This is a genomic window from Blautia sp. 210820-DFI.6.14 (genome assembly GCF_020558815.1).
Taxonomy (GTDB): domain Bacteria; phylum Bacillota; class Clostridia; order Lachnospirales; family Lachnospiraceae; genus Blautia_A; species Blautia_A obeum.
In genome coordinates this window covers 1-53089 of record NZ_JAJCKS010000022.1, presented here as the reverse complement: position 1 = coordinate 53089, position 53089 = coordinate 1, and the positions used below count along the sequence as shown (strand labels likewise).

Annotated in this window: 57 protein-coding genes and 1 tRNA gene; 47 read left to right on the top strand and 11 right to left on the bottom strand. The window is 36.5% G+C overall.

What is annotated here, in order from left to right:
- The first annotated feature begins 91 nt into the window (after nucleotides 1–91).
- Nucleotides 92–163: transfer RNA gene (locus LI112_RS13875), tRNA-Cys, on the top strand.
- Between the two features lie 345 nt (nucleotides 164–508).
- Here LI112_RS13875 and LI112_RS13870 read toward each other — a convergent pair.
- Nucleotides 509–1723, bottom strand: coding sequence for a site-specific integrase (locus tag LI112_RS13870; RefSeq protein WP_059085258.1), 1215 nt, complete (start codon nucleotides 1721–1723; stop codon nucleotides 509–511).
- 98 nt (nucleotides 1724–1821) lie between these two features.
- Complete coding sequence (locus tag LI112_RS13865; protein ID WP_225084413.1) at nucleotides 1822–2031, bottom strand: helix-turn-helix domain-containing protein; 210 nt, start codon at nucleotides 2029–2031, stop codon at nucleotides 1822–1824.
- A gap of 725 nt (nucleotides 2032–2756) precedes the next feature.
- On the opposite strand from LI112_RS13865, the gene LI112_RS13860 reads away from it, so the two are divergent.
- The 10 genes from LI112_RS13860 (at nucleotide 2757) to LI112_RS13815 (ending at nucleotide 12610) form a co-directional block, all read left to right on the top strand.
- Entirely contained in the window at nucleotides 2757–3899 is a 1143-nt protein-coding gene (locus LI112_RS13860; protein ID WP_117942267.1) for a transposase, read from the top strand.
- Nucleotides 3900–3911: 12 nt separating this feature from the next.
- Nucleotides 3912–4949, top strand: coding sequence for a YqaJ viral recombinase family protein (locus LI112_RS13855; protein ID WP_117942268.1), 1038 nt, complete (start codon nucleotides 3912–3914; stop codon nucleotides 4947–4949).
- On the top strand, nucleotides 4949–5350 hold the full coding sequence (locus tag LI112_RS13850; RefSeq protein ID WP_117576790.1) for a DUF4406 domain-containing protein: 402 nt from the start codon (nucleotides 4949–4951) through the stop codon (nucleotides 5348–5350). Before LI112_RS13855 ends, LI112_RS13850 begins: the two co-directional genes overlap by 1 nt.
- Nucleotides 5328–7571, top strand: coding sequence for an ATP-dependent RecD-like DNA helicase (locus tag LI112_RS13845; RefSeq protein WP_227190901.1), 2244 nt, complete (start codon nucleotides 5328–5330; stop codon nucleotides 7569–7571). The genes LI112_RS13850 and LI112_RS13845 overlap by 23 nt, the downstream gene beginning before the upstream one ends.
- 89 nt (nucleotides 7572–7660) lie before the next feature.
- On the top strand, nucleotides 7661–8593 hold the full coding sequence (locus tag LI112_RS13840; protein ID WP_171026667.1) for a hypothetical protein: 933 nt from the start codon (nucleotides 7661–7663) through the stop codon (nucleotides 8591–8593).
- Between the two features lie 66 nt (nucleotides 8594–8659).
- Complete coding sequence (locus tag LI112_RS13835) at nucleotides 8660–9850, top strand: CHC2 zinc finger domain-containing protein (protein WP_181988423.1); 1191 nt, start codon at nucleotides 8660–8662, stop codon at nucleotides 9848–9850.
- Nucleotides 9851–9896: 46 nt separating this feature from the next.
- The gene (srtB, locus tag LI112_RS13830; protein WP_227190900.1) at nucleotides 9897–10685 is read left to right on the top strand and encodes a class B sortase; all 789 of its coding nucleotides are present in this window, start codon (nucleotides 9897–9899) and stop codon (nucleotides 10683–10685) included.
- A gap of 3 nt (nucleotides 10686–10688) precedes the next feature.
- Entirely contained in the window at nucleotides 10689–11108 is a 420-nt protein-coding gene (locus tag LI112_RS13825) for a hypothetical protein (protein WP_025579114.1), read from the top strand.
- A 191-nt stretch (nucleotides 11109–11299) separates the two neighbouring features.
- The gene (locus LI112_RS13820; protein ID WP_055153598.1) at nucleotides 11300–12220 is read left to right on the top strand and encodes a ParM/StbA family protein; all 921 of its coding nucleotides are present in this window, start codon (nucleotides 11300–11302) and stop codon (nucleotides 12218–12220) included.
- A 15-nt stretch (nucleotides 12221–12235) separates the two neighbouring features.
- Nucleotides 12236–12610 (top strand): stage III sporulation protein AF, encoded by a 375-nt coding sequence (locus LI112_RS13815; RefSeq protein ID WP_171026669.1) that lies wholly within the window; start codon nucleotides 12236–12238, stop codon nucleotides 12608–12610.
- A 134-nt stretch (nucleotides 12611–12744) separates the two neighbouring features.
- Here LI112_RS13815 and LI112_RS13810 read toward each other — a convergent pair whose 3' ends face one another.
- The gene (locus tag LI112_RS13810; RefSeq protein WP_005342243.1) at nucleotides 12745–13089 is read right to left on the bottom strand and encodes a helix-turn-helix domain-containing protein; all 345 of its coding nucleotides are present in this window, start codon (nucleotides 13087–13089) and stop codon (nucleotides 12745–12747) included.
- A gap of 407 nt (nucleotides 13090–13496) precedes the next feature.
- Between LI112_RS13810 and LI112_RS13805 the strand changes: the two genes are divergently transcribed.
- From LI112_RS13805 to LI112_RS13710, 22 genes are all read left to right on the top strand, one after another.
- Nucleotides 13497–13943, top strand: coding sequence for a sigma-70 family RNA polymerase sigma factor (locus LI112_RS13805; protein ID WP_005342245.1), 447 nt, complete (start codon nucleotides 13497–13499; stop codon nucleotides 13941–13943).
- Nucleotides 13940–14128, top strand: coding sequence for a helix-turn-helix domain-containing protein (locus LI112_RS13800; RefSeq protein ID WP_025579110.1), 189 nt, complete (start codon nucleotides 13940–13942; stop codon nucleotides 14126–14128). Before LI112_RS13805 ends, LI112_RS13800 begins: the two co-directional genes overlap by 4 nt.
- 183 nt (nucleotides 14129–14311) lie before the next feature.
- Nucleotides 14312–14494 carry a hypothetical protein gene (locus tag LI112_RS13795; protein WP_117942275.1) on the top strand — a complete coding sequence of 61 codons (183 nt, stop codon included), beginning with the start codon at nucleotides 14312–14314 and terminating at the stop codon, nucleotides 14492–14494.
- A 1-nt stretch (nucleotide 14495) separates the two neighbouring features.
- On the top strand, nucleotides 14496–15230 hold the full coding sequence (locus LI112_RS13790; RefSeq protein ID WP_117942276.1) for a LytTR family DNA-binding domain-containing protein: 735 nt from the start codon (nucleotides 14496–14498) through the stop codon (nucleotides 15228–15230).
- A gap of 99 nt (nucleotides 15231–15329) precedes the next feature.
- Nucleotides 15330–15485: a pseudouridine synthase gene (locus tag LI112_RS13785; RefSeq protein ID WP_117942277.1), complete on the top strand. Its 156-nt coding sequence runs from the start codon at nucleotides 15330–15332 to the stop codon at nucleotides 15483–15485.
- Between the two features lie 65 nt (nucleotides 15486–15550).
- Nucleotides 15551–16606, top strand: a complete 1056-nt coding sequence (locus LI112_RS13780; protein WP_117942278.1) for a radical SAM protein — start codon at nucleotides 15551–15553, stop codon at nucleotides 16604–16606.
- 112 nt (nucleotides 16607–16718) lie between these two features.
- A complete protein-coding gene (locus LI112_RS13775; protein WP_117942279.1) occupies nucleotides 16719–17081 on the top strand; it encodes a helix-turn-helix domain-containing protein in 363 nt (120 codons plus the stop codon).
- On the top strand, nucleotides 17059–17769 hold the full coding sequence (locus LI112_RS13770) for a LytTR family DNA-binding domain-containing protein (protein ID WP_117942280.1): 711 nt from the start codon (nucleotides 17059–17061) through the stop codon (nucleotides 17767–17769). The genes LI112_RS13775 and LI112_RS13770 overlap by 23 nt, the downstream gene beginning before the upstream one ends.
- 1 nt (nucleotide 17770) lies before the next feature.
- Nucleotides 17771–19108 carry a sensor histidine kinase gene (locus LI112_RS13765; RefSeq protein ID WP_227190899.1) on the top strand — a complete coding sequence of 446 codons (1338 nt, stop codon included), beginning with the start codon at nucleotides 17771–17773 and terminating at the stop codon, nucleotides 19106–19108.
- A 139-nt stretch (nucleotides 19109–19247) separates the two neighbouring features.
- Entirely contained in the window at nucleotides 19248–20090 is an 843-nt protein-coding gene (locus LI112_RS13760) for a zinc dependent phospholipase C family protein (protein WP_227190898.1), read from the top strand.
- Between the two features lie 151 nt (nucleotides 20091–20241).
- The gene (locus LI112_RS13755; protein WP_117942282.1) at nucleotides 20242–21405 is read left to right on the top strand and encodes a radical SAM protein; all 1164 of its coding nucleotides are present in this window, start codon (nucleotides 20242–20244) and stop codon (nucleotides 21403–21405) included.
- A complete protein-coding gene (locus tag LI112_RS13750) occupies nucleotides 21395–23062 on the top strand; it encodes an ABC transporter ATP-binding protein (protein ID WP_117942283.1) in 1668 nt (555 codons plus the stop codon). Before LI112_RS13755 ends, LI112_RS13750 begins: the two co-directional genes overlap by 11 nt.
- Before the next feature lie 11 nt (nucleotides 23063–23073).
- Nucleotides 23074–24075, top strand: a complete 1002-nt coding sequence (locus tag LI112_RS13745; protein ID WP_117942284.1) for a S8 family serine peptidase — start codon at nucleotides 23074–23076, stop codon at nucleotides 24073–24075.
- An 11-nt stretch (nucleotides 24076–24086) separates the two neighbouring features.
- On the top strand, nucleotides 24087–25193 hold the full coding sequence (locus LI112_RS13740; protein ID WP_117942285.1) for a radical SAM protein: 1107 nt from the start codon (nucleotides 24087–24089) through the stop codon (nucleotides 25191–25193).
- Nucleotides 25183–26451, top strand: a complete 1269-nt coding sequence (locus tag LI112_RS13735; protein WP_227164643.1) for a radical SAM protein — start codon at nucleotides 25183–25185, stop codon at nucleotides 26449–26451. Before LI112_RS13740 ends, LI112_RS13735 begins: the two co-directional genes overlap by 11 nt.
- 106 nt (nucleotides 26452–26557) lie before the next feature.
- On the top strand, nucleotides 26558–26683 hold the full coding sequence (locus LI112_RS18205) for a hypothetical protein (protein WP_255647045.1): 126 nt from the start codon (nucleotides 26558–26560) through the stop codon (nucleotides 26681–26683).
- Between the two features lie 114 nt (nucleotides 26684–26797).
- Entirely contained in the window at nucleotides 26798–27463 is a 666-nt protein-coding gene (locus LI112_RS13730) for an ABC transporter ATP-binding protein (RefSeq protein ID WP_117942287.1), read from the top strand.
- 14 nt (nucleotides 27464–27477) lie between these two features.
- On the top strand, nucleotides 27478–29862 hold the full coding sequence (locus LI112_RS13725; protein ID WP_117942288.1) for an ABC transporter permease: 2385 nt from the start codon (nucleotides 27478–27480) through the stop codon (nucleotides 29860–29862).
- Nucleotides 29863–30229: 367 nt separating this feature from the next.
- Nucleotides 30230–30370, top strand: a complete 141-nt coding sequence (locus LI112_RS13720) for a hypothetical protein (protein WP_171026670.1) — start codon at nucleotides 30230–30232, stop codon at nucleotides 30368–30370.
- 57 nt (nucleotides 30371–30427) lie between these two features.
- A complete protein-coding gene (locus tag LI112_RS18200; protein ID WP_255647044.1) occupies nucleotides 30428–30559 on the top strand; it encodes a hypothetical protein in 132 nt (43 codons plus the stop codon).
- A 244-nt stretch (nucleotides 30560–30803) separates the two neighbouring features.
- Nucleotides 30804–30944, top strand: a complete 141-nt coding sequence (locus LI112_RS13715; RefSeq protein ID WP_173903473.1) for a hypothetical protein — start codon at nucleotides 30804–30806, stop codon at nucleotides 30942–30944.
- A 106-nt stretch (nucleotides 30945–31050) separates the two neighbouring features.
- Entirely contained in the window at nucleotides 31051–32625 is a 1575-nt protein-coding gene (locus LI112_RS13710) for an IS1182 family transposase (protein ID WP_117942289.1), read from the top strand.
- Nucleotides 32626–32760: 135 nt separating this feature from the next.
- On the opposite strand, the gene LI112_RS13705 is transcribed toward LI112_RS13710, so the two are convergent.
- Nucleotides 32761–33435, bottom strand: a complete 675-nt coding sequence (locus LI112_RS13705; RefSeq protein WP_161209528.1) for a winged helix-turn-helix domain-containing protein — start codon at nucleotides 33433–33435, stop codon at nucleotides 32761–32763.
- Between the two features lie 212 nt (nucleotides 33436–33647).
- On the opposite strand from LI112_RS13705, the gene LI112_RS13700 reads away from it, so the two are divergent.
- The 14 genes from LI112_RS13700 to LI112_RS13635 all read left to right on the top strand — a co-directional run bounded on the left by LI112_RS13700 (nucleotide 33648) and on the right by LI112_RS13635 (nucleotide 46336).
- Nucleotides 33648–34004: a helix-turn-helix domain-containing protein gene (locus tag LI112_RS13700; RefSeq protein WP_227190897.1), complete on the top strand. Its 357-nt coding sequence runs from the start codon at nucleotides 33648–33650 to the stop codon at nucleotides 34002–34004.
- A gap of 72 nt (nucleotides 34005–34076) precedes the next feature.
- Entirely contained in the window at nucleotides 34077–34490 is a 414-nt protein-coding gene (locus LI112_RS13695) for a hypothetical protein (protein ID WP_117942292.1), read from the top strand.
- Between the two features lie 220 nt (nucleotides 34491–34710).
- Entirely contained in the window at nucleotides 34711–35484 is a 774-nt protein-coding gene (locus LI112_RS13690) for a response regulator (protein ID WP_118064336.1), read from the top strand.
- Nucleotides 35485–35618: 134 nt separating this feature from the next.
- Nucleotides 35619–36809, top strand: a complete 1191-nt coding sequence (gene metK, locus LI112_RS13685; protein WP_117942294.1) for a methionine adenosyltransferase — start codon at nucleotides 35619–35621, stop codon at nucleotides 36807–36809.
- Between the two features lie 18 nt (nucleotides 36810–36827).
- Nucleotides 36828–37847, top strand: a complete 1020-nt coding sequence (locus tag LI112_RS13680) for an alpha/beta fold hydrolase (protein ID WP_117942295.1) — start codon at nucleotides 36828–36830, stop codon at nucleotides 37845–37847.
- Nucleotides 37848–37902: 55 nt separating this feature from the next.
- On the top strand, nucleotides 37903–38304 hold the full coding sequence (locus LI112_RS13675; protein ID WP_025579072.1) for a winged helix-turn-helix domain-containing protein: 402 nt from the start codon (nucleotides 37903–37905) through the stop codon (nucleotides 38302–38304).
- A gap of 222 nt (nucleotides 38305–38526) precedes the next feature.
- Nucleotides 38527–39183: a recombinase family protein gene (locus LI112_RS13670; protein WP_005340281.1), complete on the top strand. Its 657-nt coding sequence runs from the start codon at nucleotides 38527–38529 to the stop codon at nucleotides 39181–39183.
- A 48-nt stretch (nucleotides 39184–39231) separates the two neighbouring features.
- Nucleotides 39232–39453: a DUF5348 domain-containing protein gene (locus tag LI112_RS13665; protein ID WP_025579070.1), complete on the top strand. Its 222-nt coding sequence runs from the start codon at nucleotides 39232–39234 to the stop codon at nucleotides 39451–39453.
- A gap of 17 nt (nucleotides 39454–39470) precedes the next feature.
- Nucleotides 39471–39764 (top strand): hypothetical protein, encoded by a 294-nt coding sequence (locus tag LI112_RS13660; protein WP_117942296.1) that lies wholly within the window; start codon nucleotides 39471–39473, stop codon nucleotides 39762–39764.
- The gene (locus LI112_RS13655; RefSeq protein WP_118064338.1) at nucleotides 39754–40449 is read left to right on the top strand and encodes a hypothetical protein; all 696 of its coding nucleotides are present in this window, start codon (nucleotides 39754–39756) and stop codon (nucleotides 40447–40449) included. Before LI112_RS13660 ends, LI112_RS13655 begins: the two co-directional genes overlap by 11 nt.
- A gap of 132 nt (nucleotides 40450–40581) precedes the next feature.
- The gene (locus LI112_RS13650; protein WP_117851391.1) at nucleotides 40582–40782 is read left to right on the top strand and encodes a hypothetical protein; all 201 of its coding nucleotides are present in this window, start codon (nucleotides 40582–40584) and stop codon (nucleotides 40780–40782) included.
- A gap of 85 nt (nucleotides 40783–40867) precedes the next feature.
- Nucleotides 40868–43036, top strand: coding sequence for a peptidase domain-containing ABC transporter (locus tag LI112_RS13645; RefSeq protein WP_173903474.1), 2169 nt, complete (start codon nucleotides 40868–40870; stop codon nucleotides 43034–43036).
- Nucleotides 43037–43696 carry a hypothetical protein gene (locus LI112_RS13640; protein ID WP_117851396.1) on the top strand — a complete coding sequence of 220 codons (660 nt, stop codon included), beginning with the start codon at nucleotides 43037–43039 and terminating at the stop codon, nucleotides 43694–43696.
- A gap of 42 nt (nucleotides 43697–43738) precedes the next feature.
- Entirely contained in the window at nucleotides 43739–46336 is a 2598-nt protein-coding gene (locus LI112_RS13635; RefSeq protein ID WP_117851398.1) for an ABC transporter permease, read from the top strand.
- 164 nt (nucleotides 46337–46500) lie between these two features.
- Here LI112_RS13635 and LI112_RS13630 read toward each other — a convergent pair whose 3' ends face one another.
- The 7 genes from LI112_RS13630 to ligA form a co-directional block, all read right to left on the bottom strand.
- A complete protein-coding gene (locus tag LI112_RS13630) occupies nucleotides 46501–47232 on the bottom strand; it encodes a YkgJ family cysteine cluster protein (protein WP_118064340.1) in 732 nt (243 codons plus the stop codon).
- 62 nt (nucleotides 47233–47294) lie between these two features.
- On the bottom strand, nucleotides 47295–48653 hold the full coding sequence (locus tag LI112_RS13625; protein WP_117851403.1) for an ATP-binding protein: 1359 nt from the start codon (nucleotides 48651–48653) through the stop codon (nucleotides 47295–47297).
- A gap of 86 nt (nucleotides 48654–48739) precedes the next feature.
- Nucleotides 48740–49201 carry an NADAR family protein gene (locus LI112_RS13620; protein ID WP_117851406.1) on the bottom strand — a complete coding sequence of 154 codons (462 nt, stop codon included), beginning with the start codon at nucleotides 49199–49201 and terminating at the stop codon, nucleotides 48740–48742.
- Between the two features lie 76 nt (nucleotides 49202–49277).
- The gene (locus LI112_RS13615) at nucleotides 49278–49523 is read right to left on the bottom strand and encodes a hypothetical protein (RefSeq protein WP_054350800.1); all 246 of its coding nucleotides are present in this window, start codon (nucleotides 49521–49523) and stop codon (nucleotides 49278–49280) included.
- A gap of 3 nt (nucleotides 49524–49526) precedes the next feature.
- Nucleotides 49527–50213 carry a DUF3990 domain-containing protein gene (locus LI112_RS13610; RefSeq protein ID WP_118064342.1) on the bottom strand — a complete coding sequence of 229 codons (687 nt, stop codon included), beginning with the start codon at nucleotides 50211–50213 and terminating at the stop codon, nucleotides 49527–49529.
- Nucleotides 50214–50332: 119 nt separating this feature from the next.
- Nucleotides 50333–50749, bottom strand: a complete 417-nt coding sequence (locus LI112_RS13605; protein ID WP_118064344.1) for a hypothetical protein — start codon at nucleotides 50747–50749, stop codon at nucleotides 50333–50335.
- Nucleotides 50750–50759: 10 nt separating this feature from the next.
- Complete coding sequence (gene ligA / locus LI112_RS13600; protein ID WP_055151566.1) at nucleotides 50760–52775, bottom strand: NAD-dependent DNA ligase LigA; 2016 nt, start codon at nucleotides 52773–52775, stop codon at nucleotides 50760–50762.
- Between the last annotated feature and the right edge of the window lie 314 nt (nucleotides 52776–53089).

Here is a 53089-nt window from a genome sequence, read left to right as displayed (position 1 = left end):
GTAGAGCATGCGGCTGTTAACCGCAGTGTCGTTGGTTCGAGTCCAACAGGGGGAGCTACAAACCCAATAATTGTGCAAAATAACTAAATACGGCGCAGTAGCCAAGTGGTAAGGCAATGGTCTGCAACACCAGTATTCACCGGTTCAAATCCGGTCTGCGCCTCTTAAAAAGCCCAGAAAATCAAGGTTTTCGAGGCTTTTTCTTTTTTCAAAATCCTATAATTCTGTCTAAAAAAATAAGGTGGCAAAATTATAGGAAAGAAAAAGTTCACAATTTTTTCTACAAGTCCATTTTTCCATAATCCAATTCCCTTTTTTAAAAAATTAATTCTAAAATACAAATTTTCATGCTTTAATATTTATAGATATGTCCGCCAAAAACCGTTAAAAACCTTATAAAATCAAGTAAAATCGTTTCGTAAGGTGGACGATAAGGTGGCAGAATTTTGGTTGTTACAGCCTGTGCCATCATACTGTAGACAACTATTTCCTCTGTTAAGCGGAAGATTTATGCAATCATAGCATCAATTAAACTTACCTTACGTTCACTGTCTGTATGAACATAAGTACGCATGATGACCTCATAGTTATCGCCAATGATTTCAGCAGCTTCCTTTATTTCTCCCATATTGTGAGTCTGCCGGATCAGATTTGTTGCAAAAGTGTGCCGTAGTGCATGAAGATTATATTCTGGAATCTCAGCACGCTTACAAATTTTCTTTAGCGTATTGGCTAAATTTTGGATTGTAGGGCTGACACCATTTTGCGTAGATAATATCAAATCTGGAAAAACCCGATTTTTATCGTATAGCTCCATCATACATGATAGTGAAAATTCAGCTTCCTTGTTTAATGGAATAGTCCGTAAACTATTTGGGTATTTTGGAGGAGTCAAAATCATTTTAGTCTTTTTTTTGGAACCGGCCTCTCTGTTTTTAACCCTGCTAAGCGTATGTGTGATTTTAATGCCACGCCGTCCTAAAAAGGGCACGATAGAAGATTGACCTAATGCAAGCAATTCACCACCACGTAAACCTGTGTTTAAAAGGAATACAATGGCAGGACCATATCTATACAAATAGCGTTCATTTTTATTTGGACTGGGTTCCATTGCAATTTCTTTTATGATCTGCTCATGTTCTGGTGGGATGATTGAGATTTCCTTTGTTTCTACAGGAAGAACGGATTCTTCCGGCATTATCACCCGATTTAAAATATCAGAAAAGTTTTTTGGCAGTTCGCCGAGAGAAATTGCTGTTTTAATCATTGCAGACCAAAATAAGTAAATTTTCTTTAATGATGAATAACTCAGGATTTCCTTTTTAGCATTAATCGTTGCTGTAATATCATCAGCAGTCAGATTAGAAAATGTTTTGCTAAAAGCATCCGTATCTTTTAAATGATTTTCGTATGTTTTTTCTAATCGATCCAGGCTGGTTTGTTTGAATTTGCCAGCTTCAACCATGAGACTTTTGCGGAATAAGTATTTGTTCGCATAGTCCTGTACTTTGATGTTTGAAGTAATTGCGTCTTGTATTGCGACTTTTATCTTCCAGTCATCTAATAATGCTTTCGCTTCTCCTTTGGTAGGAGCATTAAACTCCTTGTCCGGTAGCCCTTTTTTTCTATATCGGGCAGTCCAACCTCCTCTCTTATTTGGAAATAGTGATCCATCCCCTTTGGATCTTCTTTTTTGTTGTGTACCTTTCGTTGTTCTCGCCATGAATAGTTCCCTTTCTTTAATGAGATATTCATGCCAAATCAGGTATAAGGTCTATTTTAATATAGCCAAGCCTGATTGACAATAACTTTCTAAAGGGCCTAAAAGAATATTTGCTTTCCTATGTTTTTCTTGAGAAACTCCTGAATAGAAGCTGGTGAAGTAAAATATTGCCGCCCAACTTTTGTAACGGGAAGAATTCCACTGTCAAGAAGTTCCCTGGTTTTTGTTTTTCCAATGCCGAGCATGGATGCTATCTCCTGAACGGAGTATGCTTTAAAGAGATTGTCTGTTTCACTCAATATAATCACCTCTATAAATTAGATTAATGAAAGAGTAGACATATCAGGAAACCGTTTCCTATGCCATGTTTCATGCACGTATGAGGTGTTACTATGTAATCATCAAGTTGCAGGCGTGCATTTATGCGACACTATCTGCAGCACCTATATACATTTCCTGATAAGGTATAAAATTATCAAGGTACAATAGCGTAAGACTTGGTTTTGTCTTAACAATTTCATTAAGTAATTAACTGAGATTTTTTCAGATTGAACAGATTATGTACTTTTTATAAAAAATTTTTCTATAAACTTGAAAAAAGAGAGGTGGGATACGTGATATTTCAATATTTTAATTGAAGTCATATATGCAAAGCAGAGTATTTAAGAACATACAATATATTGTGCATGAAGATTGACATATACTATATCATGTGCTACTATACTGCTATAGTTAATTTTATGCGCACCCATAGGGGGAGTTTTGGATTTGTATAAATCCTAAGACTCAAGGAGAGCAGTAAGGCTGCTTATTCCGCATAAGTTGTTTATGATTGTATAAAGTGTCACTATCTGTCCTTATGGGGCAATAGCGGCACTTTTGTTTTTTCGGTAATATTATCAGGGATATGAGAATGGATAGCGAAGGAATACTTCTCTTTTCATTCTTTTTTTATGCCCTAATGAAAGGCAGGATTGCCACAATCAGCTTTGGCTGTTTATGGATAAATAAATTTAAGAAAGGTGGTACACACATGAAAGAAACAAAGATTTATGCAGATGAGTTTTGCACTACATTTGCAAGTACAACGGAGATGCTGGAATTTCTGGCTGAGAGGGCAAAGCAGTCCAAGTGGATTCGTAAGCCTACCAGGATGCTAAAACTGGTTCCATTGGAAAAGGAGGCAGAAACCATTGAAGAAGCCTGTGAAAAAGAACTGGAAGGAATAGTAGAGGATACAGAAAAGAATACCCAGTTGGTATTAAAAGTGAACAAGGATTTTTATCCGGTTCGTGACTGTGCTATCCATACAATTCTGAAAAGAGCCGGCATTAATGGAACAGGATTAAAGAAACTGGAGAAAGCTACTTATGCAAAGGTAGTAAACTACTGTCTTCAGGTAGCGAAAGGAGATGCCTTAATCAAGGTGGCAGATGGAAAAGTATCTGCAGTACATGGCGGTGATGATCATGATTACTGTGTACTGGATATGCAGACAATCTTCAATATGACAAGTGATTATCTGAAAGCACATTTTAAGGGAAGTACGTATCTGGAGGGATCTGGAAGTTTTGACCATTCCATTGTGTCCGCTATATGGACTTTAGGAGGAAATCAGGAACTTTTGGATACTTATCACCAGGCTTTGGAGGATCATGGAATTGAGGATAAGAGCCTTGCTCCTGCACTGCGCTTGACTACTTCTGATGTAGCAGTAAGTGGTGTGAATCTGTATCCCATGATGCTGTCTCAAACCAGTAACCGTGTCATTAACCTGGGCAGTCCTATTAAACTGTCACATGATAGAGGGGCAGCCTTACAGGATTTCCGGAAGAATCTGGACAAAATTTTCTCCCGTTATCAGGAAGCAGTTAAAGGAATTGTTGGTTTGATGGATATAGAAATCCAAAATCCTGTAAACTGTCTGCATCTGATTATGAAGGAACTCAAAATCAATCAGAAAATCCGAAATGAAGTGGTAGATCTTTTTGTGGGACAATATGGGGAAGAGCCATGTACAGCTCATGATCTTTATTTTGCCATGCACGAAGCTGCTTTCTTTGCTGCTTGTGAAGGATTTTCTGCACCACGGATTTTAAAATTGGAAGAAGATCTTGCAAAAACACTGGTTTTTGACTGGAAAGCGTTTGATGTATACGGAACGATTAAATTATAAGGAGGACATGAGATGAATACAGTATTAAATTATCAGCCGGAAGTTCTGGTAGATACAGCAGATTTGAGCCGGGAAGATTGGCTGAATTATCGACGTCTTGGTATTGGCGGAAGCGATGCAGCGGCAATCATGGGCGTATCCCCATTTGCGACAATCAGGGATTTGTATTTCGATAAAATTGGTATTACGCCAGTGATTGAAGAAGAGGAAGAAAACTGGGTAGCAAAAGAAGTGGGACACCGACTGGAAGATCTGGTTGCCATGATTTTTGCCAAGAAGACTGGACTTGAAGTTTTCCCTGTACGAAAAATGTTCCGGCATCCGCTATATCCGTTTATGTTAGCGGATGTGGATTACTTTATCCGTTTTCCAGATGGCAGCATTGGGATTTTGGAATGTAAAACCTGTAATTACAATGCAAAAGACAAATGGGCAGATGATGGGATTCCTGAAAACTATGTTTTGCAGGTTCGTCATTATCTTGCAGTCATGAATATGAATAAGGCATATATTGCCTGCCTTTATGGAAACAATGAAAATGAATTTGTTTATCGGTGTCTGGAACGGGATAGAATGGAGGAAGAAGAACTCATTGACCAGGAGAAATACTTCTGGGAGGAATATGTGGAGAAGAAAATAGAACCACCGTATTCCGGAAAGCCAGATCTCATTTTGGCTAGTATCCGGAAATATAATGGTTACGCAGACAAATCAATTCCTGAAATCAGCATATCTAGCTTGGAATCACGCAGTCTTGAAAAATATCTCAAATTATCTGAAGAAAAATCCCAATTGGAAAAGAGAAAAAAGGAGATTGAAGCGGAACAACGTGCATTGAGCGTACCGTTTGTCGAGCTTCTTGGACAAGGGTGTAAGGCAGTGATCGAGGATGGGAGTTTCCGTTACCGGATTACTTATAATCCTACGATACGCACCCAGATTGGAAAAGAAAATATGGAGAAACTGAAAAATCAGCATCCGGATATCTACGAAGAATACACAAGCACTACAGAAAGCAGGATTTTCCGGATTAAAAAGGAGGTTGCATAATGTTACAAGGAAAAAAGGCATATATTTGTTCTCCGCTGTCTGCCCCGAATCCAGAGGGAATGCAGCATAATATGGAACTGGCAAAATACTATCTCATGCAGATGAAAAGGCTGTATCATTGCCGTACTTTTGCTTCACATGCACATCTTCCGTTAATGTTGGATGACCGTATCCCAGAAGAGCGTGAGACTGCAATGCAGATTGGAGCTTTGATGCTGGATTTATGTGAAGTATTAATAATTTGTGGTTCCTGCATCAGCGAGGGAATGAGAAGAGAGATTCAGACAGCATTTGAAAAAGGAAAAGACGTTTATTGGTATGATTCCAAGATGAAATCAGGCGAATTGATGAAAGTAGAGAACTGGAGGAGCATAGACGATGAGGTGCAAATATATACGTAAGATTTTTCAAAATGAGGAAAACGGATATACGGTTGCGTTATTTTCCACGCTGGATCATGAGGTTCCTCTTTCTGCCAGAGATAAATTTTGGGCAGACAAAAAAATCATTGCGTTTACTGCAAAAGGATATGACCTGCCTCTTACGGATGAAATCGAAATAGAGATGGAAGGCGAGTGGGAGACAAATTCCCATGGAACACAATACAAGGTAGAAACTTTTTTGGAAGTTGTACCTAGAACAAGGGAAGGTATCTTAGGATACCTTTCTTGTGGTTCTTTAAAAGGAATTGGTCCCAAAACGGCAGAACGGATTGTCAATCGTTTTGGTCTGGATACCTTGGAGGTAATGGAAAAGTATCCACAGGAATTATTAAAGATTCAGGGGATATCTCAGAAAAAACTGGACCGTATTGTGGATTCTTTTGGAAAAAACAAAGTATTCCGGGAATTGATGACTTTTTTATCACCGTTTCATGTTACGCCTAAAAAAGCAAATATGATTCTTCAGAAGTTTCGGGATCAATCCGTAGAAATCATTCGGAAGCAGCCTTATATACTTTGCTCAGTCAAAGGGTTTGGTTTTCTCACTGTGGATGCCATTGCAAGGCAGTGCTGTGCTGCAACAAATGATCCTATGCGTATTTCCGGATGCGTCAGCTATGTGCTGCGGGAAGCCATGAAGCAGAACGGACATTTATATCTGGAGCAGGAAATTTTGGTAAAAGATGCATTGAAGGTTCTGAATAAAGAACTGAATCTTCAGCCGGTGACGGAAACAGAGATTTTAAAAGTGTTATATCGTCTGGTCATGCAGGACAGTATCGTGGTAGAAGAGAATAGGGTTTACATTACCCAACAGCATCAGGAAGAAGAGGATACAGCCTCTATGATTGCAAGAAAATTGCATGAGCGAATTCCAGTTCTTACGATTGAAAAGGAACTGGAGGAAGCACAGGAGGATTTAAACATAACATTATCCGAACAGCAGAAAGAAGCAGTACGTATGGTTTTTGCAAACCCGATCAGCATTATTACTGGAGGACCTGGAACCGGAAAAACAACGGTTTTGAAGATCATCTTGTATATCTATCAGAAAAAATGCGGGAATGAAGTAAAACTGATGGCACCGACTGGACGTGCCGCAAGGCGAATGGCAGAGAGTACCGGAAGTGGAGAGGCAACTACGATGCACATGGCATTGGGGCTTTTTGGTGATGGTGATTATGAAGCACTTATAGATGAATTGTCCGCAGATTTTATTAATGTGGATGAGGTATCTATGGTAGATATGCACCTTGCCTATGAATTTTTTTACAAGGTAAAAGCAGGAGCCAGAGTGCTTTTGATAGGAGATGTCCACCAGCTTCCTTCTGTAGGAGCAGGAGATGTGTTCCGGCAGCTTATCTTGTGCGGGAAAATACCGGTTACTGTTTTAAATCTGGTATATCGCCAGGGGAAGGACAGCAACATCCCCATAAATGCTCAACTTATCAATGAAGGAAAGACAAACCTGCAATGGGGGGATGATTTCCAGATGGTCGAATGTTCAGGAGTAGATGCGGCGGCACAAATTGTTAAAAATATCTATCTCAAGGAAATTCAGATGTATGGTATGGAGCAAGTACAGATACTCTCTCCATATAAAGTGAGAAGTGCAGCCGGTGTCTTGGAACTGAACCGCAGTCTGCAGGACGAGGTAAATCCCCCTGTATCCGGAAAAAGGGAGCTTCATCTTGGCGGTGAGATATTTCGGGAAGGTGACAGAATCCTTCAAAACAAGAATACAGAATTTGCCAGTAACGGAGATTTGGGTACATTGGTACAGATTGCTGAAGATGAGGACAATAACCCTCTGGTTCAAATCGTATTTACAGATGGCCGCAGGGTGAAGTATGAGGCAGAGCAGGTGGAAATGATTGAACATGCAAACGCCATAACCATACACAAAAGCCAAGGAAGCGAGTGCCAGGTGGTCATCATTCCGTGGTTAAAAGCTTTTTATCCCATGCTGAAGCGGAACATCTTTTATACGGGAATCACCAGGGCAAAACAGCGTGTTTATATTGTTGGGGAATGGAAAGCCGTTTGTCAGGCAATCCACACAGATGATACGGGAACCAGAAAGACGATGCTGGCAGTAAAAATACAACAGTATTGTGAACGGTATCAGAGACAGGAAAACAGACGGATCCCTGCAACAATTTGCAACCGGGCTGTGTAAAAAAATAGCAAAATAGTTCAATGTTGAGAATTGGCAGGTTATTACTTTATGAAGGGATGTCCTGCCGGTTCCAAAGAAAGGAGCAGGCAATGAGCGAATTATTATATAACAAGTCAAAAGCAGTAGAAGAACTGAATAAAGTGGAAGGATTTTATCCTCTGGAACTTGCCAGAGTTATTTCTAATGAAGGGCAGGAGGAACAACGGTATCTGGATGTGAAATATCGGAAGCTGTGGTTCCGTCTGGTAAATCCCACAGGTAAGATTATCAGCCGGATTGTTCACTTTACCGAAAATATGGCAGTCGTAGAAGCCAGAATTTATCTGGATAAGTGTGATCAGGAAGATAATTATATTGCAAATTCCTTTTCACAGAAGTTTCGTACAGCAGATACACAGTTTGGGGATAAATTTCTTGAAATGGCAGAAACAGCGGCAATTGGGCGAGCTTTGGCAGATGCGGGGTATGGCCTGCAATTTGCTGATGTAGGGGAAGGAAATGATCCAATGCAGGTAGATGCAGGAATTCCTGTAAATCAGGGAACACAGATGCAGACTGCGATGCCAGCACAAACCCCTGCACCAGGAATGCAGCAGACTCCCAATCAGTCAGCAGGAACCATGCCATCATTTCCGCCTCAAGCAACTCCGGGGCAGCAGATGATGGAACAGTTTTATCAAGAAGCACAAGCCAATCGAAATACGATTGGCGGGGTAACGGGTACAGGACAGATGACAAATCCGGTAATGAGTCCGGCAACTGGATCTGTACCAGTTATGCAGCAGATGCCTTCTAAGCCGCAATTTCTGGATCCCAATATGCCAGTGGAAGAACTGGTGAAAAGGATGAGTTATGAGCAGGCAATACAAGTAGCCGTAACAGGACAGGGAAAATTTAGTGGAAAGACCATGGGACAGGTTGCAATAGAAAGTCCTTCCAGCTTGCAATGGTTCGCAGAACAGTATCATGGACAGAACCATTTCATACCGGCGGCAGCCAAAGTAATTCTTGCAAAGGTATAGCAAATAGCCGGCTTAACATTCTTTCCACAGCCAATAAAGGCTGTGGAAGAAAGGAGGAACCATAGAGTGTATGATATGTCAGGCTTTAGCTACGATATCACAGATGTCGTGCATTTACTGCAACTTAGAGTACGGCATAAAAATTCTTCGTCAATGGATGTGAATTGTCCATTTTGTGGAGAAACAAAAGGGAAAATGAATGTTAATCTTCAGAAAAATGTGTTCCGGTGTAATCGGTGTGATGCTTCCGGCGGAATGCTGGAATTATACGGAAGACTGCATGGTGTTTCCAGTGCAGAGGCAAACCGACAGATCCGGGAAGCTCTGGGAAAGGGGGAATACCGGACGGATTATCAGGTGGTTCATAAAGAAGAGCCTGTAGAAATTTTTAATGCCGAGTTAGCGGATGCGGATGTCATTGACCGAACATATCAAGAAATGTTGTCGTTATTGACCTTAAATGATAAACATCAGGAAGATCTTAAAAAAAGAGGGCTGACGAAAGAACAGATCGAGATACAGAGGTATCGTAGTGTACCATTGTTTGGAATTAAAAATATGGTACAAAAACTGTTGGAATCTGGACAGACGGTAAAAGGTGTGCCGGGATTTTATGAAGATCAAGATGGGAAATGGACAGTTAATTTTACTTCTAAAAATTCTGGGATTTTGATACCGATTCGGTCTATGGAAGGAAAAATACAAGGATTTCAGATACGGTTGGATCAGGTAATGGAGGGACGGAAGTATATCTGGCTTTCCAGTGTGAAATTCCAAAATGGAGTATCATCAGGGAGTCCGGTACATGTCATAGGAAGTCTGGACGCAGAACAGATCTATTTAACAGAAGGTGCATTAAAAGGTACGATAGCCCACTATTTATCTGGAGATACGTTCATTTGCGTTGCTGGTATCAATCAGTACAGAAATTTAAAGCCAGTTTTGGAAACGCTGAAAAGCAGGCATCTGCAGCACCTATATGAAGCTTATGATATGGATAAAAAAATGAAGGTATATTGTGATGGGGATTCTGAGAAATGTGATGCTTGTCAACGTAAACCAGCCACTTTTTATTGTCCGCATAAGATGCAGAAACGGCAGATTCTACAGAACGCTTGTAGAAAGGTGTATGAAATCTGTAGTGGATTGTCTATTTCCATGAGCCGTATGGTTTGGGACATGGATTCTTATGGTGAGTGGAATGGGCAGATCAAAGGAATTGATGATTATTACTATGTATTGAAAAATACGGGGTAAATATGGACCGGGCAAGCTGTCCGGTCTTATGGAAGAGGAGGATTCGATGAAACGAAAGAAAATTTACGGTATATTTATGCTTGTAGCCATTGCTGTTTTTTTATTTGCAGGAGAAAGGATACTGCAAATTTATTTGAATTATCAGGAAAGTCAAAAAGTCTATGAGCAGATGGAAGGGTTTACACAAAAGATAGAGGATCAAGACCTGTCACCAGAAGCGGTTCCAGGGGAAACACCAGAGGAGGTTGCAGAGCAGGGATTCCTACAGGTGGATTTTAACAAGCTGGAAGAAATCAATCCAGATGTCATTGCATGGATTGAGATTCCTGGTTTGGAAATTAGTTATCCGGTAGTCCAGGGGAGGGATAATGACTATTATCTGCATCACCTGATTACGAGAGAAAATCATAAAAGTGGCAGTATTTTTATGGACTTTCAAAACCAGGAGGATTTATCAGACAGAAATACCATTATTTATGGGCATAATATGAAGGATGGGAGCATGTTTGGAACCCTGAATCAGTATCAGTCACAGGCACTTTATCGAAACTATCCCTATTTTTATATGTATGTGCCAGGATATATTTATGAGTATCAGATTTTTTCCTGTTATGCAGCACCGACGGATCATCCAGCATATACTTATGATTTTCCTACTTCTGAGGACTATGAAGTTTTTCTGGAAACACTACAAAGAAGTGCTGAGTATAACACAGGGATGACAGTTACCAAGGAGGATCAGGTAGTGACCTTATCAACTTGTGTAAATACCCGAAAGGATTATCGCTATTTAGTACATGGAAAACTGAAACAGAAAATAAAAATGGAGGAATAACAGATGTTAGATTTTGAGTATGCAAAGGCATTGGCAGAGGTTGTGCTGGATACAACTTGCAGCGAAAAAGAAAGAGAAGTACGGCTGGAGTGTTTAACCCAAATATTTGGCAGAGCAAATGCTTATTTAAAGAAAGGCTTCTTACCCGATGTGGTAGAGGCTTTTTTTGTGCGAAAAATGAAAGGTTTGCCACTGGTATCGACAAAGCAGGATATGCAGGATTTTTTGAAAGTCAGTACACCCCATTATTTTGGCGGGAAATTTACAGTTAGTAATATTCCGTATTATTCTGAGGAAGAAGAACTGCTACTTTGGTCAGAAACATCACTTCGTGGTCCAGTGATTTCAGCCGGATACGAACGCTATATGGAACTGTTTAAAAAGATTTTGCCTCAAAAGGCAGAACAGATTAATTTTTTATAAAGAGAAATAATTCGAATGAGGACTGGAAATATATGGTGGTTTAAAGATAAATGTTAAAAATTATTATATAGGAAGAAAGCATCTGTCTGTAGCAAAATGCAGCAGACAGGATATTTTTTTGAAAAAAAGTTGCTTTGTACGGAAGCTCTGCGTACAAGAGAAGTATAAAGAAAAAAAGGAGAGATGATTTTATGATAAAAAAAGTTCGGATTGCGGTAGACCATGGCAATAGAAATATGAAAACCTGTTCCCGGGTATTTACGACAGGGCTTACCATTCAGGATAAAAAGCCTGCCAGAGGGGAAAAGTTCCTGTTCTATGAGGGAAAGTATTATGTGCTGAGTGAAAATAGGATTCCTTATCAAAGAGATAAAACGCATGATGATCGGTTTTTTATCCTTACTCTATTTGCAATCGTAAAAGAGCTGGAGGAAAACCCTCAAATTCAGCCAGAGGATGTCATTCAGGTGGATCTTCCGATTGGGCTGCCACCCAAGCATTATGCAGAACTTTGTGAACGGTATGAAGCATATTTTAAAAGACAAGGGAAAATCCATGATATCAATTACTGTGGTAGGACATATCATATCACCATTGGAGAGGTAATGGCATTTCCACAGGACTATGCGGCTATGATGACTATGATTGAAAAGCTGCAGCAGATTCCCAAAGTAGTAGGAATTGATATAGGAGGATTTACTACTGACTATCTGCTGATGCGGAAAGGTAATCCAGATATGGAAGCCTGTGATTCCATGGAAAAAGGCGTGATTACCATGTATAACAAGATTATTTCCGGGATTAACAGTGAATATGATATTTTGTTAGAGGAAAGTGATATTGACAGTATCCTTCAGGGAAACACAGAGTTTTATGAAGAGGCTGTAGTCCGTATGACAGAAGGTATGGTGCAGGATTTTGTAAAAGATCTGCTGAACAGTATTCGAGAAAGAGGCATAGATACCAAAGCAGCATATACGGTATTTATTGGAGGCGGTGCAAAGCTATTGAGCCATTTTCTGGAACAATCGGACCGTCTGGGGAAATATACCTTTATTGAGGATATTTCTGCCAATGCCAAAGGATATGACAGACTGTTTCAGATTATGTAGAGGAGTGTGATAAATGTGGAGAAAAAGAATCCCTATAAATTCACACTTGGATTTGATAAAACAAAGCCTTCACATGTGAGGGCAACAGAAATCCTAAACTCTGTAAAGGATAAGGCAGATTTAATCGCTTCAGCATTGGTATCTTACATAGATGATGTCCGACAAGAGGAAGGGGCTGTTTTAAGCAATGAAGCTCTTCAGGTTCTAATGCAGGAGATGGTAAAGCAAGAAGTAGCAAAAGCAATGCACCTGCATTCCATAAAGCCAGAGGAGCCGAATCGTAATTCAAATAGTGTAATGGCTGTGCAGCAGGAATCACTTGAAACCATTACTCCGGAAGTAGCAAAAAGTGTAAGAGATGCTATGAGCATATTCCGTAATCGATCATAAACAAAAAAGAAGCACTCGATGAGATGCTTCTTTTTTTGTTTATTTTTTATCGTCCACAGGAAACGCACAGATTGGACAAAGGTTTTTCACAGATTCTATCCATATACTCATAGGTTAGATATTGTTAGAAAAAGTTAATCGGAATGCTCTTTTTCTTTTAATGCAGAAAGAAGTTCACGCAATGTACGAAGGGCAATCTGGCGATCATCTTCGGAACAGGTTTGCAGCTCTTTCATGATTTGATATGTGGTAGTATCTGCTTCATCTTCCTGAACAACGGAATCAATAGAAATTCTCAAATACTGGGTAAGAGGAATCAAAGTAGCAAGTTCTGGATTTCCATTGCAGGTTTCAATATCAGAGATTGTTCGTGTGGAAACTCCTGCCCGTTCTGCCAGACTGGACTGTGACAGGCCAAGCCGTTCTCTTTCGCTTCTTACCGTGTAGCCTAATTTTTTCTTGACGGTATCCATCCGCATCCGCATCACCTCACTTATTGTTTTATTTTAACGTAGATTGATAGTAAGAGAAACGCATTATAGCACATGATAAAACGCAATATAGTGTGAGTAAGCGGTGCTTTAGAACCTGTAAAAGGAGGAAAGCACCCATGCTGCAAGCAAGGAAAAGGCATTCGTGTAGCGATTCATCAAAAAAATTCTTCTATTATGGGGAAACGAAGAGAGCCATTTATATGCAGGATATGCGTTAAGTGTTAGATATTCCGTGCAGTATCCTGCATGGTTTAGAAGAAATGTCGGATTAGTTGAATACTGGTTCGGCTTTTTCTTTTATCATGGAAGGAAACTATCTTTTTATCCTGGCTGCAGATCGCCGCCTTTAGAAATTTGGAAACTAATTCATTTTCAAATTTCGGAGGTAAAGGATGAAAGAAGAGAAAAAATACAGTGGTTCTAAAACAAGAAACTATTTTACGGCATATTTGTTGGCATCTATCCAGGGGAGAAGGCTCCGGTATCTGGAAAAGCAGCAGAAAATATTATTTGCGGAGGAGAATCTGGAGGATAAAGAAATCACAGATATAGACATTTCTTTGGAGGAACGGTTAGAACTTGAGAAAAAGGAACAGTTACTTCTGGATGAATCCAAGGGGATTTATCCAGAGTGGAATGAGATGACGGACATAAACCTTATGGAAGCCATGTTTTCTTTGCAGGAGGAAGAACGAAAGCTTATCTATCAGCATGTCTTTGAGGAACGTACATTTAAAGAAATGAGCATCTTGAATCAGATGCCTGAAGAACGGTGTAAAGGTGCATATTATTGGGCTATCCGGAAAATACGCAAGAGAATGGGAGGAAAGAGATCATGAATTTTAAAGAATTGTTATACCGGGCAAGGCAAGGGGATGAAGATGCTATTCTGGAAATATTTGAAATGTATCGGCCACTTTTAATTAAAAATGCTTTGGTAGAAGGGATCTTTGATGAAGATTTGTATCAGGAATTGACAGCAGAATTGCTGAAGTGCATACGGTATTTTAGAGATGTAGAATAGTTTTATAGGGAGAAGCGTAGCGTTATAATCGTTACGCTTCTTTAGCATATTCTACCATTTTTAGTAAATGGATTACATAATTATGGTTACCAATTAGGCAATAAAAAACGCAATCGAAACAAGAATACTAGACGGAATAAACAAGAATCCCCTAATATAATAAAAAATAAGGAGGGCATTTCGATGGAGATGAAGCAAAAAGAATGCGGAATAGTTTGCAAAGAAAATGGTACGGAACAAATAGGAAAAATAACAGAGGAAGAATGGAGATTATTAAAACAATATAGAAATTTGTGTGAAGAAAATAAATTAACCATCAATATTTTGATTCAGCGATTATTAGCACACGAGAAAGGCAGGGAATAAGTTGATTAAAGTAGCATTATGTGATGATATTATTGACTATAATAAAAAAATGGAGAGTTATATCGAAAAATATGGAAATGAAAATCATGTAGAAGTCAAAATTACTTCGTATGGAAGTGGCAGTCAGTTATTATTGAATTATCAGAAACGAAAATTTGATGTTATATTTTTGGATGTGTCTATGCCTGAAATGGATGGATTTGAAACAGCAGAGGAGATTCGGAAGAGTGATCCTGATGTTTCAATCGTTTTTTGTACTTCTTATTATACAATCACTAATGCAGGGAAAGGCTTTGAAGTTGCGGCAGAAGATTTTTTATCAAAACCTTTACTGTATAGAAAAGTTGAGAATATCTTAAACAAAATATATAAAAAGAAATTATTGAATGCAGAGGAAAAGTTATTTTTGAAATGCCACGATGGATTGATTACGCTACAGCTTTCCGATATAATCTATATACAAACAGAAAACAAGCTATTGATTTTACATACAATTCATGGAGATGTGCAAAGTAGTCAAAGAATGAATGAACTAGAGAAGCGGTTAAGCACAAAGCAATTTTATCGCTGTCATAATAGTTATATGGTCAATTTTGACTATGTTGAAGGGGTTAAGCAAGATAGTGTGTTAATCAAAGATAAAGCTCAGAAGTTAAAGACTATTCCAGTAAGTAAATATAAGAAGGAAGAGTTCATGAGAGCGTTAGCTAGATATGTGGGAAAATGGGAAAACTGAAAATCTATGTCAAAAATATGTTGATTTATACAAAGAATATTGTTGTATGGAAAAAAAGGGATTATAGTTTTCATATACTAAACAGAAAGGAGAAAAAACATGGTGAATAATGAAGCAACAGAAGAGTTCTTGAAAGAACTGGATTTAACAGAAGAAGAAATAGAAAGTTATACCGGATGTTCTGAAAGGACACAACGATGTTTAACTGATTGCCCATGGCCATTTCCAGGGGCATACATTAATGAAGCTAAATAAGACAAAGAACCGTATAGCCTATCCTGATATGATAGCCTGTGCGGTTTCTTTTTTGGAGGAAAAGGATGTACACAATCACTTTAGAAGTAAACCAAATATGCAATTTACGCTGTACATATTGTTATCTTGGAAGGAAGACAAACCAAAAGATGTCAGAACAGATAGCATACAAAGGGTTGGAAATTGCTTTTTTAAACGTAGAAAGGCATAGAGATCGAAGATTATGGGTGGATTTTGTGGGTGGAGAGGCACTCTTGAGTTTTCCATTTTTAAAGCAGTTGGTGGAATATATAGAGGGACAGGCTTTAAAAAGGAACATTTTAGTGACATATTCTATTACTACAAATGGAACTATTCTAAACGATGAGATTTTAGCATGGCTGATTAGATATAAAATTCATTTAAAGGTAAGTATTGATGGGGCTGAGGAAACCCATAATAGAAATCGGAAGTGGGTTGATGGGGGTGGAAGTTATGCGAATATTATTGACAACTGTATGTATTTCAAAGAATATGAGAATCAGACAAAGCAGTATATCCAAGCAGCACATGTTGTTACACAGAATAATTATGGGGAAACTTTTCACTCCGTTTGTCATTTAGTTGAAAATCTAAATTTTAAAATAGTGGACTCTTCCATTGATGTTGTGCATAGATGGACAACTGATCAATTGGATGTTTTGGCAGATGAATGGGAAAAAGTATTATGTTATTATATAAAAAGACAAAAAGTAGGGAAAGCATTTCTTTGGGGACTGGTTTTAGATTTGAAGAAATACGGAGAGAATAACGGGAAATCAGGATTTTGCGGTGTGGGACTCATTCAAATATATGTGAAGGTGGATGGAAGAATCTTTGGTTGTGCAGCAAATTTAGAATCTAGTGGGTGCATTGGCGATGTTGAAAATGGATTGTCTATGGATCGCATCAAAAGGTTGAGGAAATTAGAGGAAGAAGGTACAATGTGTTCAAAATGTAATCTCTATAGGGAGTGTCAAAGCAAAAACTGTATTATGAATAGTTTGGCATATAGTGGATCAATAGGTGGACATAATCCTGATATGTGCTATTTTGAACAGAAAAAGAAAAGTCTTTGGGAGGCGTATGCTAAAGAGTTGTAATTTTAAAAAATAAAACTTGAAATATTGGTAAAAATACGTTATTTTTATTATAAATACTAACATCTAAAGTGATATGCGGTGAGTGTTTTATTCTATTGGTGTGGTGGTGGAAATGAATATAATCAGGAGAAAGAGAAAGGAACTGGGGATTTCTCAGAAGGAGTTAAGTGAAAAACTAGGTACAAGTCAACAGACAATCAGCAGAATCGAAAAGGCAGATATTGAAAATATTCCCTGTAGTTTACTGGTGAAACTGGCAAGCATATTTAACACTCCCATAGATATTTTAGTACATGGAGATAATAGTGATTTGTGTAAGAGTCAAATTGAAGAATTATGGGATGTTTTTCAGAAGTTAGACGAGATAAACAAAGCTACTTTATTATTGATGGGAAGAAGACTAAATGAAGCACAGATGGAAAATATGCTGAAGAAGCAGATAGGTGATATAAGTGATAAAAATAGCGATATGTGATGATGAAAAATATTTTGTAGATACAGTTGAAAAAATGCTGAAAATTTATGCGGAGAAGAACGGTAAGGATTTTGTAATAAAAAAATATACAAAGCCATTGCAGTTAATGGAATCTTTAAAAGAAGAATTCCAAATTTTCTTTTTGGATATAGAGATGCCTGCGATGGATGGTATGGAACTGGTAGATATCATCCGCAGACATGATGAAAAATCAATTATCCTTTTTGTGTCATCCCACAATGAATTTTTGGGGGTAGGATATAAATATGATGTGCAGAATTTTATCACAAAACCGATTACACAGGTACAGATCAATTGTGAAATGAACAGAGCGTTAAGAAAACTGGATTCATACGAACAAAAATACATAGCAGTAAAAAATGAGAAAGGATACTTTAAATTATTTCTTTCGGATATAGAATACATTGAAACGGTAAAACGAAAAGTGTTATTTCATTTAAGAAACGGGAATCAGGAAGATGGATATTTTAAAATGAGAGATTTGGAAGAACGTTTGGAAAAATACTATTTTGTACGCTGTCATAATGGTATCATTGTAAATGTTGACTGTATTGAATCATTACATGATCTTACCGTCACGCTTTATTCCGGAGATAAGATTTATATTACACGATCCAGAAAACAAAACCTAATGAAAAAAATGGCAGAACGGGGAGGAAGTGTGTAGTGTGTATGGACAGAGTATTATAAAGAATATTTTTTCAATAATTAATATTTTGTTGATTACATATTTGTTAATTGATAGAAAAAACAGTCAAAGTTACAGAAAGAAAAATTGGTATTCCTATGTTTTGTGTATTGGAAGTATATTTTTGGTGCGAGTAATGGAAAATGGAGTATCCATACATATTGCTTATAATTATATTACCATAGTGATAATTGCTATGTTTATAGGACATTTTTTATTTCAGCGTAATATGAAGTATTGTATTTTGATAGGTTGCATTTACTTATCCATTTCGTTATTAGGGCAATTATTAAGCTGCATTTTTCTGTATCCATATAGTGGAGATAGGATATTAGCTGAATTGCCAGGAATCTACCAAGTGGGTATGATGGTAATTGCGGAAGGTGTTATTATTGCCGGAAGTTTGGCATTAAAAAGAATTATAGAAAGAATTCCACCGTTCCTATCAAGCATTAATGTGATTACAATTCTTATCCCGCTATTTCTTAACATTATAGTTATGGTGGTATGTATCGATAACCTATATAACGATAAAGAGGTAATTATCGGTAATGTATGGTCGGTTATTACGATATTAATATTACCTATCGTTATGCTTTTAGGAACTGTCTGTAATATAGTAATTTTGGAGAACTACTTAAATGTAAAAAAAATCGAGAATGAAAAGAAACTTCAAATAAGCGAGATGAGTCTACAGTATGATTATTATATGAGGCAATCGAAAGATATGGAAAATATCCGTAGACTTTCTCATGATATAAAAAACCATTTGGAAGGCTTGAAAGAAAATGTAGAGCCAGATCAAAAAATAGAGTACATTAATGGTATTGAGCGTAAGCTAAATAAGTATCAAAGCTACTATAAATCAGGGAATACATTTATTGATAATCTACTTCATACGAAACGATTAGAGGCCATCGAAAAGGGAATTGAATTTAAGGCGTTTGTCGATTTTACAGAGTTTAAGCAGGTAAGGAACGAGGATTTATGCGTCATAATTTCTAATACAATAGATAATGCATTAAGAGAATGCCGGTTAATGAAAGAAGAAAATCCTACGGTAGAGTGTTTGGTACAACTAAAGGCTAAAAAAGTAAAAGGTTTCTTGTCAATTTTATGCGAAAATAGCCTAAGAGAATCACAAGTATGTTATTTGCGATACAATACAACAATGGAAACATCAAAAGAAGATAAGAAAAATCACGGTTTTGGTGTTAAAAATATTAAAAGTGTCGTGAAGGATTATGGGGGAGAAGTATCATTTAATGTTTTAGATGATATGTTTTCTGTTTCTGTGATTATTCCGATAGAAATATAGTGGAAAAGATGGTGCTTATGGAAAATAAGTGCCATTTTTTTAGTCCAGATAAGGCATAAAAAATACAAACTAAACAAATTTTATGTTTTTTCTTGAAGTAGGATATAAAATAAAGAAAAAAAGAAGAGGAGGCATGAGTATGCGAAAAAAAATGAAACTATTTATTGCCATGGTATCAGTGGGGGTCTTATTGGGAACTATACCAGTTATGGCAGCGGAACAGCCGGAACTTCCAACGAAAGTGCAGGATATTGCAAATGGTTCTGATGACCTCTATGGAGAAGGGGTTCCGATTGAGCATGGCGCAAATCCAGATGAAAGATTTTCGTCCGGTGGAGTAGATCACACACATCAGTATATAGTCGCAAATGCACTTAAAATTCTGAGTAATGATCAGGGCAATAGTGCATTTAATGGCGAATTGAATTCATCTATTCTTATGGAAGCAACTGACTGGCCGGATAAACTCGGAAATGAAACGGATGCAGGAACTTTTGCCGGACACTTTTATGATCCTGATTCTGGAAAAAACTGGTTGGGGCAAACATCCCCGACAGCTAGGACAAGAGCAGAGTCATATTTTCAGGAAGCAGTAAATGCGTATCGTGCAGGGGACGTACAATTGGCTATGTCAAATTTAGGAAAAGGCACACATTATGTGTCAGACTTAAATGAACCACACCATGCATCGAACCTAACAGCAGTAAACAGCAATCATTCTGCTTTTGAAAAATATGTAGATAAAAACCGTAAATCTTACACAATAGCAGGGAATTCGTTTAATTCTTCCGTATATACAACTGCATTAAATACATCAACGGGAGACTTGATGTATTCAGCAGCAAAGCATGCGAAAGGGCTTGCGGCGAATGCTCAAAATGAAAGTACCTATGATAGTGCAGGCAGGCGATCTGTTCAGCATGCCATACAGACGGTAACCCAATATATGTATAAATTTGGTAAAGAGGTAGGAATCTATTAATAAGATTTTTCAGGTCTTGGTATTAAGAATATCAAGACCTGTTTTTATGCCATTTAGACACTAAAATACGCAAAATAATCAAAATATATGGCGAAATAGGAGAATTTGATTAAAATTGTTTTTAGTATATTTAAGAAAGGAGTAGACAGATATGTATAATTTCACATTATATATGACAACAGATTGTAATTTTAAATGCCAGTATTGTTATGAAGACTACCATAACCATTATCAGTTGAATGAAAAAACACTTGTGGACTCTTTGGAGTTTATGATGAATTATGGGGATAGAGGGAAAGTCTTGATTGATTTTTTGGGCGGTGAGCCTTTGCTGAAGAAAGAGTTAATTTACCAGGCAGTAGCCTATATCAAAGATAATTATCCGGAAAGGGAAGTAAAGTATTATATTACTACCAATTGTTCCCTGATGGATGATCGGTTCATTGCATTTATGAAAGAAAATCGTTTTACAGTACGCCTTAGTTTTGATGGGAATAAGGAAACCCATGATTTGAACAGAGTTGCGAAAGATGAAGTTTCTTGCTATGACAAAATTTTTGAGAATATCATGAAGGTAAAGGATAGTGGATTGAATTTTTCTGTAAGAATGACGGTCACAGAAAATACCATTCCGTATATGTTCGAAAACATCTGTTACCTGCATGAGCATGGCTTGGATAACATCTGTATGATTATGGATGTATATTTAAAAATATCTGATGAACTGAAGGCAGAATTTGAAAAACAGGTGGGACAAATTTTGCAATACTATTTGGCTGAGGCAGCAGCGGGCAGAGTTTTTACTATAGATCAATTTGATGGAAAAATGTTTAATATGTTGTGTAACTTTGGAAACTGCTTTGGCATGTGCGATGCTGGAATTGGAAATTTCAAGATCTTTCCGAACGGTCAGATATACCCATGCGGATTTCTTACAAGTAATGAAAAATATTGTATAGGCAATATCAAGGAAGGTGTTGATATAAGAAAGGCAAAATTAATAGCAATGTCGAACTTTGATAAAACCGATCCGAAGTGCAAGGGATGCACAATCCGAGATTTTTGTCATGGTATGAAATGCGGATATATGAATTTTATCAATACAGGGAAGATTAATGTACCATCGGATGCAGAGTGTATTTTTGAACATATCTTTTATAAGGCAATGGTGCAGATTCTTGAATATTATTTACAGCAGCCGATTGAAATAGTTAGAGAAAAATTAGGAGTGTATATAGACTATATCCAGGAGGAAGATTTAAAATTCAGTGAGTTCGGAGAGAAGATTGCCAAGAGGTTAGGTGATGAAAGGTAAACAAAGTCGCCCATACCTTGGATTTTTAAAAGAGTATGCTTTTAGGAAAAAGCTACTACCTTCCTATATTTTAACGATAGCGATAATTGTGTTAACAGCGGGGGTTTCTTTGGTGCGTCCGGAGCTGCAGGGAAAAGTGATAGATGATTTGGGGAATCCGCATAGTACCAGTTTATCTGCGTTTATGTTCCTTCTAGCTGTGTTCTTGGGAATGTTGCTACTGAACTACCTTATGAATTATGTACAGCGTTATGTTGTGGCTGTCATATCGGAGGAGATAGCTGCAGATATGCGACAAAAGGTAGAAGATAAATTATCAACAGTAAGCGTGAATTTTTTTGAGAAGATAAAGCTAAGTGACATTTTGCTGAAAGTAGATAAAGATGTTTCAGCAGTGAAACAATGTGGAATTACAAGTATTATCACATTGGTTTCCAATATGGTTATCCTGGTGGTTGTTCCTCCATATATGTTTTCTATCCATAAGGGAATTGCCGTATCCAATATTATCTTACTTGTCAGCGTTCCTTTTATTAGTAGAATCCTGGGGAAATTGATACAGGAAACCAGTGGTCAAGTTCTGGAAGGATATAACAGTATTACCAGTGTTCTGACAAACACCTATGATAATTGGTTTATTACAAGACTCTTTCAATGTGGGCAATATGTACATGATCTGTATTTTGAGAAAAATCAGAAATATAAAAAAGAGACGAACAGTCAGAATTTGTTGTACATATTGAATACATCTACGATACTTGTAATTCAGTTTATGGGAACAGTCATAATTTGGGTAGTCGGTGCACAAGAAGTATTTAAAGGAAATATGACCATAGGTACCATTATGGCCTTGATGAATTACCAGACAATTATTATGAATCCTATTATTGGAATCGCACAGTTTGCTAACGAGTATCATACAGCCGTAGTTTCCTTAAAGGATATCAATGGTTTGCTTCAGTATCCGGATCAGAAACAAGGAGATGGAGAGAAAGTAACAACAGTTAACAACATTTCCTTAGAAGAGATGAGCTTTTCTTATACAGAGTCGAATAAGAAGGTATTTGACCGGCTCAATTTGAAGTTCGAAAAAGGCACTCTTTACGGAGTTCATGGAAAAAGTGGACAAGGCAAAAGCACTCTGTTCAAAATTATAACAGGTGTGTATCAACCGACAGAAGGAAAAGTAGTTGTGAATAACACAGATTTGCAGGAATTAGATATTAACAGCTATTGGAAAAATACAGGATATGTTATGCAGCGTACACAGTTCTTCAATGATACGGTAAGACGGAATATGGGATTACTACATATTGTTTCGGAGGAAGAAATGGATACAGTGGCAAAGTGCTTGGATTTGTATGATGAAATCCATACTTTAGAAATGGTATGGGATACCGAGATAAAGTTAGAACCATGCAATTTCTCAGAGGGACAAATGCGACGTTTGGATATTATGAGGAATATTTTGAAAAATTCACAAATTCTGATTTTTGATGAAGCCACTGCAAATATCGATGAAAAACGAAGAGGACGTTTTTATCAATTATTACATGAGCTATCAGGGGATAAAATTATTATTTTTTCTACGCACAATCTGGAAGAATTGCGAGAAGCAGATATTATTGTGGATTTGGAGAAGTTACATATAAGGTAGGTGAGTAAAAAGTGAGGATAGGTGTGTTGGATTCCAATGGATCCTTTGATAATCCTTTTTTTCAGGATAAGAAAATTGTAAAAATAGACTGCAAATGGAAAGACCAGGAATACACTAAAGATGCCTTTGGATTTACCCATGCGGAATATGTCTGTTCTTTTATTTTAAAGGAAAACCCAGAAGCTGAAATTATTTTGGTACCTATTGTAAGGAAGAACAAAAAGAGTACGGTTCTGGATATGATAGAAGGTATTGAATTACTGATAGAGGAACAGGTAGACATAATTAATATGAGTATAGGAGATGAGTACAAATATCACAAAGAAATAGAGGAAGTATGTAGAGCAGCTACAGAAAAGGGGATTTTGATTGTGGCAGCATACTCTAATCAGCAAGTAGAAGCAACCTATCCGGCTTCCTTCCCTTTTGTAATGGGAGTAAGATGCCTGGATATAGAGAATCCTTTACAGGTTCTCCAATATGATGGTACAGGAACGGATGTGATTTTTTCCTCTAAATTTTTTTCTCTTTATCATGTGGGCATCCCTAAATTTTATCAGGGCAATAGCTTTGGGTGTGCTGTAATAACAGGGTATCTAAGCAATTATGAGGATGAATATGAACAGGCAATTTTACAGTTTGTTCATAGCACTTTAAATGGATATTATCCATATCATACATTGAAGCAAAAACAGTGCTATTTTCTAACGAACCGTATAGAAGAACCTTTAGAGCAGCGTTTCATACGGGAAGTTACGAGAACAGAGAGATGCGATACTTTTGAAAGTGGAATGGAAAAATTGAGAAATATAAAAACAGCAGAGCAGTATCCGGTGCTATTTATTGATCACAACAATTATCAGGAAATATGTGAGTATAAAGATAGAATCAGGATATATGCCATGGAACATCCGAAGACAGAAATTGTTTTGCGATATCCCTTATTTAATATGGTGGAAAGATTGGATTTCCAGAAGAAAACAAATAGAAATCTGGACCAATTTACAGTTTAGGAGGCGAGAAAATGTATACACTGTCATTAGAGATAATAAATAAGTGCAATTTGAATTGTACTTACTGCTATCTGGGCGAAAAGAAAAATACATACATGAGTTTAGAAACGGCTCAAAAGGCAATCGATATTGCGGTCCATGAAGCAAATAAGCAGTATGATCGGACCCTTATGGTTTATTTTATTGGAGGGGAACCTCTTATGGCATTTAATCTGATGAAAGATGCGGTAGGTTATACGAAGAAAAAATGCCAGGAAACAAACTTAATATGCAAGTTCAGTACTACGATAAATGGAACGTTGGTTACAGATGAGATAATTGACTTTTTTGTGGAAAATACATTTGAGGTGAAAGTGAGTTTAGATGGTCCTGAGTATGTCCAGAATTTGAATAGGAGAGATTATGCAGGAAATGGAAGTTTTGAAAAAATTATGAAGAACCTTCCATTATTGAGAAAATATGAACAGGCTACAGGAAATCAGATTTCTATAGCCAGTGTCGTAACAAGTAATAACTATCAATATTATGCAGAGAGTTTCCAATTCTTGCTTGACTTAGGTATAAGAAAACTAGAATCAGGAATTGACCATTATTGCATGTGGAATGAAAATGACTTGCATGGTTTGAAAGAACAATTGGAACAGGTATTTTATTTATATAAGAATTATATTATTCAAACTAGACAAATGCTTTTTTGGAATTTATGGGAACAGCATGTAAAATCGTACTTATTTCCGTGTATGTTTTATGCTTGTAAAGCAGGGTTGGCAACTTGTTATGTAACGACCGATGGGGGGATTTATACTTGTAGCGAGTTACCAGAATTTAAAATTGGTACAGTAAAGGCAGGATTAGATGTACCAAGAATTAGAGAAATTGTTTATTTGAATGATAAGGTCGATTCGATGTGTGAAGGATGTGAATACATAAATCATTGTAAAACAAGAGGATGCCAGACTTCTAATTATGAAGTTAATAAGGATGTATATAGACCAATAGAGGTCAACTGCAAAGTGACAAAATGGATGTATAATTTGATAAAAGAAAACTTATCCGAAAAGCAACTAAATAATATGAAAGAAGAATATGAAAGGAGATATATTCGCCATGGAAAATAAAATGAATGATTTTATTAAGATTACAGAAGGAGAAAAAGTGGCTTTAATTGATCCGATAGGAAAAGTCTGCCTGGGGGTAAGTAAAAGATTTGCAGATAATTTGGATAAACCAGAGTTCCAGGAAAAGCTATATCCTGTATGGAAGCAGCAAACTGAATTTATAAAAAAAATAGAAAATAATCATGAGAAAATCAATACTGTATATTTGATGGTAACTAGAAAATGTAATATGAATTGTGAATTTTGTGCAATCAGTGCAAACGACAAATTGCATCCAGAAAATGAATTTAAGCTAGAGGATATACAGAATAAGGTGATTCCATTCTTTCAGGAAAACAAACCACATAAAATGATTATTACAGGTGGAGAACCATTGATTAAAGTTCAGATTGTGGAAATTGCAAAAGCATTAAGAAATGGATTGTCTTGTCCAATCACGTTGCAGAGTAATGGTCTTGCCCTTACTCTGGAATTAACAGAACAGTTGAAAGGGTATATAGATGAAATAGATTTTAGTACAATGCACATGTTCGGAACACCTGAAAAGGAGAAACAGTTAGTTGAACACATAGAGATGTGCCAGCAGGCAGGGATTAAGGTAGTGCTTAGTTTCATTTACGAAAAAACGAATGAAGCTGATATGTATAAATTGATTGACATTGCTGCGAAATATGATACAGATGTTCTTTTCAATATTGTTTCCCCGGTAGGACGGGCAAAGGATAATTCTGAAATACTGACAGATACGGAACGTATCGATATGAATCTGAAAATATTAAATTATATGCTTGGGAAGGGGTATGAGAACAAAAAGATTGCTAGAGGTTTCCACCAGAGAATTCAGGTAAGAGATTCTTGTGGAGGATATGGAAAAGTTATGGCAATTTACCCTGAAGGGGATATTTATATGTGCCAGTGTATGGAAAAATGCCAATTCAAAATGGGAAATATTATCAAAGATACTCCTCAGAAGATTTTGGTCAGGTTGGAAGAAATGATGAATACAGAAGAGATAAAGAAGACATTTTGTGTAACTTATAAGGAAATCTGTAGAGAATGCGACTATAGATATATATGTGGTGGTAGGTGTTTAGCTTCTGATGAACCATATGATTATCGTTGTATTTTTATAAAATCAATGTTGAAATATGTATTATTCTATTACAACGCCAAAGAAGATAAAAGAAAACAATTGGAACATTATAAACAATATTTAGAACAAGTAAAAGAGATTATAAATCAAGAAAAAAAAGAGTAAAATCCACATAGGTAAAAAAAGTGCAAAATAAACATAAAATATGGAAAACAATTATTAAAAATAATATTCTGAAAGAAAATATAACAATGTGTGGGAGGTGAACATTATGGAAGAAAGATATGAACTAAAGGAAGAGGAAGTTAATGTTTACACTGCTGAATGTGGTAAGATACAAGAATTTTGCCTACAGGATTGTATAGACGGAAGTGCTTGGTTAAGTATTGAATCTTGATTATTATATGGGAAATTAGTGAAACTAAAGCCTTCTGATTGAAAAATTAGAAGGCTTTAATTAAAAGACAAATTATGAAAATACATATTATTTGAAGGAAAGGATATAAATGGAATGAAGATTTTAGAGACAATTAAATTAAAAAAATATTACGGTCAAGAACCAAATGTTACCCGTGCATTGGATGGGGTCGATTTTTCAGTAGAAGAGGGAGAGTTTGTAGCGGTGGTAGGAACTTCTGGATCTGGTAAGTCCACCCTGCTTCACATGATGGGGGGGCTGGACACTCCAACCAGCGGAACCGTGATTGTTCGGGACAAAGAGCTGTCGAAAATGAACGATGAACAGCTTACCATCTTCCGCCGCCGCAATATCGGCTTTATCTTCCAGAACTATAACCTCGTTCCCATCCTGAATGTGTATGAGAATATTGTCCTGCCAGTGGAACTGGACGGGGACACGGTGGATCAGAAGTTTTTGGACGAAATCGTTCATCTGCTGGGGCTGGAAGATAAACTGAAAAATATGCCGAACAATCTTTCCGGCGGACAGCAACAGCGTGTGGCGATTGCACGTGCTCTGATTAGCAAACCGGCTATTGTGCTGGCCGATGAGCCGACTGGCAACCTTGACAGCAAGACCAGTGCTGAGGTGCTAGAGTTAATCAAGCGTACAAGTTCGGAGTTCCACCAGACCGTAGTCATGATTACCCACAACAACGACATTGCCCGCCTTGCAGATCGGATTATCCACATTGAGGACGGCAGGATTGTGCAATAAGGAGGTGACAGGTTATGACAGGGCCTTTTAAGAATGATAGCAGCACCATAGTAAAGCGCATATCAAATCGAAGTATATCGGCGAATCGAAAAAGAAATATCTTTATTGTTTTGACGATTGCACTTGCAAGCGCATTGCTATCTGCTATTGTTCTCTATGGTTTTGGGGTTATGCAGGAAACGCAGAACCGCAACCAAAAAACAGCACAGATTATGTATCATGCGATTTCTGAACAACAGGGACAGGAACTATACAAGCAAGAAGAAATTGCGTGGGTTGGGGAATTTTTTAACGCATTTTCTGAACAGGTAAACCATTCAACCGTGAATTTTACTTATGCAAATGCGGATATGCTAACATCCCAAAGTATGCCCTATTCGGGAGATTTACCAGCTTCGGAGGATGAAATTGTAGTACAGGAATCCTTTTTGGATAGTTTGGGCTATTCAAATGAATTGGGACAGACAATTCAAATCCCCTTTTCTGACGGCACTACCCATGATTTCAAATTGACGGGAATCTTAGATGTGAAAACTGGCGATATTGGGCGCTATACAGCTATTATATCGAAAGAATTAATAAGACAACAGTATGGCGACGAGGGCATGATTGATTATTACATTGGGCTGAATGGTGCTCAAAATATGAGCGAGGAAGAAGCCGCCAACTATGCAAACACTCTGGCACAGCAATTAAAAATTTCCGATGATAATGTGATTGTCCGTTCTACTTATTTCAACTTAAAGGACGAAAATAGTGGAAGTGATATGCTGTTCTATTTCTTGATTGGTTTTATAACTTTCATTGGTTCCGGCATTGTGATCTATTCGATTTTTTATATTTCAGTAGCAAGCAGTATCCGTAACTATGGACAGCTTCGCACAATCGGAACAACAAAACGACAGATTAAAAAGATGGTTTACCGCGAGGGAAAATTACTTGCTGCCATTGCTATCCCGATTGGTCTGGTTATTGGAAATGTGATTGGGTACTTTCTGGTTCCTGCCGGTTGGTACTGGCTGACTACTTTATGTGTGACGGTGGGGGTTGGTCTTTTTGCATTTATTATTGTGATGATTGCTATTCATACTCCTGTAAAAAAAGCTGCGGCAGTATCTCCGCTGGAAGCATTGCGATATTCCAATTATCAGGGGAAAATGAAAGAAAGTTCCGTGCTGCACCGTAAAATAACGCCTGCTTCACTTGCTAAAATGAATCTGTCCAGACAAAAGGCAAAGTCTACTTTAACAATATTTTCTCTCTCACTCGGCGGAGTATTGGTTGTATTGATTTCGACAATGTTAGCTTCCTATGATGGCGTTGCAGAAGCACGAGGCAGGGCTTTCCCTGTCGGTGAATTTAACATCCAGCTCAACGCAAATCAATCGTGGGACACCGCCGATATTTCTTTGTCTGGATTACAGCAAAAGAATTTTCTAAATGCCGATTTTGTAAATGCAGTAGAATCTATTGACGGCGTTACGGGAATCAAACGCTGGTATTACACGGACGCAGAATATCGTGTAAATGGTAATTCTGGAAATTGGATTCAGGGCTTTTGTCGGGATGAGCAGCAGAATTTGGAGAAAGAACGAATTGCAGGCACGATTGATTATGATGAACTGGTGGCAGGCAATGGAATTGTCTTGCTTCAAGAGCGTGCCGATCTCTATGATATTGAGGCTGCATTGGGTGATACCGTCGAAGTGAACTATAAAACCGAATCTGGCCAAATTCGTACAAAAACCTATACAGTCATGGGCATTGTGAAAGAATATTCGTATTCTGGCTTTTCAAAATGCTTTACGCTTCCAGAGCAGCTTATGAATGAAGCGACCGGGATAGATTGTACAGGTACTATTTCCGTAATTACGGACACGGAAAAATTCGATATGGTTGAAGCTGCATTAAATCAACTGATAGACAGAAATAGCGATTTGGTTATGGAAACCATAAAAGAAAGTATCACTTATTATAGTGGACTTCAACAACTTTCTTTTGGGGTGTTGTTGATAGTGGCTGTTATTGTTGTGTGCTTTTCTTTAATCAACCTTGTCAATACGACAATCACCAATTTCCTGTCCCGGAGACAGGAAATTGGAATGTTACAAGCGATTGGTTTGAGTAAAAAGCAACTTATCAAAATGCTGTGTTATGAGGGGGTGATTTATTCAGTTTTTGCTACGCTTGTAACATTGGTTTTGGGAATTGGACTGGGTTTTCTGTCCGTACAGGTAGTTGTGAAAACGATGAATCCATACTTTTATTATTCATTTCCGTGGCTAATCGTATTGATATATTTGGCTATTCTATTGGTGGTGCAGTTTATCTTGATTTCTTACACAATTGGAAATTTGAAAAAGCAATCTCTTGTTGAGCAAATCAGGACGATGGAATGAGATAGGATCGGCGGGGCGGCGTGTGCTACCCCGCTTTTTTTCGCCATTTCTCAAAGAAATTTTTGAAATGTCTGAGCGTTGTGATAATTCAGTCTGTTTTTCTGTTGAAATTAAAGCCACCTCGGATATTTATTGGAATTTTAATATTCAGGATACATAATCTAAAAAACATTAATTGAACAGGTGGTAGTAGAAGAATAAGGGATATTGAAAGGCAATGTCCAATTAGTAAATAAAAAGTGCGATTTATACAAGAAATATGGAAATAAATATATAAGTGCGATACGATAGACAAACAAAGGATAGCAAAGAAATTTGCGTTCAATGTAGTTATTAATTATGTTTTGCCTAGAGAGGAGGCTTATTTATGACAGAAAACAATGTAAATAACTTGTCTGAAGAAGAAGTTAATGTTTACGGTGACATAGACTATGGATGCGGAAAAGTACAGTTAAAATGTGTTACTGATTGTCCGTTTTCAACGCCGTGGATGACTGAAGATCATTAAAAATTTTTACAGTCGCAGAGTTTGGAGTAAAATTAAATTTGTTAGGGAGGTATAACCATGGAAGAACGTAAAACAAAAGAACTTACAACTGAAGAAGTAAATGTATATATCAAGGATTGTGGTGATATTAAGGTTCATTGTATGAATGATTGTCCAATTAATTCACCATGGATTTCAGAAGAGTATTAATGTTGTAGGTGAGAATAGAAATCACCTTAAATACTACGGCAAGATAAAATATGGCATAACATAGTTAATAGTGAAGATAAGGAGACTATTCCGTGCATAGTCAATAGTCTCCTTAATTTTAGAAGAAAAGATGAAAAATAAGAAAGTGGTATCCAACTAGGAAAAATAATAAAATAAGCAAGATATGTGACGAAAATGATTAGGAACAAGTATTATATGTATAAAAGTACGAGAGGTGTTATGAATGGAAGAAAAAAGAACGAATCCAGCAGAACTGACTGTGGAGGAAATTAATGTGTATACTGTAGACTGTGGAAATACGAGATATAGATGCATGCATGACTGCATTATGACAATGGATTGTTTGCTTACTTGTGTACAGTAATGTCGAAATGTTAACAGGGGCTGTGAAATAACAGTCTCTACGGAAAAAGAGGACCTTTCGTTCAAAATGAACGAAAGGTCCTCTTTTATGTTAAAATTAACTTGCGATGAAAATTTCAACTATAAATTATAATAATCCAAAACAAGGATATTTACCACTGTTTCTTTCAGATTGTTTGGATATGCTGGATCCTGTTTTAACATTTGACAGATTGATGGGAGGAATCGATTTAAATAAGTATCTGACAGATATTCCGGAGTACACAACTGGACGGCTCAGATATAATCCGGTCAACATGTTAAAAACAGTACTTTTCGGATTTATGATCAGCAGCTACTGCTCCCTGAGAGAACTGGAAGATAACTGCAAAGTCAATATCAGATTCATGTATCTCATGGATCACCAGACTCCATCATACCGAACCTTTGGATATTTCATCAACGAAGTCCTTCAGGATAAGATTGAAAACATTTTTAACGATATCAATCAAGCGATCTTCAACGAGGAGCATGTGGATTTGCAACATATCTACATCGATGGTTCCAAGTTTGAAGCAAACGCCAACAAATATACCTGGGTTTGGAAGAAGGCTACCGAAAAGTTCCGTTACAAGCTTTATGAAAAAATCACTGGGGAGATTGAGGAAATCAACAAAGAAATCGCATGGAGTGGAGTACAGATTTCAACGAATTCTGAGTATGTACCAGATTATCTGAATGAAATCATTGATCAGCTAAAGCTTTTATGGGATCTAGATATCAGTACCTTTGTTTACGGAAGCGGAAAGAGAAAATCCAAAGAGCAGCGTCATTATGAACATTTGACTGGTTTCTGTCAGAAACTTCAGGAATATATAGAAAGAATTGACATTTGCGGTCCTGATCGTAACAGCTATTCTAAAACAGATAAATCAGCTACCTTTATGCGCATTAAAACGGATTACATGGGCAATGATCAGCTTCTGCCGGCATACAATGTACAGATTGGTGTAGCAGATGAATATATCGCAGTTGTTGACGTGAACCATTATCGTTCCGATATGGACTGTTTCATTCCTTTGATGAAGCACTTCAAACAAACGTATGGCTTCTATCCCAAGTATCCTGTGGCAGATGCTGGCTACGGATCATATAACAACTATATTTTTTGCGAACAGAACGGAATGGAAAAGTATATGAAGTTTCCAATGTTTAAAAAGGAAACCAAGGAACGAAAGTATCATGAAGATCCCTTTCGTGCAGTTAATTTTAGAATTGATGAACAAGGTGTCATGAGATGTCCTAACGATAAAGCATTTCATCTTTTATACAGAAGAAGTGTGAGGGGAAATCAATACGGACGCAAGGAAGAACTGTATGAATGTGAAGATTGCAGTGGATGTCCATATGCAGAGAAATGTAAGAAAACAGCTAAAAATCGAACTGTTCGGATCAATCAGGAACTCACTGCAATGCATCAGGAAGTAATCGAAAACTTAGAAAGTATTCATGGTGCGCTGTTACGAATGAACCGTTCGATACAAGCAGAAGGCACTTTCGGAATCATGAAAAATGACCGTTGGTACAAGAGAATTGTCCGAAGAGGTATTAATTCGGTTAAACTAGAAGTTTTACTTGTGGCAATAGGACATAATCTATACAAATATCAGAACAAAAAGATGAGAAATAGAACTGCCGCATAGATTCAAAAAGAGAATCTCTATGGGGTAGGGGGAGTGTGCCTTTTCAGCGTAGGATTCTAGCAATTTATACACAACAAAAGCAAAAAGAGGGATGCGAAAAAACTCAATCGAGTTTTTTCACATCCCCAATTTATTTTAAGATGGAAAAGTCCACATATATCCAATTCCATATATTGTCTTAATATAATGATGATTTTCGGTATCAATTCTATGCCGTATACGGCAGATCATACTATTCAGAGAAGTTTCTTCTACGTAATTTCCATTTCGATCCCATAGAGAATATAAAAGATATTGTCTGGTTAAAACGGTGTTTGGATTTAAAGAAAGCAGTTTGAGTAGTTTAAATTCCAATGGAGTAAAAGAAGTAGCAGTACCTTCAATCACTGCGGTCAAGGAGTCAAAATTTAAAGTTATGTGGCTGTCTTCATACTTTGTGGCTAGATGATAGTTGGTAAATAAGATATCCAATTTTTTCAGCAAAAGTGCTGGTGATGAAAGAGAAATATATAAATGGTCATCAGCACCGGATTCATACAAATCCAAAATAATTTGTTCTGGAATATTGGTAGGGCATAAAAACAGAACAATGATGTTTGGATAGCATTGTTTTGCAGTTTTACTTATGGTAAGACTGTAGTTATGTAAAAGTGTGAAATCCAAGAGCAAAGCATTATAAGAGTTAAATGGTATGCTGCCGATTTGTTTTGGTACGGTGGAAATAAAATCGGTATCATAATTTTGCTTTAAGATATTCTCCAGATTTTTCCCCAAGACGGACGGGTTGCCAATCAATAATAGTTTTTTCATAAGCATTTCTCCTCCCCTATAAGCACTAGTATATTTAAAAGAAAAGAAATTGTAATATTGTTTGTATAGATTGACTTTTTTTCGGTATAGATGTAAGGAAATGATGATAGTAATACTACGATATACCGCGATACATAGTAGTAATACTCTTAAAAGAAGTAAAACACAGGTGTATTTAAGTGTAAAATGAGTGTATCGGGAGGTGTACGCTTGTGAATCGAATATCTGAATTAAGAAAAAAATTAGGCCTGACTCAGACGAGATTAGGGGAAGAAATAGGAGTCAGTCAGCAGACAATTAGTAAGTATGAAAATGTAGACGAGAATATTTCTGGTGATATGTTGCTTGCATTATCCAAATTCTTTAAGGTCCCAGTTAATTATATATTGAGAAAAAATGAAGAGGAACAGCAGAGAGAGCAGGATAATAAAAGAGAAATTATGGAATTGTATAGGGATATGGATCAGTACAATAGAGATACTTGGATTATTATAGGAAAGCGTTTATTGGGCGGTCAGTTACACAAATACAATGAAGATAGTATCGTAGAAAAAAGGCTAAAGGAATAATTTAATAAGATTTCTGCAATAATTCGGATGTAAACTTAAAGTATAATGATAAATGATATGAGGAGATAGAGGATGGGAGAATTATTATACTTTAAGAATTGTGAGGAAAGAAAAAAAGCAGAGGAATTATTAAAGAAATGTTGGCCGGAAGTGTCTTTTGTAGTTATGCGATTAGATATGCAAAATATATTAGAAGAAGAAAGAATTCATTTCGGAAAATGGGATATTGAATTTGACAAGAAAAGGATGATTTATGATGGTGCAGAAATTGTAATTACTGATATGCAATGGGAGATTTTACAACTGTTGATGAGCGATTCAGAGTTGAGTTTTTCAATTAGAGAAATTGCATACGCCATGAATATTGAAGTGCATGAAGCTCAAAAATATGTAGAAGAATTGTTAAAAACGATACAAGAACAAACGGGTTCTGCAATTGTGCAAAAGAAAGAAGAAAGATACTCATTTGTGGAAATAACAGATTAAGTGATGGAGAAAAGGCAGTGGATGACACTGCTTTTTTTATGGGGAGAATGATGTATGCTAAAAATATATAAGATTAAAATAGGCAAAGAAAAAATCAAAATATACATTAGATATACCGTACTTGCTTAAAGTGGTTTATGATGAAATTGGTATGGTGCCTTAGATACAAATAAAATAGAGGTAACTTCTCATTGCTATTATTTTTTAATGGAGATAAGAAATGAAAAAGATATTGTTAATAGAGGACGATAGTAATTACATTTGGCATATAAAAAACTTTCTACAGCGAAAAGGATATCATGTATTAGTTGCATTTACAGTATCACAAGGAAAAGAGCTTATAGAAAAGGAACAAATACTCATTATAGGCTCGGATTTGAAATTGTCAGATGGGAGTGGAATGGAGCTGCTAGAATACTTGAGGGAGAAAACATACAAAATTCCATTCCTTTTCTTTACATGCTATGACAAAAAATATTATGAGAAAGAAGCATTGGAAAAGGGAGCTAAGATATGTATGAATAAATTACAATTCGATTTAGTGAAGGAAACATTATTGGAATATGCTTATAAAGAATCCAATGGAGAGGGAGCTACTTTTCATAAGATACTTCTTGTAAAAAAGAATTCGGAAATCACGTCTATTATACAAACAGAGCTTCTTAAAAAAGGGATATATATGATTATGGTAGAAACTATATGGGAAGCAGAGGATAAACTATTAGAATATCAAGATATTGAATTGATTCTGTGTGATTTGTTTTTACAAGATGGAATTGCTATGGATTTTTTTCATTCTATGAAAAAGCTTGCTGGAATATATCAAAACACGAAGGAGCCAATATTCAGAGAGTTGCCGTTTTTTATATTCACTGATAATAAAGATTTATCTTTAGAATATCAATATCGCCATGAAGGTGTAAGCGATTATATAACCAGTCCTGTTAATATTCCAGAATTAATCAGACGGATATGTTATTTCGTAGAAGAATAGAAAAGTTATTTGATTTGAAGGCAAAACCAACCGGACAGAAAAAAGTACAATGTAGACAAAAAATATAGTAATCATAGTAAAGATATTTTATGTTATTGACAAATATGAAATATTGATACAAAGGAGAATTTACTATGGAGAAAAGATTATTTACCTCAGAATCAGTAACAGAAGGGCATCCGGACAAAATGTGTGATGCCATATCAGACGCCATATTGGATGCTCTTATGGAGAAGGATCCGATGAGCAGAGTGGCCTGTGAGACTGCAATTACAACGGGTATGGTATTAGTGATGGGAGAAATCACGACCAATGCGTATATAGATATGCAGCAGGTGGTAAGAGAAACAATCAAAGAAATTGGTTATGACAATGGAGATTATGGATTTGATGCACATACCTGTGCTGTTTTAACGGCAATTGATGAGCAGTCAGCAGATATTGCTTTGGGCGTGAATAAGGCATTGGAAGCAAAAGAACACAAAATGTCAGAAGAAGAGCTTGATGCAATTGGTGCTGGGGATCAGGGTATGATGTTTGGTTACGCATGTGACGAAACGAATGAATTTATGCCATATCCAATTTCACTGGCACACAAATTGACTCGGCAGCTTACTCAGGTCCGTAAAGATGGTTTGTTGAATTATTTAAGACCGGACGGTAAGAGTCAGGTTACTGTAGAATATGATGAAGCAGGTATTCCGCACCGGCTGGATGCAGTGGTTCTGTCAACACAGCATGATCCAGATGTGACACAGGAGCAGATCCACGCTGATATAAAAAAATATGTATTGGAACCGATTATTCCAACAGAACTGGTAGATGAGAATACAAAATTTTTCATCAATCCAACAGGGCGTTTTGTCATAGGCGGTCCTCACGGCGATAGTGGTGTAACAGGACGCAAGATTATTGTAGATACCTATGGTGGTATGGCACGGCATGGCGGCGGAGCTTTTTCTGGAAAAGACTGTACGAAAGTAGATCGTTCTGCATCTTATGCTGCTCGTTATGTTGCGAAGAATATTGTGGCTGCAGGTCTGGCAAATAAATGTGAAATTCAGTTGTCTTACGCAATTGGGGTGGCTCATCCGACCTCTATTATGGTAGACACCTTTGGAAGTGGGAAAATTTCAGATGAGAGTCTGGTAGAGATGATAAGAAGAGAATTCGATCTGCGACCAGCAGGAATCATTCAGATGTTGGATCTCCGCCGTCCGATCTATAAACAGACGGCAGCCTATGGACATTTTGGAAGAAACGATCTCAACCTTCCATGGGAAAGATTAGATAAGGTAGAAGAACTGAAAAAATATTTGAAATAATTTATTAGGAGGAAACGTATGGGAAGATACAAAAAGCGAATCTCAAGAATTGTGACGATTGCGATGCTGTTTACATTTCTGGTAGGAAATTCTAATATGGTATATGCTATGGGAGCAACACAAGTTGGATATGCGAGTAAATATATCACAGTGAAAGGAAATAATATGCATCTTGCTTTGTATGGAAAATTGGATGCAAGTGGAGAAACATTTGCAGATGAAGGAAAAACCACATTGGTGATGATGCCGGCTCTGGGAGTTCCATCACCGCATATCTACTTCAAACCTCTGGCACAATCTTTAGATGAGAGTTTTAACATAGTGATTGTAGAGCCGTTTGGATATGGGCTTAGTGATGTTGCAGCAATGGATCGAACTGTAGATAATATCAATAGTGAATTGAATGCTGCACTGGACACCATGGGAATTAAGCAGTGTGTATTGCTGGTACATTCGATTTCTGGAGTATATGGACTCAACTTTGTACAGAATTATCCCGAAAAAGTAAAAGGTTTCATTGCTGTTGATAATACGGTATATGATGAAGAACTGGCAGAGGCTATGGAAATGGAAAAGAAATATATGCTGCAGGGAATTGATGAATTTCAGAAAATCAAGAATTCTTTTTCTTCTTTGGAAGAATTCCAGATGGCACTGAAAACAGATCCAGATAAATATGGGGCAGCATTACCACAGGTTTCCGGGTACACTTATACGGAGAGTGATAGGGAGGAATACATTCAGGCATATTCTTTAAGCAGCAACGATACGATTAGAAATGAAGTGAACGGGATGGATCAATCATTACTCTCTATAAAGAATAAAAAATTCCCATCGGCACTTCCTGTATTAACCATGATTTCTTCAGAGAATGTACAAAATGTTCCGGCATGGGAGACTGCTCATAGAAATCAATTGGATTTAGAATCTGGTAATCACCAGTTATATATTGTAAATGGAGGACATTATATCTGGTATACCAATTTAACGCAGGTTGTACAGCTTATCGATGAATGGAGAATAGAGAATCATTTTTAAAAGGAATCTGTGTGATGAGATTTCTAAATAAGAGAAAACAGAAGGGAAGTGTAGCTTGGGGAAAGTAACTATTTCAACTGTATTGGGATACAAAGAATATGTAGTGGAAAATATAAAAAACATCCGGGGAGAGGATGAAGAAAATTCCGATTTTAGGATTTATCCGGATTATCATAAGATTTATAGAGGACAGACGGAGATCGTCTTAACGAAAGCAGAGTATGAATTGTTTATGCTTTTGTCAGGGAGACCAGGTGTGATATTTACCAAAGAAAAAATTTTTGAGATTCTTTATAACGAGGAATTGCCGGAAAGCATTGATAATATTGTGTACTGTCTGGTATCCAGTATGAGAAAGAAAATTGAACCGGAGCTAAAGCAGTGCCGCTATATTAAAACAGTGAGAGGTGTAGGATATAAGTTTGAAGGAAAAAAGATGGACATCTTTCCAGAATAGTTGATCTGAAGACAGAGGAAATTTTTTAAAACCTCTGTCTTTTTTTGTTGCTTTTTTATGCCATCTTGCGTACAGAAGTAGTGAAAGTCACCTACCAAAAAGTATGCTTTTTGATGGGAGATGTAATAGGCTATTTTTTTATTTCCAAAAAGTATATAAGAAAGTTTTGAGATATGCCAAAATATTTTAAGACTTTTTGGGAATGTATAAAGGGGGATACGTATGGCATATTATGGGTATCACAGAATCAGTACTAAGGAACAACACTTGGACCGAGGTATTATAGAAATAAAGAGGTTCTGTGAAAATCAGAAAATTAAACTGGAAAGTATTTTTACAGATAAGATAACCGGTAAAAATTTTGACAGACCACGTTATACCGTTCTTGTGGAAGATGTTTTACGGGTAGGGGATACCCTGATTATTACAGAGCTGGACAGACTTGGCAGGAACAAGCAGGAGATTTTAAAGCAGCTACGTTTTTTAGAAGAAAAAGGGGTTCGGGTAATGGTATTGGAACTTCCTACCACGTTGTTTGACCTGTCTCAGATGGAAAATAATCTGGCAAAGATGATGATAGAAACAATCAATAATATGATGATTGAACTCTATGCATCCATGGCACAGGCAGAGATGGAGAAAAAGGAGAAGCGACAAAAGGAAGGTATGGAGGCAAAAAGGCTTCGGGGTGAATGGGATGAAGTAGGAAGACCACGGGCTATAGAACAGGAAAAGTTTAACCAGGAATTTATGAGGGTGGTACAAAAGAAGGTAACACCGACACAACTGCAGCGGGAGTTGGGGTTAACTTCTTCTACCTATTATCGGTATCGGAAAAACTTTTATGAAATTTTTCCGGAATTTCTTCAATCTGTATAGAGATGAGGTAATTACTAAGTAAAAGAAAAATTTAAGGAGGCAGATGTTATGAGTGAACACAGAGAAGGAACATTGTTTTATGATACTGAAACAGGGAGGTATGATATACGTTTTGATTTGGAATCTTTTTATGGAGGACTACATTGCGGGGAATGTTTCGATGTAAAGGTGAAAGATATTTGGATTCCGGTCCGAATTGAAATGGGAGATGACTGGTATCTGGTTGGACTGAACGTGTCGAGATTAGATGGACTGAGAGTACGTATGTAAATAGGAGGATAAGCCTGATGAGGGGAAGCACAATGAGAGAAAGTGTTACGGATGTTCGCATTATACTGGAATGCTTACAGGAAGCATATCAAATGGAAGGAGATATGGTACGGTCCGGGAAAAATATTCATGCGACTATGATATATCCATTTGTCCGTATGCTGCAGGAAAAGTGTAGGGATTTAACAGAGGAACAGATACATAAGACACTTTGGAAAGAATATGAGATTTCAGGGGCAGACAGGATGTTTGTGGAGAGGGCTTCAAAGATTTTAGAGCAATACGAAGGAGAATCTGAAGATGAGAAATAGTACAATGGAATATAAAGTAAATCAAGCCTATGAAGAACTAAAGCGTTTAATACAGTGGCATCCAGATAGCGAAGGAAAGTTTTTACAGAAAATGGTATGCTTCTTGTTACCTGAACAAAGAAAATATTGGACAGAGGCTATCCGTGATTTGAGGCAATCTTTAGAAACTGAACATGGAATGATATTTATTGAAAAATACAGAGGAAAATTGGAATGGTTGGATGATGTTTCGCTGTTGGAACTGGAAAGAAAGATAGGAGCAATTTATTTTGTTGATCATTATAAAATGATAGCAGACGAATTTCTATATAAAAAGGATTTTGAAACTGCCTTATTTTTGCGAATTGCAATGGAAACAGGGATAAGAAGTATAGACATTCCATATATAGAATGGTCCTGCATACATGGAAGAAATGTAGTTTTGCCAGAAGGAAAAACAGGAAATATATATAGGAAAGTAAATGGAAATTATCCCCAAATTTCAAGGTGTTCTTTACGAATTATACATCTATTATATAGGAAGCAAAAGATGATATTTACAAAGTCAAAAGAATATTATATCCATAGAATTAGACGATTTTGGGGAACAGGAGAATTTTCTTTTCATAGTTTCCGGTATTACAGAAGGAAATTGGAAATGGGGATTACAATAGGAATTCAGGTGCCAAAAGTGATACCAGTATAGTAAAAAAGCTCAAATATTTAATCAAATTCCAACTAGACATAAAAAAGTGCAATCTACGCAAAAAATGTAGAAAAATTTTATTTTATGGAGTAATAATTAAGTATCAAATATATTTTTAAGGAGGAAGCGAATATGAACGGAATGGAAAAAATGACAAAAAAAGAAATGGAAATGGTAACAGGAGGAAAATGCAATTCTGATTATGGATATTTTTTCTGTTGCCCAGCAAATGCTGATGATATGGTAGCCACAATTAAAAATCTAATGAATTCTGGACAGAAAGATAAAGCAAGCAGATACATTCAGTTTTGCTATGAAGTTTGTGGATACTAAAATAGCAGCAGATTAAATATTAAAGCAGAAAACAAAGGGGCGAGCTTGCATCGCCTCTTTATTTATTAGGGGGATGGATGACAGTATGAAATACAGATGTATAAAACAATATGATTCTATGGATTGTGCTGCAGCTTGTTTAGCAAGTATAGCGTGGTATTATGGAAAAAAGATACCTATACTGGAGATAAGTGAAGCTTTAGAAACCAGCAAAGAAGGAACGAGTGTTTGGGATGTATGTAGGATTTCTGAAAAACTGGGATTATTTGCATCAGCATATAAAAAAAACATAGACTTTAAAGAAAAAGAGCTGGAAGTGCCGTGTGTGGCTCATGTATATCAAGAAGATGGATTGGCACATTTCATTATAATTTATAAAATAAAAAAGAATAGCGTAGTTATTGCAGATCCAGCTGTCGGTATTATAGAGGTAGACAGAAAAAAATTTTTTAATTCGGAATATGGAGAAGATTCGCCATATTTTTGGACTGGAGTTATTATCTTATTTCAGACAACGGAAGAATTTTATAAAAAAAAGGAAGGCATGCGGATTGCAGAGAATAAATTTATAGAATTAGTAAAGAAGGAATGGAAAAGAACTATATATATTATATTATTTTCAGCAATATCAATGGCAATATCAATTGTTTCATCTTTCTATTTTGGGACGTTGATAGACACAGTTATTCCCAATAGATTGATTTATAGTCTAATATTTATGACACTAATGGTTATTTTAATGCTATTGATTAAGACTATTGTAGACTGGGGAAGAGCAAAGTTATCATTGGATATTTCAAAATCTTTTAACTTAGAACTTAGTCTGAAATATTATAAACATTTATTGGACTTGCAGGTGATGTCTATTGAAAAACGTAAAAATGGTGAGTTTATTTCACGATTTCAGGATGTTATTAGAGTTCAAGAAGCACTGGTAAGCAGCATATTGGTTTTACCAATTGATGCGTTGTTTATAATTGCGGTAAGTATCATTTTGTGTGTATTGAATATTAAAATCTTTGCTGTGGTAGTTGTGATGTGCTTTTTATATACTCTGGTTATGGTGGGATTTAGGAAATATTATAGTGTCTTAAATTCGGAGGAAATGTCAAGAGAGGCACGTGTGACTTCACATTTGATTGATTCTATTGAGGGGATTTTGACGGTTAAAGCGTATACGTATAATAAGACAATTTTCAATAATGGGAAAAAGAAAATAGAAAGATGGCAAGATACGATTCTTAACTTAGGAAGTACAGAAAACTTACAGTCAGCTATAAAAGTTTTAATAGGTGGTATGGGGGAGATTATTGTACTGTGCATTGGAGCACTTGAAATCATTGGTAATAATTTATCTATAGGGGAATTAGTTACGTATAATATTCTAATTGGATATTTATTAACGCCGGTTAAAGATATTGTAAATTTACAGCCATTATACCATTCTGCCCATGTTGCTATGGAACGTCTAGAAAGTGTGTTACGTATTAAAGTAGAGAAAACAAAGGAAGGTATAGAGCCATTTGAATTTGATGAAGAAATAGAACTGAAAGATGTTGATTTTCATTTTGTTTCTGGGAAAAATATACTGAACAATATTAATATTAAAATAAGAAAAGGCGATAATGTAGCTATTATTGGGGAAACAGGATCTGGGAAAACATCTTTAGCAAAATTGTTTATGGAATTTTATTCTCCAGATAAAGGACATATATATGTTGATGGTGCAGAACTTCAAAATTTCGAGGTTCAAGAAATTCGAAAAGCAGTTGTATATGTATCACAAGAAGATTTTCTGTTTACTGCAAGTGTTAGAGAAAATTTAAAAATGGGTAATGAAGAGATATCAGATGAGGAAATGATTGAGATTTCACGTAAGATGGGTGTGCATCAATTTGTAAGTAAAATGGAAAGAGCGTATGATAGTGTCCTTGAAGAGCGCGGAAAGAACCTTTCGAAGGGGCAAAGACAGAAATTGTCACTAACTAGAGCCATATTACGTCATCCTAAAATTTTAATTTTAGATGAGGCTACCAGTAATATGGATTCTATAAGTGAAAGGGAAATCTTGAATTATATTAAGGGAATTCGGGATATAACACTTATTTTAATTTCACATAGAATAAATGTCATTGCAGATAGTGATTGTATTTATGTACTTCAAAAAGGTAATATAGTAGCACGTGGGACAGACAAACAATTAAAGGAACAATGCAAATTGTATCGTCAATTATATGGTGAGGAGGAGAAATAGATGAAAAAGAAAAATATTATAATTTCTATAGCGTGCAGTATATTTTTCATAATATGCGTGGGAGCTGCAATCATTTTATTTCCAAAAGTAAAAGAAGAAACTATAGCATATTCTACTTCTATAGAAGACTTGTTTGAAAAGGAAGGACATTTTTATGTATATTTCAATAGAAAAGAGTGTCCATATTGCGATAATATAGAGGATGATATAAAACAATTTAAAAAAGAGAATGCGGTTTATGAGATTGATGCAGAAGCATGTAAAGGAACTAGGAATTATGATTGGGATTCCCATGAAAAGAAATACGATGTCGAAATTGGAGAAAAAGACAGTACCAGAAAAATTGTATTTTACGATGGATTAGATGAGAATTTGATAAAAGAAAAATATCCTCCAATCCACTATAAAATCATTTGGGCAAATGAGAATTATGCAGCACTACATGAGGGAAAAGAAGCTGGTAAAGTGTATGCTATTTCTACTCATCCAAATATAAAAAAAGAGGAGTTATCCGAAAAGAAATTTGTGCTGGGGGGAGTACCTACGTTGGTAGAGTTTGAAAATCATAAAGTGATAAACTTTTATTTTGATGATAAAGAAATTATAGACTTTTTGGAAAGCGATACTCAACCACTAGATAAATATTGGAATCTTGACTGATTTTATAAGTTATAAAGATATGCAATAAAGGAGAGGTTACTAATGAATAATGGTAGAGTAAGAAAATCTCTAAATACTCTGATAAGAGCTTATAAGAAAAAAAACAGGGAAAGAAATATTATTTTACAATGTATCGTAGTGAGCGTTGTAGTAGTATCATTAGTTATCATTTCTTTAATACATGGAAAATTTCAAGCGGATAAGTTGAAAAATCAATATCAAGATGGAAAAACAATTTCAACATTTATTGAAGAAGGAACAGATACAATAAAACGACAGCTACAAGATCTTTCCTATGTGAATAGTGTAGGAGAGGAAAAAGAGAGCGGAAGGTTGATGAATGGTAGGTATTCATATAGCAAATGTGTTGTTTTAGATGAAACAGCTTACGAAGATATGGTAAAGCCTACTTTTGTACATTTCTATGGCAATTATCCGGAACAAACTGATGAAATAATGATGTCAAAAAAAACTTTGGACTATTTGGGGATTAGCAGTCCCAAAATAGGAATGAAGATTACGTTAGACTTTTATTGGAATGATATTTTCACGACAAAAATGACAGGTAAACAAGAATTTGTTTTATCTGGATATTATGATAGTTATAATAATGAATTATCCGATAGTTCAATCGCATATATTTGCAAGAATAGAATAAAACAGGCTGGTATTTCACAATATCCATGTCGATTATGGGTTGATGTAAAAGATTGGGGACTAAGCGGAAGACAAGTAGAGAATAGATTAAAAAATGATATTAATCTCAATGATAAGCAAAGAATTATAAGCTATGATTCTGCAGAATACAGAGCAATTGAAGGGACGGTTGGAAATTATTTGCTTGCGTATATGTTTGTCTTGGCTGTGTTTTTTTGTTTGTTTTTAGTGATTTATAATGTTGTATATATATCACTGGGAAGTGATATTAAACAGTATGGATTATTGCGTACAATAGGTGCAACTAATAGACAGATAAAAAAATTAGTATGTATGCAAATAGGGGATATTTATTTGAAAAGTTGCTTATGTGGTGTAATAATCAGCATAGTTCTACAATATTGTGTTTTAAACAATGTGGTTAAAAATCTTTATTTAGGGGAGTATAAAGCAAATAGTCAATTAAAATTATTTAATTTAAGTGCATATATCGTGGTCCTTGTTTTAGTTGCTATAACTCTATTTGGGGCAACTCTTTTGGCAGTATATAAATTGACTATGATTACTCCTATAGAGGCTGCAAAATATGAGGAAGTAGTGGGAGAACAACAATCAGATTATCAGTTTGGGAAAATGTTCATTATAAAAAGAACTGGAATTATTTTTGGAATGGCTTTTCGTAACATATTACGTTATAAGAAAAAATTTATGTTCATTATAATATTTTTGGCATTTGGTTGTGAAATAGGGCTATTAGGGATTGTGGTCACCAAGGGGACAAATCAAATGAATAGATTACAGAAGAATCCAGATTTTACTATTGAAGTGCCAATGGATACTGTAACGTATTTAGTGGAAAATGGAAAAGATGAGGTGGAATTAATAACAGATGATAATATCGTGGATATCAAAAATACGCTTACTTCTTATACTGAGAATCTGAAAATAGTACAAGGTTTTCTGCCTATTATAAAAAATGCAGCAGAAACAGATAGCTTAAAAATTGTAGAGCATGATTCATTACCTGTAATGCAAACATTAGACGATAAAAGTATGAAAAAGTTAGTGAAATATGTAGAGGAGAATAATATACCAGTTGATCAAAAAACATTTAACGAGAAAGGTGGCGTGTTAATATTACATGAAAATTTAATACCACAAACATACGAAGATATAGAAACGGAATGTATTGGAAAAATAATAGAACTGTATGATTTGGTGCCCGTTGGAACAGCAATGCAGGAAATGTCCGCAGTTAAACTTAGAAATTGTGGATATATAAACATTTCACAGTCAGATTGTCCAACTTTGGATTTATCATGGAGAGGAAATGATAAAGTTTATCTGATTGTTTCAGATAAAACTTTCAGCAAATTAAAGGATGTTTTAACAGTTAGAAACTTGGAAGTACAGATTAATGTAAAAGCAAATAAAGAGGCTATTTGTAAACAGAAATTAAAAGCATGGGTTCAAGAGGCAAATCTCAAGTTTCAATCTACTACAGGCAACGAAAATCAACTTTTGTATGTGATAAAGTGTAATAGTGATGAAATTGCAAAACAGTCTTTGTATATTAGAACAAGTCAGATAATCATGTATACTATTAGTGGCATTTTAATATTTATGGGACTGCTAAATTATTTCAGTACTACATCTACAAATATAATTATTAGGCAGCGTGAGTTTTCCATTATGCGGAGTATCGGCATGACACAAGGTATGCTTAGGAAAATGCTTATATATGAGGGGATAATATACGTAGGAGGTGTTCTTGGGCTATTATTGATTATAGGAAGTATAGTTATGGGAATAGTAGTTTATATTTTAAAACAAAACATAGAATATTTTGTTTTTCAATATCCATTTGAAGGACTTTTATGTATTATATGTATTATGTCTTTTTTGTGTGTGATAATCCCTAATATATTCTTACATAAAATGGAAAGAAATAGCTTAATTGAAAGAATTAAGAAAGAAAGGTGATATACGAAAATATGAATTTGAGCTTCAAGAAAATGCTACAATAAGCTGGTCGAAAATATGTGTTGAATAAATTGTTGTATGAAGAAACAGTAGAAATGTAAAGAGTGTCATAATGACATGAAAAGAGCCGTCAAATTTGGACGGCTCGAAGTATTTCTATATGTTTATATTTTCTTAGGCATAGGAGCGTCAGCAGTTCTCAGTTTTTCAATTAAGGATAGGAGCATATCTGAGTTTTTCTGAAATTGTGTTTGAAAATCTTCTGTAACCTCATAGTTTAGGTACAGAGTTATCAATGTAGCATTCCATATTGAAACCATGGTCTTTTCAGATAGACGTCCTTCTAGAAAGCGTAGATGTTTGCTAAGTGTTGCTTTCGTTTTCGTCCATGCAAAGAAATAGTCATCTTTTAGTGGAATGTTAAATTTATGAAACCATTCCCGAACGGTATGTGTTTCTGATCTATCTCCACACTCCGGATCATTAAAGACGTATCCAACAGACAATTCTTCCGGATTTTCCGGAAAAATACCATCGGAGGGAAGGGCAAGGTACCGGCCAATCGGAAACATAGAACAGACTGCGGGTTTTACATCGTGTACCAAACATTTTTGATTTTTTAATAACGGGCAGCGTTTGACACTTCCTTGTGGTTTTAAGCGTACTACAGGGATATGAGAATTACGTCCAAGATAAGTTTCACAATATTGTGCCAAGGCAACTTCTGGTGTGATTTTTAATTTCTTCGCTATATGAAATAAATCTTTCGGGGACAAGAGAATATCCTCCCGGTGGATGCAACATTTTCCGCATTGAGTACAATGAAATACAAATATATCATCGAGACCGATTTCTTCATATCCTAATTGTTCTTTTAATTCTTTTATTGAATTCATATTATTGTCCTCCTAAATAAAAAAGAGACCACTTGGAAAGTAGTCTCTTCGTAAACATAAACTTAATTAAATTTGTATTGTTCCAGTAAATAAATAGGCAGTGTTTCTGTTTTACCGTCTATACCACCTTTGGTTGCTCCTTTTAAATAAAGAAGCTTATCTGCTTTTCCTTGTGCCAGGGCTTTCTGGGCAGTGGAAGCAGTACCTTTTCCAGCTTTGACTTCTATCAAATATCGGGTGGAAGAAGATAGGCTTTGTGCCACAAAATCAATTTCTCCGCCACGGTAAGTAGCAAAAGCAGGGGTTTCAAAGGAAATTTCCTGTGGAAAATCCTGGCGTTTCTTCAGATTGATATAGACATAATTTTCATTTAATGTGCCTGCAAGTACACGGGAATCGGTTCCGGTACGTGTCAGATAATAGTTTGCCAGTCCCATATCCATGAAATAGCAGCGGCTTGCGGACTTAAAATCCAGAATATCCATTTCTGTTATTTTTGCACAGAATCCAATGATTCCGGAAAAGTACAGCCAGCTAATAGCACGGTTGCAGGTAGCCTTTGAAATATTGCTGGAGTAGTCTTTGGTTACCAGTTTTTGCAATTCTTCGCTAATGCTGTCTTCTGAAAATCCTTTCTTTTCACGATTTAAAATACGGCAGATGGAAAAGAAAATATGGGTAAACACTTTGGTATCCAAAATATCCGTAAAATAGCGAATGGATTCATTGGTGAAGGTATCAATGATTTTTACGAGTTCGCCTTGAGCTTTTACGATGTTCCGGTTCTCCAGATAGTTTTCGACCACTTTGGGATAGCCACCAATCTGGCAGTACAGCTCATAGGTTTCCTTTAAGCGATCATAGACCTCTGACCTAGAAGGAACAAAAGGTATTTTTTTATAATCTTCATACAGGATTTGGTCATAGGCCATCAAAAATTCCTCAAAAGAAAGTGTGTAGATAGTAAGCTTTGTGACATCTCCGCTGGAATAACGAAATTCTGGATCATAAATCCGCCCAAGATAGCTTCCTGTGATGATAAAATGGGCTTTAAAATGACGAGTAAACTCCCGGATACGGTTATAAATCTCGGAAGATTCCTGGATTTCGTCAATAATAATGACGGTATCTTCAGAATCAATAAAGTCCGGTTCATACAACTGGAAGGCATCATGGAGAGGATGCTCCTGCCGTTTTGTTCCGGGTGTCCAAGCTGTTGCCTGTTTATAACATTCCATAAACTGTCTGCCGCTTAATTCAAACAGGTTAATATAAATTTTGTGTTTGTAGTTTTCGTCAGCGAATTTTTGTATCAGGTAGGTTTTTCCAACCTGACGGGCTCCGCCGACTTCCAGGGTACTATGCCCTCCTTCATTTTTCCAATCCAGAAGGCGGTCATAGACAAAACGCTTCAGATACATAAGCACAAATCCTTTCTTTAAAATCTATCTTTCATTATAGCAAAATATTTGCAGTTCATACAGTGCAAAATGGGTAAATGATTATTTTAACGTTCAAATTGAAGCTTTGCACGTATGTCCATAAGAATTTCACCTAAATGATTTTCGCCATGACCATTTACAGAACCCCAAAAATAATCTCCCCAGTTGTTTCCTTCAACAAGGTGACAATTCCCAGTAGCAAGTAATGCTTTACATAGGGTAGGATTCTGCATGAATTTGCACATACAAATTTCATACATGTACATAAGCTTTACACGTTCCCAGTCTGAACGGAGCTGTACTTCTCTTCCCAGTTTTTTGGCATCTTTTGGATTCCTTAATTTGGTAAATTGAAGCTGTTCTTTAGGTGAAAGGGTCTTTTGTGCCTGGAAAGCAGCCTCATTATTTGCATACCAGTAGCCCCGGTAATATATCCGGGAAGGATAGAAGTTACTAAGAAAAGCGTATGCTCCATGAAAGTGGTCAATTGTTTGCTGGTAATGATTCGAATAGGTATTAATAAACATGTAATCCCTTCTTTCTTATACAAAAAAGGAACCGCTTATGGCAAGCAGTTCCTTCTTAAACATATTTTTTCGTTTGTCATTTGCTTATTTGTGCTTCTTCTTGTTCTTCGTAATAGCGGTCTGCAATATAGCCAGCAGATTCCGCCCAAAGAGTATTTTCTGTATTTTGCAGGGCTTTGTAAGTTTTTGAGTGATAAAATTTGCCCATGGCATCCGGAAAGGAAAGATGGCTCTTTTCCATAATAATATCGACAACATCCCGGATCTGAATATACAGATTCATTGAAATATCTTTCCCGTTAAAAAAATATTTACCTTCCATGTTTTACACATCCTTTCGAGATTCCAATATCAGATGTTCAAGAGCAAGTGGGGTGTGAAAGGAAACCTGATTATTAACCTTATTATACCGAAGCCTTGTAACCGCTTCATCCACGCTCAAGATATCGGACAAATAAAGTTGTACAGTTTCCATGGTATTATCATCCGCAACAGGTCCAATTACAACATCATAGTGATGCTGGATATCGCCGACAGTACGGTTGAGTTTGACAAACTCCAACCATTCCTTGTCCAAGGTGGCAAAATGTTTGATTTTTAGTTCCTCGGATTGTTGGAAGATATACCGATACACATATTTGCCGCCAGTATGAGTACGCAAGTACAGGCGGTTCGCCCATTCATTTGCCTGCTGTTCGAGAACTGTGCAATAAAATCCACGACCAAAATCACGACGGTTATGTGATTTGTTCAAATCGATTTTATCAAATGCAATATTGGAGCCATGGAAAAGAACAAGCGTGGGCGTATCTTCTTCTATAATATCTTCTACGTATTGAAAAGTATCATGAATATCTAATTGGTGCAACGTTTCGTGTTGTACCAGTATTTTTTCAAATACTTGATGTTTGTAGAAAATATTAAAGGCATCGTCTTCCGATAGTTGGTGCTTTTTAGCATAATATTCCAGTGCTTCAATTGATAGCATCTCTATATCTGATTGAATACTCATAATACGTTATCCCTCCATTTGCTTTCATTATATCAAAAAAGAAGGTGCTTTCCAACGGTAAAATAATTATAAATGTAAAGTTGCAAAAGATGTTTGAAATGGGGCGTCACCCCATTTCACTATCCCCAGACTTCACCCATGATTTCCACAAGAAAATCATCTAATGGAAAATCCGGAGGAAGTAATTCACCAAACGTTTCTTGAATTTCTTGGATAACTTCCGTATAAGAAGAATACGTCTGTGAAAATAAGTGGGAAGAATTTTTAAGTTCAATGATATAAAATTCTTCTCCTGGATTTAAGTCCAGTTCTTCCCGATCTTTGATCCTCCATACCGTCATAGACTCGGCAGTGCCATAACGACAGCCATCAAGTTTCTCACAAAGATATTCCTGAAAGGCTAAGAGTGGTTCTGGATCAGAGAACTCTTTGTATAAATCAGGAAAAACTTTCTCTGTATATCGAAGGATAAGATTAGCAGCCTCTTCTGTAATAAGAAATCCATAGATATGAAAAACGGATGTAATGATACTCATAGAGTTCTCCTTACGCAATCATCTCAAGAAACTCATCTTCAGACAATATCTTAATACCGAGAGCCTGAGCTTTTGTCAATTTACTTCCGGCTTTTTCCCCACAAATCAGATAATCTGTCTTTTTTGTGACAGAACTGCCGGCTTTTGCTCCAAGCTCAATGATCTTGGAGTTGATTTCATCCCTTGTAAAATGAGCAAGTTTTCCTGTTGCAACGATAGTACATCCTGTAAATACATTTTCTTTCATCATAGTGTTCATTTCCTTTCTTTCTTCAAATATAAGTTCTTTTTGGAGTTCGTGCCAGAGAATTAGATTGTTTTCATCAGAGAACCAGTCATGGATATTCTGATTCAGAGTATCACCAAAGTCATCTAACTGGGTGAAATCATAGTCACCAGAGGCAGCGTCAAAAAATTCCTGCAGACTGCCGTGGAATACTGTATCCAAAATCCTGCTTTTGGTTCGTCCGACCATAGGAATATCCATGGAAACCAGGAATCGGACAAAGGTAGTATTACGGCTGGAAGTAATGGAATTCCATAATCTTTCAAAGGATTTTTTACCGAAACCTTCCAACTGTAAGATTTCTTCCTGATGTTCATTTAGATGGTAAATATCCGGAAATGTCTGGAGATAACCCAAAGTCAGGAATTTTTCCAAGGTAGTTTCGGAGAGTCCCTCGATGTTCATTGCTTTTTTTCCAACGAAATGTGTAAAGCGTTTTCGGATCTGGCTATCACAGTTGGGATTGTCACAATGCACTGTTTCAATGAGACGCCCATCATTTCCTTTTCTTTGATAGATACGAGTCTGAGAACCACAGCATGGACATACTGGGGGAACTGCATCTACGTAATGACCACGTTCCAGATTTTCTTCAATATGAGGAATGATCATATTACGTTTCGATACAGAAATTCTACAACCTGGCACCAATTCTAATTCTTTGATAAAGGTCAGATTGTGAAGGGTTGCTCTGGAAACAGAGCATCCGTCAATTTCCACAGAGTCAAAAACTCCCACAGGTGCAATTTCTCCGAAACGGGTGGGTGTCCATTCTATATTGCGAAGAGTGGTTTCGTAAGTTTCGTCTTCAAACTTAAAAGCCAGTCCATCTTTATAATGATGTCCGGTACGCCCACAGCTTTTGGAATAGTCCAGACTGTCGAAAATCATTACAATTCCGTCAATAGGCAGATGTTTTTTGCCTGCCAGAACAGTCAGATTTTCAATATACTGGTTTACAAGATCCAAGGTTAAAGGCTGGGTTGCAATAATATAAGGACAAGGCTGGAAGCCATAGTCAAACAGGCTGGAAACCTTTATAGATCTGCTGTCTGGAAAGAGAAATGGAGAGTCCAGACCTTCCAGAACATTAAAAGGCATAAAGTGCAGACAGCGTCCTGCACAATTTGCCGGATCAAGACTTCGCACAGAGCCAGAAGCCAGATTTCGCCCATTTTTGTAAGGTTCTCCTTTTCCATCTCGGAGGGTTTCTTTTAAACGCTCAAAGTCATTGGTTGGGATGAAGGATTCTCCAACAATCACCAGCCGGCCTTTATATGGAATTGAGAGAGGGACATCAACGTATGCAGGGATGTTATGGGTGATAAGTTCCCCAATTTCTCCGTCGCCACGCGTGGAAGCCTCTACAAGTGTTCCATTTTCGTAGACTAATTTAGTCGTTAATCCGTCCAACTTCAGCATAAACAGAACTGGCTGCTTACCGGCAAAACTTATCAAGTCCTGTACCTGCTTTGTCTTATCTAAAGAGAGCAAAGGGACCGGATGCTTTACTTTGGGAAGTTCACTGATGGGAGTATAGCCTACGGTTTGTGTCGGTGAATTGGATAAGACAAAGCCTGTCTGCTTTTCTAATTCCACTAATTCATCGAAGATTCGGTCATATTCCGCATCACTGATATTCGGACTGTTCTCATTATAATAAGCGTTACGCTGTAAATTCAGATGGTCCACCAGTTGTTTGATTTTTTCCACGTTTGATAATTCATTAGAGTGGTTCATTTTATTCTTGTCTCCTTTTCTATGGTATAGTTGTAATTCTTATTTGTTCCGGTTTTTCTTCCTCCTTTCTTTGCGTTCAGGCATAAAAAAAGAGAATGACACGGATGTTCATTCTCTAATGCGTGCAGTTTCCTGCAAAATAAAAAAGCCAGAAGTCCCTGCTGGTAGCGTGGTATACTTCTGACACTTTTACAAACCTAAACTGCGTGCGTATATCCTTTCCGGATGACACAAATAATAATTACATAGTAAGTGTAACACTATATATAGTATGTGTCAATATAAAAGCACTGTATATTGTTTATCCTGAGAAG

Bases quoted from the DNA above. Each gene is read 5' to 3' on its own strand.
- LI112_RS13755 (WP_117942282.1), top strand. From the start codon at position 20,242: ATGTATAATTTCACATTATATATGACAACAGATTGTAATTTTAAATGC.
- LI112_RS13640 (WP_117851396.1), top strand. From the start codon at position 43,037: ATGAAAAAGAAAAATATTATAATTTCTATAGCGTGCAGTATATTTTTC.
- LI112_RS13670 (WP_005340281.1), top strand. From the start codon at position 38,527: ATGGCATATTATGGGTATCACAGAATCAGTACTAAGGAACAACACTTG.
- LI112_RS13800 (WP_025579110.1), top strand. From the start codon at position 13,940: ATGAATTTTAAAGAATTGTTATACCGGGCAAGGCAAGGGGATGAAGAT.
- LI112_RS13665 (WP_025579070.1), top strand. From the start codon at position 39,232: ATGAGTGAACACAGAGAAGGAACATTGTTTTATGATACTGAAACAGGG.
- LI112_RS13730 (WP_117942287.1), top strand. From the start codon at position 26,798: ATGAAGATTTTAGAGACAATTAAATTAAAAAAATATTACGGTCAAGAA.
- LI112_RS13635 (WP_117851398.1), top strand. From the start codon at position 43,739: ATGAATAATGGTAGAGTAAGAAAATCTCTAAATACTCTGATAAGAGCT.
- LI112_RS13630 (WP_118064340.1), bottom strand. From the start codon at position 47,232: ATGAATTCAATAAAAGAATTAAAAGAACAATTAGGATATGAAGAAATC.
- LI112_RS13725 (WP_117942288.1), top strand. From the start codon at position 27,478: ATGACAGGGCCTTTTAAGAATGATAGCAGCACCATAGTAAAGCGCATA.
- LI112_RS13680 (WP_117942295.1), top strand. From the start codon at position 36,828: ATGGGAAGATACAAAAAGCGAATCTCAAGAATTGTGACGATTGCGATG.
- LI112_RS13750 (WP_117942283.1), top strand. From the start codon at position 21,395: ATGAAAGGTAAACAAAGTCGCCCATACCTTGGATTTTTAAAAGAGTAT.
- LI112_RS13840 (WP_171026667.1), top strand. From the start codon at position 7,661: ATGAGCGAATTATTATATAACAAGTCAAAAGCAGTAGAAGAACTGAAT.
- ligA (WP_055151566.1), bottom strand. From the start codon at position 52,775: ATGAACCACTCTAATGAATTATCAAACGTGGAAAAAATCAAACAACTG.
- LI112_RS13610 (WP_118064342.1), bottom strand. From the start codon at position 50,213: ATGAGTATTCAATCAGATATAGAGATGCTATCAATTGAAGCACTGGAA.
- LI112_RS13760 (WP_227190898.1), top strand. From the start codon at position 19,248: ATGCGAAAAAAAATGAAACTATTTATTGCCATGGTATCAGTGGGGGTC.
- LI112_RS13845 (WP_227190901.1), top strand. From the start codon at position 5,328: ATGAGGTGCAAATATATACGTAAGATTTTTCAAAATGAGGAAAACGGA.
- LI112_RS13660 (WP_117942296.1), top strand. From the start codon at position 39,471: ATGAGGGGAAGCACAATGAGAGAAAGTGTTACGGATGTTCGCATTATA.
- LI112_RS18200 (WP_255647044.1), top strand. From the start codon at position 30,428: ATGGAAGAACGTAAAACAAAAGAACTTACAACTGAAGAAGTAAATGTA.
- LI112_RS13720 (WP_171026670.1), top strand. From the start codon at position 30,230: ATGACAGAAAACAATGTAAATAACTTGTCTGAAGAAGAAGTTAATGTT.
- LI112_RS13775 (WP_117942279.1), top strand. From the start codon at position 16,719: ATGAATATAATCAGGAGAAAGAGAAAGGAACTGGGGATTTCTCAGAAG.
- LI112_RS13855 (WP_117942268.1), top strand. From the start codon at position 3,912: ATGAATACAGTATTAAATTATCAGCCGGAAGTTCTGGTAGATACAGCA.
- LI112_RS13850 (WP_117576790.1), top strand. From the start codon at position 4,949: ATGTTACAAGGAAAAAAGGCATATATTTGTTCTCCGCTGTCTGCCCCG.
- LI112_RS13710 (WP_117942289.1), top strand. From the start codon at position 31,051: ATGAAAATTTCAACTATAAATTATAATAATCCAAAACAAGGATATTTA.
- LI112_RS13860 (WP_117942267.1), top strand. From the start codon at position 2,757: ATGAAAGAAACAAAGATTTATGCAGATGAGTTTTGCACTACATTTGCA.
- LI112_RS13650 (WP_117851391.1), top strand. From the start codon at position 40,582: ATGAACGGAATGGAAAAAATGACAAAAAAAGAAATGGAAATGGTAACA.
- LI112_RS13615 (WP_054350800.1), bottom strand. From the start codon at position 49,523: ATGGAAGGTAAATATTTTTTTAACGGGAAAGATATTTCAATGAATCTG.
- metK (WP_117942294.1), top strand. From the start codon at position 35,619: ATGGAGAAAAGATTATTTACCTCAGAATCAGTAACAGAAGGGCATCCG.
- LI112_RS13825 (WP_025579114.1), top strand. From the start codon at position 10,689: ATGTTAGATTTTGAGTATGCAAAGGCATTGGCAGAGGTTGTGCTGGAT.
- LI112_RS18205 (WP_255647045.1), top strand. From the start codon at position 26,558: ATGGAAGAAAGATATGAACTAAAGGAAGAGGAAGTTAATGTTTACACT.
- LI112_RS13715 (WP_173903473.1), top strand. From the start codon at position 30,804: ATGGAAGAAAAAAGAACGAATCCAGCAGAACTGACTGTGGAGGAAATT.
- LI112_RS13740 (WP_117942285.1), top strand. From the start codon at position 24,087: ATGTATACACTGTCATTAGAGATAATAAATAAGTGCAATTTGAATTGT.
- LI112_RS13785 (WP_117942277.1), top strand. From the start codon at position 15,330: ATGGTGAATAATGAAGCAACAGAAGAGTTCTTGAAAGAACTGGATTTA.
- LI112_RS13780 (WP_117942278.1), top strand. From the start codon at position 15,551: ATGTACACAATCACTTTAGAAGTAAACCAAATATGCAATTTACGCTGT.
- LI112_RS13795 (WP_117942275.1), top strand. From the start codon at position 14,312: ATGGAGATGAAGCAAAAAGAATGCGGAATAGTTTGCAAAGAAAATGGT.
- LI112_RS13695 (WP_117942292.1), top strand. From the start codon at position 34,077: ATGGGAGAATTATTATACTTTAAGAATTGTGAGGAAAGAAAAAAAGCA.
- LI112_RS13605 (WP_118064344.1), bottom strand. From the start codon at position 50,749: ATGAGTATCATTACATCCGTTTTTCATATCTATGGATTTCTTATTACA.
- srtB (WP_227190900.1), top strand. From the start codon at position 9,897: ATGAAACGAAAGAAAATTTACGGTATATTTATGCTTGTAGCCATTGCT.
- LI112_RS13620 (WP_117851406.1), bottom strand. From the start codon at position 49,201: ATGTTTATTAATACCTATTCGAATCATTACCAGCAAACAATTGACCAC.
- LI112_RS13805 (WP_005342245.1), top strand. From the start codon at position 13,497: ATGAAAGAAGAGAAAAAATACAGTGGTTCTAAAACAAGAAACTATTTT.
- LI112_RS13645 (WP_173903474.1), top strand. From the start codon at position 40,868: ATGAAATACAGATGTATAAAACAATATGATTCTATGGATTGTGCTGCA.
- LI112_RS13655 (WP_118064338.1), top strand. From the start codon at position 39,754: ATGAGAAATAGTACAATGGAATATAAAGTAAATCAAGCCTATGAAGAA.
- LI112_RS13625 (WP_117851403.1), bottom strand. From the start codon at position 48,653: ATGTATCTGAAGCGTTTTGTCTATGACCGCCTTCTGGATTGGAAAAAT.
- LI112_RS13820 (WP_055153598.1), top strand. From the start codon at position 11,300: ATGATAAAAAAAGTTCGGATTGCGGTAGACCATGGCAATAGAAATATG.
- LI112_RS13735 (WP_227164643.1), top strand. From the start codon at position 25,183: ATGGAAAATAAAATGAATGATTTTATTAAGATTACAGAAGGAGAAAAA.
- LI112_RS13705 (WP_161209528.1), bottom strand. From the start codon at position 33,435: ATGAAAAAACTATTATTGATTGGCAACCCGTCCGTCTTGGGGAAAAAT.
- LI112_RS13870 (WP_059085258.1), bottom strand. From the start codon at position 1,723: ATGGCGAGAACAACGAAAGGTACACAACAAAAAAGAAGATCCAAAGGG.
- LI112_RS13690 (WP_118064336.1), top strand. From the start codon at position 34,711: ATGAAAAAGATATTGTTAATAGAGGACGATAGTAATTACATTTGGCAT.
- LI112_RS13810 (WP_005342243.1), bottom strand. From the start codon at position 13,089: ATGCGGATGGATACCGTCAAGAAAAAATTAGGCTACACGGTAAGAAGC.